This window comes from Sporosarcina sp. SAFN-010, assembly GCF_059415065.1.
The window spans coordinates 1-57,671 of the sequence record NZ_JBPFDS010000004.1; the positions used below are offsets into that span (position 1 = coordinate 1).

Annotated in this window: 56 protein-coding genes and 1 pseudogene (1 of these 57 running past the window's edge); 39 read left to right on the forward strand and 18 right to left on the reverse strand. The window is 43.0% G+C overall.

The genetic code is table 11. The features are described from left to right. The first annotated feature begins 358 nt into the window (after positions 1-358). From ACR65F_RS06370 to purB, 3 genes are read left to right on the forward strand one after another with little or no spacing between them, the layout of a single operon-like run. Positions 359-895 carry a DUF2179 domain-containing protein gene (locus ACR65F_RS06370; protein ID WP_039044031.1) on the forward strand — a complete coding sequence of 179 codons (537 nt, stop codon included), beginning with the start codon at positions 359-361 and terminating at the stop codon, positions 893-895. Next, positions 892-1,086 (forward strand): NETI motif-containing protein, encoded by a 195-nt coding sequence (locus tag ACR65F_RS06375; RefSeq protein ID WP_039044030.1) that lies wholly within the window; start codon positions 892-894, stop codon positions 1,084-1,086. The genes ACR65F_RS06370 and ACR65F_RS06375 overlap by 4 nt, the downstream gene beginning before the upstream one ends. Before the next feature lie 31 nt (positions 1,087-1,117). Next, on the forward strand, positions 1,118-2,413 hold the full coding sequence (purB, locus tag ACR65F_RS06380; RefSeq protein ID WP_039044029.1) for an adenylosuccinate lyase: 1,296 nt from the start codon (positions 1,118-1,120) through the stop codon (positions 2,411-2,413). Between the two features lie 51 nt (positions 2,414-2,464). Here the strand turns inward: purB and ACR65F_RS06385 are convergent, their stop codons facing one another. The 4 genes from ACR65F_RS06385 to ACR65F_RS06400 all read right to left on the reverse strand — a co-directional run bounded on the left by ACR65F_RS06385 (position 2,465) and on the right by ACR65F_RS06400 (position 7,155). After that, positions 2,465-3,583 (reverse strand): Ger(x)C family spore germination protein, encoded by a 1,119-nt coding sequence (locus tag ACR65F_RS06385; protein ID WP_440503697.1) that lies wholly within the window; start codon positions 3,581-3,583, stop codon positions 2,465-2,467. Beyond that, positions 3,580-4,674 (reverse strand): GerAB/ArcD/ProY family transporter, encoded by a 1,095-nt coding sequence (locus ACR65F_RS06390; RefSeq protein ID WP_052245987.1) that lies wholly within the window; start codon positions 4,672-4,674, stop codon positions 3,580-3,582. Before ACR65F_RS06390 ends, ACR65F_RS06385 begins: the two co-directional genes overlap by 4 nt. Then, entirely contained in the window at positions 4,671-6,032 is a 1,362-nt protein-coding gene (locus ACR65F_RS06395) for a spore germination protein (protein ID WP_052245986.1), read from the reverse strand. Before ACR65F_RS06395 ends, ACR65F_RS06390 begins: the two co-directional genes overlap by 4 nt. A 430-nt stretch (positions 6,033-6,462) precedes the next feature. Then, positions 6,463-7,155: a class I SAM-dependent methyltransferase gene (locus ACR65F_RS06400; RefSeq protein WP_440503698.1), complete on the reverse strand. Its 693-nt coding sequence runs from the start codon at positions 7,153-7,155 to the stop codon at positions 6,463-6,465. Between the two features lie 137 nt (positions 7,156-7,292). On the opposite strand from ACR65F_RS06400, the gene ACR65F_RS06405 reads away from it, so the two are divergent. From ACR65F_RS06405 to ACR65F_RS06460, 12 genes are all read left to right on the forward strand, one after another. After that, on the forward strand, positions 7,293-9,011 hold the full coding sequence (locus tag ACR65F_RS06405; protein WP_440503699.1) for an adenine deaminase C-terminal domain-containing protein: 1,719 nt from the start codon (positions 7,293-7,295) through the stop codon (positions 9,009-9,011). Between the two features lie 10 nt (positions 9,012-9,021). Then, positions 9,022-10,056 (forward strand): DUF3048 domain-containing protein, encoded by a 1,035-nt coding sequence (locus ACR65F_RS06410; RefSeq protein WP_440503700.1) that lies wholly within the window; start codon positions 9,022-9,024, stop codon positions 10,054-10,056. 18 nt (positions 10,057-10,074) lie between these two features. Then, positions 10,075-10,389 (forward strand): YerC/YecD family TrpR-related protein, encoded by a 315-nt coding sequence (locus ACR65F_RS06415; RefSeq protein ID WP_039044024.1) that lies wholly within the window; start codon positions 10,075-10,077, stop codon positions 10,387-10,389. Between the two features lie 125 nt (positions 10,390-10,514). Then, complete coding sequence (gene pcrB / locus ACR65F_RS06420) at positions 10,515-11,213, forward strand: heptaprenylglyceryl phosphate synthase (protein ID WP_039044023.1); 699 nt, start codon at positions 10,515-10,517, stop codon at positions 11,211-11,213. A gap of 49 nt (positions 11,214-11,262) precedes the next feature. After that, positions 11,263-13,488, forward strand: a complete 2,226-nt coding sequence (pcrA, locus tag ACR65F_RS06425) for a DNA helicase PcrA (RefSeq protein WP_440503701.1) — start codon at positions 11,263-11,265, stop codon at positions 13,486-13,488. Between the two features lie 24 nt (positions 13,489-13,512). Further along, complete coding sequence (ligA, locus tag ACR65F_RS06430) at positions 13,513-15,519, forward strand: NAD-dependent DNA ligase LigA (RefSeq protein ID WP_440503865.1); 2,007 nt, start codon at positions 13,513-13,515, stop codon at positions 15,517-15,519. Between the two features lie 8 nt (positions 15,520-15,527). Further along, the gene (locus ACR65F_RS06435) at positions 15,528-16,655 is read left to right on the forward strand and encodes a CamS family sex pheromone protein (RefSeq protein WP_039044021.1); all 1,128 of its coding nucleotides are present in this window, start codon (positions 15,528-15,530) and stop codon (positions 16,653-16,655) included. 73 nt (positions 16,656-16,728) lie between these two features. Beyond that, positions 16,729-17,019, forward strand: coding sequence for an Asp-tRNA(Asn)/Glu-tRNA(Gln) amidotransferase subunit GatC (gene gatC / locus ACR65F_RS06440; RefSeq protein WP_039044020.1), 291 nt, complete (start codon positions 16,729-16,731; stop codon positions 17,017-17,019). Positions 17,020-17,043: 24 nt separating this feature from the next. After that, positions 17,044-18,504 (forward strand): Asp-tRNA(Asn)/Glu-tRNA(Gln) amidotransferase subunit GatA, encoded by a 1,461-nt coding sequence (gene gatA, locus ACR65F_RS06445; protein ID WP_440503702.1) that lies wholly within the window; start codon positions 17,044-17,046, stop codon positions 18,502-18,504. 2 nt (positions 18,505-18,506) lie between these two features. Continuing rightward, positions 18,507-19,937: an Asp-tRNA(Asn)/Glu-tRNA(Gln) amidotransferase subunit GatB gene (gene gatB, locus ACR65F_RS06450; RefSeq protein WP_440503703.1), complete on the forward strand. Its 1,431-nt coding sequence runs from the start codon at positions 18,507-18,509 to the stop codon at positions 19,935-19,937. A 187-nt stretch (positions 19,938-20,124) separates the two neighbouring features. Continuing rightward, positions 20,125-20,694, forward strand: coding sequence for a thioredoxin family protein (locus ACR65F_RS06455; RefSeq protein WP_440503704.1), 570 nt, complete (start codon positions 20,125-20,127; stop codon positions 20,692-20,694). Between the two features lie 47 nt (positions 20,695-20,741). Next, positions 20,742-21,656, forward strand: a complete 915-nt coding sequence (locus ACR65F_RS06460) for a diacylglycerol kinase (RefSeq protein WP_039044016.1) — start codon at positions 20,742-20,744, stop codon at positions 21,654-21,656. 473 nt (positions 21,657-22,129) lie between these two features. Here ACR65F_RS06460 and ACR65F_RS06465 read toward each other — a convergent pair whose 3' ends face one another. Beyond that, positions 22,130-22,561, reverse strand: a complete 432-nt coding sequence (locus tag ACR65F_RS06465; RefSeq protein ID WP_039044035.1) for an NUDIX hydrolase — start codon at positions 22,559-22,561, stop codon at positions 22,130-22,132. Between the two features lie 329 nt (positions 22,562-22,890). On the opposite strand from ACR65F_RS06465, the gene ACR65F_RS06470 reads away from it, so the two are divergent. The 4 genes from ACR65F_RS06470 to rlmD all read left to right on the forward strand — a co-directional run bounded on the left by ACR65F_RS06470 (position 22,891) and on the right by rlmD (position 27,087). Further along, the gene (locus ACR65F_RS06470) at positions 22,891-24,240 is read left to right on the forward strand and encodes a cytochrome ubiquinol oxidase subunit I (protein ID WP_440503705.1); all 1,350 of its coding nucleotides are present in this window, start codon (positions 22,891-22,893) and stop codon (positions 24,238-24,240) included. Beyond that, positions 24,237-25,262 (forward strand): cytochrome d ubiquinol oxidase subunit II, encoded by a 1,026-nt coding sequence (locus ACR65F_RS06475; protein ID WP_440503706.1) that lies wholly within the window; start codon positions 24,237-24,239, stop codon positions 25,260-25,262. Before ACR65F_RS06470 ends, ACR65F_RS06475 begins: the two co-directional genes overlap by 4 nt. A 12-nt stretch (positions 25,263-25,274) precedes the next feature. Next, the gene (gene cydS / locus ACR65F_RS06480; protein ID WP_255352978.1) at positions 25,275-25,400 is read left to right on the forward strand and encodes a cytochrome bd oxidase small subunit CydS family protein; all 126 of its coding nucleotides are present in this window, start codon (positions 25,275-25,277) and stop codon (positions 25,398-25,400) included. A 322-nt stretch (positions 25,401-25,722) separates the two neighbouring features. Next, entirely contained in the window at positions 25,723-27,087 is a 1,365-nt protein-coding gene (rlmD, locus tag ACR65F_RS06485) for a 23S rRNA (uracil(1939)-C(5))-methyltransferase RlmD (protein ID WP_440503707.1), read from the forward strand. 72 nt (positions 27,088-27,159) lie between these two features. On the opposite strand, the gene ACR65F_RS06490 is transcribed toward rlmD, so the two are convergent. Then, on the reverse strand, positions 27,160-28,452 hold the full coding sequence (locus ACR65F_RS06490) for a Na+/H+ antiporter NhaC family protein (protein WP_440503708.1): 1,293 nt from the start codon (positions 28,450-28,452) through the stop codon (positions 27,160-27,162). Positions 28,453-29,066: 614 nt separating this feature from the next. Here ACR65F_RS06490 and ACR65F_RS06495 point away from each other — a divergent pair. The 4 genes from ACR65F_RS06495 to ACR65F_RS06510 all read left to right on the forward strand — a co-directional run bounded on the left by ACR65F_RS06495 (position 29,067) and on the right by ACR65F_RS06510 (position 31,177). Further along, complete coding sequence (locus tag ACR65F_RS06495; RefSeq protein ID WP_039043800.1) at positions 29,067-29,429, forward strand: DUF2089 domain-containing protein; 363 nt, start codon at positions 29,067-29,069, stop codon at positions 29,427-29,429. 15 nt (positions 29,430-29,444) lie between these two features. After that, positions 29,445-29,837 (forward strand): SHOCT-like domain-containing protein, encoded by a 393-nt coding sequence (locus tag ACR65F_RS06500; RefSeq protein WP_440503867.1) that lies wholly within the window; start codon positions 29,445-29,447, stop codon positions 29,835-29,837. Between the two features lie 5 nt (positions 29,838-29,842). Further along, complete coding sequence (locus tag ACR65F_RS06505) at positions 29,843-30,130, forward strand: hypothetical protein (RefSeq protein WP_440503709.1); 288 nt, start codon at positions 29,843-29,845, stop codon at positions 30,128-30,130. A gap of 318 nt (positions 30,131-30,448) precedes the next feature. Next, complete coding sequence (locus ACR65F_RS06510; RefSeq protein ID WP_440503710.1) at positions 30,449-31,177, forward strand: YybI family spore inner coat protein; 729 nt, start codon at positions 30,449-30,451, stop codon at positions 31,175-31,177. Between the two features lie 135 nt (positions 31,178-31,312). On the opposite strand, the gene ACR65F_RS06515 is transcribed toward ACR65F_RS06510, so the two are convergent. Then, entirely contained in the window at positions 31,313-32,083 is a 771-nt protein-coding gene (locus tag ACR65F_RS06515) for an aminoglycoside 6-adenylyltransferase (RefSeq protein ID WP_440503712.1), read from the reverse strand. Between the two features lie 210 nt (positions 32,084-32,293). On the opposite strand from ACR65F_RS06515, the gene ACR65F_RS06520 reads away from it, so the two are divergent. From ACR65F_RS06520 to ACR65F_RS06530, 3 genes are all read left to right on the forward strand, one after another. Next, entirely contained in the window at positions 32,294-32,845 is a 552-nt protein-coding gene (locus ACR65F_RS06520; RefSeq protein WP_440503713.1) for a DUF7010 family protein, read from the forward strand. A 292-nt stretch (positions 32,846-33,137) separates the two neighbouring features. Beyond that, positions 33,138-34,415, forward strand: coding sequence for a beta-N-acetylhexosaminidase (gene nagZ, locus ACR65F_RS06525; protein ID WP_440503714.1), 1,278 nt, complete (start codon positions 33,138-33,140; stop codon positions 34,413-34,415). Between the two features lie 197 nt (positions 34,416-34,612). Next, positions 34,613-35,863, forward strand: coding sequence for an MFS transporter (locus ACR65F_RS06530; RefSeq protein WP_440503715.1), 1,251 nt, complete (start codon positions 34,613-34,615; stop codon positions 35,861-35,863). 1 nt (position 35,864) lies between these two features. On the opposite strand, the gene ACR65F_RS06535 is transcribed toward ACR65F_RS06530, so the two are convergent. Further along, complete coding sequence (locus ACR65F_RS06535; protein WP_440503716.1) at positions 35,865-36,749, reverse strand: AraC family transcriptional regulator; 885 nt, start codon at positions 36,747-36,749, stop codon at positions 35,865-35,867. A 277-nt stretch (positions 36,750-37,026) separates the two neighbouring features. Here ACR65F_RS06535 and ACR65F_RS06540 point away from each other — a divergent pair, with 277 nt between their 5' ends. Continuing rightward, positions 37,027-37,608 carry a DUF4256 domain-containing protein gene (locus ACR65F_RS06540; RefSeq protein ID WP_440503717.1) on the forward strand — a complete coding sequence of 194 codons (582 nt, stop codon included), beginning with the start codon at positions 37,027-37,029 and terminating at the stop codon, positions 37,606-37,608. Between the two features lie 50 nt (positions 37,609-37,658). Here the strand turns inward: ACR65F_RS06540 and ACR65F_RS06545 are convergent, their stop codons facing one another. Next, a complete protein-coding gene (locus tag ACR65F_RS06545) occupies positions 37,659-39,626 on the reverse strand; it encodes a methyl-accepting chemotaxis protein (protein ID WP_440503718.1) in 1,968 nt (655 codons plus the stop codon). A gap of 286 nt (positions 39,627-39,912) precedes the next feature. Here ACR65F_RS06545 and ACR65F_RS06550 point away from each other — a divergent pair. The 4 genes and pseudogenes from ACR65F_RS06550 (at position 39,913) to ACR65F_RS06565 (ending at position 41,443) form a co-directional block, all read left to right on the forward strand. After that, a pseudogene (locus tag ACR65F_RS06550) lies at positions 39,913-40,569 on the forward strand (SDR family NAD(P)-dependent oxidoreductase). Positions 40,570-40,717: 148 nt separating this feature from the next. After that, positions 40,718-40,888 carry a hypothetical protein gene (locus tag ACR65F_RS06555; RefSeq protein WP_440503719.1) on the forward strand — a complete coding sequence of 57 codons (171 nt, stop codon included), beginning with the start codon at positions 40,718-40,720 and terminating at the stop codon, positions 40,886-40,888. 17 nt (positions 40,889-40,905) lie between these two features. Continuing rightward, positions 40,906-41,109: a hypothetical protein gene (locus tag ACR65F_RS06560; RefSeq protein WP_440503720.1), complete on the forward strand. Its 204-nt coding sequence runs from the start codon at positions 40,906-40,908 to the stop codon at positions 41,107-41,109. Positions 41,110-41,227: 118 nt separating this feature from the next. Continuing rightward, on the forward strand, positions 41,228-41,443 hold the full coding sequence (locus tag ACR65F_RS06565) for a hypothetical protein (protein WP_440503721.1): 216 nt from the start codon (positions 41,228-41,230) through the stop codon (positions 41,441-41,443). A gap of 156 nt (positions 41,444-41,599) precedes the next feature. Here the strand turns inward: ACR65F_RS06565 and ACR65F_RS06570 are convergent, their stop codons facing one another. The 5 genes from ACR65F_RS06570 to ACR65F_RS06590 form a co-directional block, all read right to left on the reverse strand. After that, positions 41,600-43,096 carry a multicopper oxidase family protein gene (locus ACR65F_RS06570; protein ID WP_440503722.1) on the reverse strand — a complete coding sequence of 499 codons (1,497 nt, stop codon included), beginning with the start codon at positions 43,094-43,096 and terminating at the stop codon, positions 41,600-41,602. Between the two features lie 23 nt (positions 43,097-43,119). Further along, positions 43,120-44,043: a F510_1955 family glycosylhydrolase gene (locus tag ACR65F_RS06575; RefSeq protein ID WP_440503723.1), complete on the reverse strand. Its 924-nt coding sequence runs from the start codon at positions 44,041-44,043 to the stop codon at positions 43,120-43,122. A 12-nt stretch (positions 44,044-44,055) separates the two neighbouring features. Next, a complete protein-coding gene (locus ACR65F_RS06580) occupies positions 44,056-44,730 on the reverse strand; it encodes a response regulator transcription factor (protein WP_039043809.1) in 675 nt (224 codons plus the stop codon). A gap of 18 nt (positions 44,731-44,748) precedes the next feature. Continuing rightward, complete coding sequence (locus tag ACR65F_RS06585; RefSeq protein WP_440503724.1) at positions 44,749-46,107, reverse strand: sensor histidine kinase; 1,359 nt, start codon at positions 46,105-46,107, stop codon at positions 44,749-44,751. 148 nt (positions 46,108-46,255) lie between these two features. Beyond that, positions 46,256-48,292 (reverse strand): heavy metal translocating P-type ATPase, encoded by a 2,037-nt coding sequence (locus ACR65F_RS06590; protein WP_039043789.1) that lies wholly within the window; start codon positions 48,290-48,292, stop codon positions 46,256-46,258. A 194-nt stretch (positions 48,293-48,486) separates the two neighbouring features. Here ACR65F_RS06590 and ACR65F_RS06595 point away from each other — a divergent pair, with 194 nt between their 5' ends. After that, positions 48,487-49,047, forward strand: a complete 561-nt coding sequence (locus ACR65F_RS06595) for a YdhK family protein (RefSeq protein ID WP_039043788.1) — start codon at positions 48,487-48,489, stop codon at positions 49,045-49,047. A gap of 159 nt (positions 49,048-49,206) precedes the next feature. Further along, positions 49,207-49,860, forward strand: a complete 654-nt coding sequence (locus tag ACR65F_RS06600) for a M48 family metallopeptidase (RefSeq protein ID WP_039043787.1) — start codon at positions 49,207-49,209, stop codon at positions 49,858-49,860. A 57-nt stretch (positions 49,861-49,917) separates the two neighbouring features. Here ACR65F_RS06600 and ACR65F_RS06605 read toward each other — a convergent pair whose 3' ends face one another. After that, positions 49,918-50,346 (reverse strand): Lrp/AsnC family transcriptional regulator, encoded by a 429-nt coding sequence (locus tag ACR65F_RS06605; RefSeq protein ID WP_440503726.1) that lies wholly within the window; start codon positions 50,344-50,346, stop codon positions 49,918-49,920. A 141-nt stretch (positions 50,347-50,487) separates the two neighbouring features. Between ACR65F_RS06605 and ACR65F_RS06610 the strand changes: the two genes are divergently transcribed. Further along, positions 50,488-51,069: a DJ-1/PfpI family protein gene (locus tag ACR65F_RS06610; protein ID WP_440503727.1), complete on the forward strand. Its 582-nt coding sequence runs from the start codon at positions 50,488-50,490 to the stop codon at positions 51,067-51,069. Positions 51,070-51,182: 113 nt separating this feature from the next. Here the strand turns inward: ACR65F_RS06610 and ACR65F_RS06615 are convergent, their stop codons facing one another. Continuing rightward, complete coding sequence (locus ACR65F_RS06615) at positions 51,183-51,689, reverse strand: MepB family protein (RefSeq protein WP_440503728.1); 507 nt, start codon at positions 51,687-51,689, stop codon at positions 51,183-51,185. Between the two features lie 150 nt (positions 51,690-51,839). Here ACR65F_RS06615 and ACR65F_RS06620 point away from each other — a divergent pair, with 150 nt between their 5' ends. Both ACR65F_RS06620 and ACR65F_RS06625 read left to right on the forward strand, forming a co-directional pair. Further along, a complete protein-coding gene (locus tag ACR65F_RS06620; RefSeq protein WP_440503729.1) occupies positions 51,840-52,484 on the forward strand; it encodes an NUDIX hydrolase in 645 nt (214 codons plus the stop codon). Further along, positions 52,475-52,852, forward strand: a complete 378-nt coding sequence (locus ACR65F_RS06625) for an FAS1-like dehydratase domain-containing protein (RefSeq protein WP_440503730.1) — start codon at positions 52,475-52,477, stop codon at positions 52,850-52,852. The genes ACR65F_RS06620 and ACR65F_RS06625 overlap by 10 nt, the downstream gene beginning before the upstream one ends. Before the next feature lie 91 nt (positions 52,853-52,943). On the opposite strand, the gene ACR65F_RS06630 is transcribed toward ACR65F_RS06625, so the two are convergent. Then, positions 52,944-53,339: a VOC family protein gene (locus ACR65F_RS06630; RefSeq protein WP_440503731.1), complete on the reverse strand. Its 396-nt coding sequence runs from the start codon at positions 53,337-53,339 to the stop codon at positions 52,944-52,946. 375 nt (positions 53,340-53,714) lie between these two features. Here ACR65F_RS06630 and ACR65F_RS06635 point away from each other — a divergent pair, with 375 nt between their 5' ends. Next, entirely contained in the window at positions 53,715-54,908 is a 1,194-nt protein-coding gene (locus ACR65F_RS06635) for a chromate transporter (protein ID WP_440503732.1), read from the forward strand. 87 nt (positions 54,909-54,995) lie between these two features. On the opposite strand, the gene ACR65F_RS06640 is transcribed toward ACR65F_RS06635, so the two are convergent. After that, positions 54,996-55,904 (reverse strand): D-alanyl-D-alanine carboxypeptidase family protein, encoded by a 909-nt coding sequence (locus ACR65F_RS06640; protein WP_440503733.1) that lies wholly within the window; start codon positions 55,902-55,904, stop codon positions 54,996-54,998. Positions 55,905-56,230: 326 nt separating this feature from the next. On the opposite strand from ACR65F_RS06640, the gene ACR65F_RS06645 reads away from it, so the two are divergent. Both ACR65F_RS06645 and ACR65F_RS06650 read left to right on the forward strand, forming a co-directional pair. Continuing rightward, a complete protein-coding gene (locus tag ACR65F_RS06645) occupies positions 56,231-56,725 on the forward strand; it encodes an LURP-one-related/scramblase family protein (RefSeq protein WP_440503735.1) in 495 nt (164 codons plus the stop codon). Between the two features lie 532 nt (positions 56,726-57,257). Further along, positions 57,258-57,671 carry the 5' portion of an SDR family NAD(P)-dependent oxidoreductase gene (locus ACR65F_RS06650; RefSeq protein ID WP_039043777.1) on the forward strand. 390 nt of this gene lie beyond the right edge of the window, so the window shows 414 of its 804 coding nt (coding positions 1-414); it begins with the start codon at positions 57,258-57,260; its stop codon lies beyond the right edge, outside the window.

The following is a 57,671-nucleotide window of genomic DNA, read 5'->3' on the forward strand; positions in this document are numbered from 1 at the left end:
CACGCTCCGTTCAGTTAGTATGTTCTCTCTATCCAAACACGCTCATTGGATTGTGTCCACTTTCTATACTATCTTCATTATGAGCGGAATCAAGAGTTTATGATCACAATCCGGGAGTTATGAGCGGAAGCCGAAGTTTATGATCATAATCCGAGAGTTTGTGAGTGGAATCCAAAATTTATGAGAATTCATCAAGACCTGTTTCAGGTTACATTAATTTTACTTCAAGCATTGAAATATATGAACACAACTTTACCAACTTGCCTAGCGACCGGTTTAACATCCAATCGCATGGACTTCACTTGTAATCATACCGTTTCCCATGTACCATGAATCATGTAGAATGGAGGGGTGCCACATGAATCCTTGGGTAATGGTTTTGATTATCTTTGTGATTAATATTGTTTATGTAACTTTTTCTACCATGCGAATGATTTTAACGTTAAAAGGATATCGCTATTTTGCAGCCCTCGTTAGTATGTTTGAAGTGGTAGTCTATGTAGTGGGACTTGGGCTTGTATTAGACAGTCTTGATCAAATTCAAAACTTAGTTGCCTATGCACTCGGTTTTGGTTCGGGTGTAGTGGTTGGAACAAAAATTGAAGAGAAAATGGCACTTGGCTATATCACCGTTAACGTCATTACAGATGAGCTTAATAAAGAGCTGGCATCGACGTTACGCTCTAAAGGGTATGGTGTAACAGATTGGGCAGCACATGGTTTAGGGGGGAATCGTTCTGCTATGCAGATATTGACCCCACGTAAATATGAGCTCAAACTTTATACTACGATTGCCGAGCTTGATCCTAAAGCCTTTATCATCTCCTATGAACCGAAAACAATTCGAGGAGGATTCTGGGTCAAGTCTGTTAAAAGAGGGAAGTTATTTAAATGAGCCAACGTAAAACAGTATGGTTTCAAGTTGAAGAGCATGAGACGATTTCGGATTGTATAGAACGTATGAAAGCAGAAGGTTACATGCCTGCTGGACGTAAGGAAGAACCGTTATTTGAAGAACGTGATGGCAAGTACGTGCCGATCCGCCAGATGATCCAATTGAAAGGTGTCCTGGCAGATAGTGAATGATTGAGTTGAGGGTCCAAGGAGGAACTAGACGATGATTGAACGGTATACACGCCCTGAAATGGGAGCGATTTGGACAGATGAAAATAAATATAATGCGTGGTTGGAAGTTGAGATTTTAGCGAGTGAAGCGTGGGCTGAGCTTGGAGATGTTCCTAAAGAAGATGTAGAGAAAATCAGACAGAACGCAGGCTTTTCTGTGGATCGAATCCTTGAAATTGAAAAAGAAACACGCCATGATGTTGTAGCCTTCACTCGTTCCGTTTCTGAAACGCTTGGAGAGGAGCGCAAATGGGTCCATTATGGGCTTACTTCAACTGATGTTGTGGATACTGCGCTTTCGTATTTATTGCTTCAAGCTAACCAAATTTTACGGGCAGATCTCGTGAGATTCATCGATATTCTTGCTGAAAAGGCGAAAGCTCATAAATACACTGTAATGATGGGTCGTACACATGGTGTGCATGCAGAGCCGACAACATTTGGACTGAAACTCGCATTATGGCATGAAGAGATGAAGCGTAACCTGGAGCGATTCGACGCAGCAGCAGCATCAGTGCAAGCTGGTAAAATTTCTGGTGCAGTGGGTACCTATGCGAACGTAGATCCGTTTGTAGAACAGTATGTATGTGAGAAGTTAGGGCTGACTCCAGCACCTGTTTCTACACAAACGCTTCAGCGTGATCGTCATGCTCAATACCTTTCAACATTGGCATTAATTGCGACATCGATTGAAAAGTTTGCAGTTGAAGTACGCGGACTTCAGAAATCTGAAACTCGTGAAGTCGAGGAGTTCTTTGCCAAAGGACAAAAAGGTTCTTCGGCAATGCCTCACAAACGCAACCCAATTGGGTCTGAAAATATGGCGGGGCTATCACGTCTCATTAGAGGCTATATGATGACCGCTTATGAAAATGTACCGTTATGGCATGAGCGAGATATTTCTCATTCATCCGCAGAACGAGTGATCTTGCCGGATGCGACAATCGCACTGAATTATATGTTGAATCGTTTTGGAAATATCATGAAGAACTTGACGGTTTATCCTGAAAATATGAAGCGTAACATGGATCGTACACACGGCTTGATTTACTCACAACGTGTGTTGTTGTCTTTGATCGATAAAGGGATGTCTCGCGAATCGGCATACGATACGGTACAACCTTTGACTGCGCAGTCTTGGGATGAGCAATGTTCGTTTAAGGAGTTAGTCAAAGGCAACTCAACGATTACGAATCATTTAAGTGATGAAGAAATTGATGAGTGTTTTGACTACAACTATCATCTACAGAAGATTGACATGATCTTTAAGAGAATCGGATTAGCTTAATAGTGTTTAGAACAATGAAAAAGGTTCCGGCATACACGCCGGAACCTTTTTTTATTCTATTGCCCCTACCGATTTAAGCTGCATGTCCATTTTGACGTCGAATTCAAGCTCAGGGTATATTGCTTTCCAATTATCTAACGTATCCTTAGTATTTAGTCGACTAGATCGGTATTTTAAACCAAATCCGAATGGATCAACATTCTTTTCCTGGAGATCTACAAATAAGTTTTTCACTTGTTCTCCAAACTGTTCGCCTGATATTTTGCTGTAATGATCAAGCTCTTTAAGTTTTAATAACTTGTCTGATTCGCTAATAGCTCCGACAGCTTTTATCTTAACTTCTGCTCGAGGTTTTTGTCCGTCGTATTCATGAATTTTGATCTTCATCTTTACGTGGTCCAATGTGAGCATGAATTTGTAGCCGGCATTTTCAATTTTATAACCATAACCCCCTGCGCCATCGACGAGTGTGTTAAATAATTTTGTTTCGGTAGGTGTTAAGACATAGGGTTCGACCGTATTCTTTAAAACAATGGAGTTGGTAACCGTTAACTGGGTACCTGCTTCGTTTGCCTCAACAATAGGAAGCGCGGAACTTTTTCCTTTAGTATCGTAGTCCCTTCGGAATTCGAATAAGAAGGTCGTCGTGACAAAAGGGCTTTCCGTCCCTGTTTTGTCGAAGTAATTATAGAGTGAATTTTCTCCTGCTGCTTCAAGAGGTGGTTGAGCCTTTAGTACCTCTTCAGCGGTCGGTTTTGCCATTAGTACATATAAAACGAGTTGAAGATCACCACGTCGAACGAAGTAATCCATTAATGGAAATAAGTCACCTGACAGTAAGTCCTCATTCAACGCGAGAATTTTTGTTTGGCTGAAATCCATCACTTTATCTTCTCGCGTTTCTAAAAAACGGATGGCTTCAGCAACTGAATCACTCTCATGTACTAAAAGTTCATATTCATTTGCGGTTGAAGATTTTAAAGAAGCAATAGGTTTCGCAAGTTTTAACGTGACTCTAAACTTATTACCGTTCTCTTTCGCAGGATCAACTCCAATTCCGACGACGAATGCACGCTTGTCCACACCTTTATATGCACAACCAGAAATCGACGAAGTAAGAATGATTAAAAGAATGGAAAGAACAGCGACTTTCATCCATTTTGAACTCATTTAGATGCCCCTCTCTTAATCGCCATCATAGTTAGGAAGAAAACGGCTATAAATAGTGGGATTGTGTAGTAGTAATATCTTGTATATTGATAGAGCTCATATTGCGTGAGCAGTGCAGTTATCCACAAACCAATTAATAAAAAAACAGTGACAACTAGAAAAGGTGTGAAATTCTGTTGTTTGACTTGTAAAGCCTTCAGTCGGAAAATGCTTAGAATTAATTTGTAGGAGATGTGCCAATGAATGATGATACTGACAAAGGCTATCGTCACAAAAATAAACATGAAAATGAAAACTACACGTTCGATTAGTCCGAATTTCATGCGAACCGCATCCGCAGATGAAGTCCAAGGAAAGATGAGTTGACCTATTCGGTCGAATCCGGAAAGACCAATGGGAATGAAATACGATGTAACCAGCATAACTACCCCGAATAAAGTGATAGCACCTAGGGAGAGAAGGGATACCTTTTGTTTTTCCTTAAAGTATCGGTTAAAGATAATGAGATTGCTACAACCTAGAAACACAAAGATGGTTGCTACAATTGAGCCGTATTTAGGGACTTGGTTTATGTGCATGATTGCTAACCGGGCTTGGTCCCATTCCACCTCAGGAGCGGAATAGAGTTTGAAAAACATTAGCAAACCAACTGGAATCATGAGAATAAAAACAATTTCCAACGTAAACAAAACACTTTTAGACTTGAGCAATACGCCAAAGAAAACAGTAATTAGTATAGATAAGGTAATGATATAGATAGACATTTCTGGAGTTAGAAACGTAATGAGTAGAAAAACGGTCATGACGAGAGTGATAAGTCCAGCAATAAACCAAAAGATCGTGAAGTAAATCGTGATAGGTATACGAACCCACGAAGAGGTATACGTCTGTAATAAATCAATCAAGTCCATTCCTGGAAACTGTGCGAAAAATTTCACGGTGATATACGTAAACAGCACTCCAGCTAGCGTTCCAATGATCATAGAACCGATTGCACCATCTGCGGATTGTACCAATAAAATACGTGGGATGGGCGTCGTGATAATTGCCATCATGTTTGTGAAAATTAAGAAATACAAGAAACGACTCACTCGCTATTCACCATCTTTTCACTCCGCTTTCCGCGCCAACCGATTCTTAAATAAGGTTCACCAAAACTATCCATGTTCGTAAGGTGGACAATGAGTAAAAGTAACCCTGATATTAGTCCAATTAAGCCAAACAATGTTGTGAAAAGGATTATAAGTAATCTCACTATTCTGACTGCGAATCCGAGTTCATTCATTGGAATAACAAATGTAGAAATCGCAACAATCGCGATGATCATGATGAGAACATTGGAGGCGAGCGAGGCCTCTGTTGCAGCGGTTCCTAAAATTAAGCCACCAACTGTCGTAGCAGCAGCGTTTATGGATCTAGGAAGCCGCACACTGGCCTCTGTAAGTAGTTCTACAAAGAATAGCATGATGATGACTTCTATAAAGGAGGGATAGGGGACGCCAATCCGACTTCCTGCCATGGTCAGGGTTAGTTCGGAACTTAGTACTTCAGGTGAATACGCAGTGAATGCAACATACAAACTGGGTAGTAGTAAACAATTGAGCAATCCGAACCAACCGAGTAATGTGTTGTACAGGGATATCACATAAGTATGGTAGTTTTCTTCCATTGAAACCATGAAATCGAAAAAGATAACAGGTAATACAATTGCATAAGGAGAATTGTCAACGAGTAATATGATTTTCCCGCCAGTTAGGTTATAGACGATTCGATCGGGCCGTTCCGTAAGAATTGAAGTTGGAAATAGGGTGAAGCGTCTGCTAGTTAGACGAACGGCAAGTTCACCTGCAGATTGAATGAGAGGTTCGTCCAAACCATCCAATTTCTCTTTAACTCGACGTAATACATCCACGTTCACCTCTTTTTCATCATAAAGAAGGGCGATTGACATATTGCTTTTATCATTTAATTGATGGGTTTCAACATAGAGGTTTGGCTGATGGTAATGTTGCCTGACGATGCTAACATTCGTTTCTAAATCTTCACTGAGTGAGAGTTGGGGACCGTGAATGGTTGTTTCAGAAATTGTAGGTCCTTGTAATGTATTTCCCAACTTTCTTATTTCGAGAATACTGTAGGTGGAATCCGCATAGACGAGTACAAACCCTGAAGTGAGCATGATAAGTAGTTCATCCGGTTGAGGAGGATCCAATCGATTGGGAAGACCTTGTATGTAAGCACCGAATTTTCGTTCATCGTCCAGCTCATAAAAGGGTTTAATGATTGATTGTTGCAAAGTTAAGCCATCCACAACAGTTTTCATATAGAGGAGATGGACGTGCGCGTCATCGAGTGTAAGGGGAACGTGCAAGACATCAAAAGAGGATGGCAGTGCTTCAGATATTGATTTCATGAACGGCGGCATCTCCGGCTTCTTGCTTTCTGTCATCCCAATCCACTCCTTTTCGGTCACGCATATAGTGTGCTTAGCCTAACCGAAAACGAAGTATTTTATTCGCGATGAATGCTTGGGATGTGAACGTTGGAGTCGTTAAAATAAGGCGATTCATGGGTACAAAGTGTTAAAGGGGTTCATAAAAGTATGGGAAGTGATTATGACTCTGTGAAAGTGCTCATAAACCTTGGGAAGTGCTCATAAACCATGAAAAGTGATCATAAAAGCTGGAAAGTGCTCATAAACCATGAAAAGTGATCATAAAAGCTGGGAAGTGCTCATAAACCATGAAAAGTGATCATAAAAGCTAGGAAATGCTCATAAACCCTGAGAAGTGATCATAAACCCTGAAAAGTGCTCATAAAAGCTTGAAAGTGATCATACCCTCACGAAAGTACTCTTAAATTCCAAATCTGTCCCCACCTCAATCCGCCACACACATCCAGCCACTAAAAAATGTCGTCTGGAAAAATTGAGTGATGTGGCCAAACCCAGCTTCCCGCAACAGCCCTTCTATCTCATCGCAAGAAATAAATGACAACGCACGCACCGTATTCTCCATCTCCAAAACTTGTGTTTCTGACAACGAAGATCGGTCAATCCAACTTTGCCGCCACAGCCCGAATAATTCATCGAATGATGGATCATTTCGATCACCAGCCATAGACGCAATCACAAACGGTGCGCCGGGCTTCAGCCTTAACCGAATCTCCCGAAGTAACGTCAATTTTTCCTCGACGCTTTCAATAAAATTCAACACAAGCAAACAGGACGCAGCGTCAAATAAGTTCTCTACAGACACATCCCGTGCACTCCCCACGACAAAATCCGAGCGGTCCGTTCCAAATCGTCCTTCCACTTTCGCACGCGCTTCGTTCAGCATCGGTTCGGATGGATCCACCGCAGTAAACGCCCAAGTAGGATTGTGCTCTGCAAACTCCAGTAATTCATTCCCACCACCTGCACCAATCACCAGAACTTCGGCATTCTCTCCAGCACGTATCCGAAGAGCCGTATTCGAAAGCCGGACGAGCCCATCATAGGTCGGCAGTGTCCTGCGGATCCCTCTATCGTATTCTGTTGCTGTGTCGGCATCGAATGTTAATCGTTCTGTCAATGAAATCACACTCCTAAAAATTCTCTTCACTAAAATTTCGCTGCGGACACCGTCAGTTCCTTCATTCACTATCTATTCACACTTTCCAAGCTATGGTAGGATAAATGTAGCAAAAGATGATAAAGGAGACGATCTCAATGTGGAACGCGGAAGAAATCGCTTCGCAACTTGCCGTCATTGACGGAAAAGAAGCACCGGATTTAATCATCACGAATGCCACGTATTTACATTCTGTTTTAAAACAATGGAAAACAGGTACGATTTGGATCAAGCACGGTCGCATTCTCTATACAGGTGAGCGCATGCCAGCAATGACAGAAGGTGCTGAACTGATCGATGCAACAGGCAAATGGATTGTCCCGGGATACATAGAACCACACGTGCATCCATTTCAATTATATAACCCGGAAACGTTCGCTCAATTTGCTGCGCAACAAGGGACGACAACGTTTTTATCGGACAACTTAATGCTGCTCATGTCGATTGACCAACAGCACGCCTTCACGTTACTCGACCAATTGAAAGAATTGCCGTTTTCATTCTACTGGTGGGCACGCATGGATTCACAAACGAATTTACAGAACGAAGCTGAAGTTTTTGCCCCAGAAAAAGTCGCTGAATGGCTGAAGCGTGACGACGTCCTTATGGGGGGCGAGTTAACAGGGTGGCCGAGGTTATTAAAAGGCGATCCTGTCATGACAGCGTCGCTCCAAAAAGCGAAGCAGCTCGGTAAAAAAGTCGAAGGACATTTTCCAGGCGCATCTGAACGCACACTTGCCCGCATGCGGCTCCTTGGTGTGAATGGGGACCATGAATCGATGACAGCGGATGAGGTGGAAACGCGGTTGCTGCAAGGGTATGCCGTGACACTCCGAGAATCTTCTATTCGCCCTGACTTGAAACCGTTGCTCGAAGGCATTCTCGAAAAAGGGCTCAATGTATTCGACCATCTTATGATGACGACGGACGGTTCTCCGCCGCTATTTCACGAGGATGGTGTGATGGATAAATGCATTCGTATTGCACTAGAAGTCGGAGTTGATCCAATTGATGCGTACCAAATGGCATCATATAACATCGCAAGGTACTATGATATCGATGAATTACATAGTGTAATAGCACCGGGACGTTTTGCAACACTGAACTTTTTATCCGACATTCACGAACCGAACCCGACAGACGTGTTATCTAAAGGGATTTGGTTGAAGCGTGATGGACAAGCGTGTATCAAATTCAACAAAGCAGAGTGGTCAGTATTCCCGGATTTTGCACCCGATTTCGATCTCACGTTAGAAGATTTAACTGCAACAGAACCAGTCGGCATCGATATGCTAAATGATGTCATCACGAAGCCCTATGAGACAACTGTCGATTTGTCCGCTGAGCAATTGGAAGGTAATCATGATGAGTCGTTCCTCGCGCTCATTGACCGCGATGGGAAGTGGCGGGTAAATACGATCATTAAAGGATTCGCGCGCTCCGTGCAAGGTCTCGCTTCTTCCTATTCCAACACGGGAGACATTATTTTAATCGGGAAAGACAAGAACGAAATGCTTCGGGCGTTCGGTCATCTGAAAAAACTAGGCGGAGGAATTGTCCTCTCTGAAAATGATGGGATTCTATGCGAATTGCCACTATCAATAGGCGGCAGTCTGTCCGATCAACCTATTGAAACGTTGCGCGAACAAGAACGTGTATTCAAGCAAGAATTACGAGACAGAGGGTACGAAAAAGGGGATGCTGTTTACAGTTTACTTTTCCTACAGTCCACCCATTTGCCATATGTACGGATAACACAGTTTGGCGTTTCAGATGTAATGAGAAATAAGGTTTTGATACCCATGACAGAACGATAGGAGAGCCACTATGAATGTAACGAAAGTACTTTTTACGGCATTACTCGTCGGACAGGTTTTACTCGTTGGCTGTTCAAAGGATAAAGAAGAGCTGCCACAAACAGAAGTCGAAGCAGGAGAGTCAGGAGAGACAGTGGAGACCAGCGCACAACCAACTGCACCGTTTTCGGGAATGGCAGTGGAATCGGCAGATCTACGGCCAATTCTTGCGACTGTCAATAATCACCCGCTTGCTCGTCCGCAATCCGGGTTAAGTCAGGCGGATGTCGTTTATGAAGTGTTTGCAGAAGGGAATATCACCCGGCTGCTTGCGCTCTATCAAAGTCAAATTCCTGAGGAAATCGGACCGATTCGAAGCGCACGTGATTATTTCATCGAAATTGCAGATGGTTTGGATGCTTTCTATATTGCGCATGGTTATAGTCCTGATGCACACGCGTTATTGACTGCAGGAATGGTAGACAACATCAATGGAATGCAGTATGACGGAACTTATTTCGTTCGCTCCAAAGAGCGTAAAGCGCCACATAACTCATACATTTCAACAGAGCATATCGAACAAGCCATGGAGGATTTATCGATTGACACTGAAATCCGGGAAGTACCAGCGCTTTCGTTCCATCCAGACGCTGATAGTGCTAAACTAGGAGAGATTGCATCGACAATTGTTGTCGGTCACCCAGACCCGAATTTCACAAGTACGTATACATTTGACGCAGAAACTAAAACGTATGAGCGTTCCGTTAATGGAATCATTACGACAGACAAAGGCGACGACAAAAAGGTAACACCTACGAATATCGTCGTCATGGAAGCCCCTTATACAACCATTGACGCAGAAGGAAGACAATCGTTGGATTTAACAAAAGGCGGACCTGCTATTTTGTTTCAGAATGGCGTCGCGCTTACACTCGAATGGAAACAAATCGATGGCGTGATTACACCTGTACAGAACGGGGTACCTGCAAAATTAGTACCAGGTCAGACGTGGTTCCATATCGTTCATGAACAAGCGATTGGCAACACGACGACTTATACCCCTTAAGGACGGAGGTAGTTTCTTATGTTAGAAAAAATAAAAGGCGAACAGACCGATCAGTTGTTTCGCGCAATATTAGAGTTAAAGGATTTGGATGAATGCTATGCGTTCTTTGATGATCTATGTACAATTGGAGAAGTTCAATCTCTTGCACAACGACTTGACGTGGCAGTTATGCTGAAAAAAAAGCACACTTATGACAAAATTCAAAGTGAAACAGGTGCGAGTACCGCAACCATCTCCAGAATTCGTCGATGCGTCGATTACGGCACAGGCGGATACAACTTGATTGTCGATCGTTTGAACGAAAAAAAAGAGTCGCCATCTGAAGATAACTAGCTTTATAAACCGGTAACAGCTACAGGCTGTCCGGTTTTTTCATTTGTATGAGTGTCAACGAGAACCAGAGCGTATTTTTTGCTATACTGTAAGGAACGTAATTACGAAAAAGCAGGTGACTGAAAATGGATGTTCGAACTTGGCGTCATGCCTTTAAATTAGATCCCGCAAAAGAAATTTCAGACGAGGCGCTTGAGCAACTCGCAGAATCGGGAACCGATGGATTGATCATCGGGGGAACCGACAATATCACTTTGGAAGGCGTACTTGATTTACTTTCACGATTGCGTCGCTACGCAGTGCCACTTGCACTCGAAGTTTCTGACGTAGATGCTGTTACATTTGGTTTTGACTATTACTTCATCCCAACTGTATTGAATGCGAAAGACGTGAAGTGGATGAACGGCATCCATCTCGAAGCATTGAAGGAATTCGGTCATATGATGAAATGGGAAGAGGTTGCAACAGAAGGCTACTGTATTATGAACCCGGATTGTAAAGCAGCTCAATTGACCGGTGCAACCGAAATGCCTACACAAGACGATGTCGTCGGATACGCGCGGATGGCGGAGCATTTATTCAAGCTACCGATTTTTTACTTGGAATATAGCGGAACGTACGGAGATCCGAAAATCGTCAGTGCCGCTGCATCTGTGTTGGATGAAACCAGACTTGTCTATGGCGGTGGTATCCGCACTGCAGAACAAGCAGCTGAAATGGCGGCAATTGCCCATACAGTCGTGATTGGCAACGTCATTTATGATGATTTGAAGAAAGCACTTGCAACAGTGGATGCGGTAAAAGGAGTTACCAGTCCAAAGTGATTTCGTGTATACTTGAAGAACAAACGTTCCTAAAAGGCGGTTATAGATTATGAAAGAACTCGCACAAGACTTACTGACGGGGATGAACCCTGAACAGGCACAAGCCGTAAAGAAAACAGAAGGTCCTTTGCTCATTATGGCGGGCGCAGGATCCGGTAAAACACGCGTACTTACTCACCGGATTGCCTATCTGGTCATTGAAAAAAACGTTTATCCATCTAAAATTCTTGCGATTACCTTTACAAACAAAGCATCTCGAGAAATGCGGAACCGAATCGATGGGTTACTCGGCGAAGGATCAGGTGATCGGATGTGGGTATCCACATTCCACTCGATGTGCGTGCGGATTTTGCGTCGCAACATCGACCGGATCGGCTTTTCCAAAACCTTCTCCATTTTGGACTCCTCAGATCAGCTATCTGCCATTAAATCAGTCCTGAAAGAACAAAATCTAGACCCAAAGCAGTATGATCCACGGACGTTACTCAACATTATCAGCTCTGCGAAAAACGAATGCATCGATGCAAAAGAATATCGGGCAGGTGTGAACGAATCGAATCCATACGACCGGGTTATCGCAGACGTTTTCGATGGCTATACGAAAAAACTGCGTAAAAATCAGTCTCTCGATTTCGACGATTTGATCATGCTGACATTGAGATTATTCGAGCAAGTTCCAGATGTGCTCGAGTTCTATCAAGACAAGTTCCAGTACATCCATGTCGATGAATATCAGGATACCAACCACGCGCAATATCGACTCGTTCAAATGTTGGCGGAGAAATTCCGCAATATTTGTGTGGTGGGTGATTCCGATCAGTCGATCTACAAATGGCGTGGCGCTGATATCGGCAACATTTTGTCGTTTGAAAAAGATTATAAAGATGCTGAAGTCATTTTACTGGAACAGAACTATCGCTCAACCCAAAACATTTTACAAGCAGCAAATGACGTCATTAAAAACAATGAAAGCCGTTACGATAAACGACTTCGGACAGAGAACGATCAAGGCGATTCTATCACCGTTTATAAAGCGACCGACGAAAAAGATGAGTCCCAATACGTTGTCCGCAAAATCATTGAGTTGCAGCAAGAACAAGGCTATTCACTCGATCAGTTCGCCGTCCTGTACCGGACGAATGCACAATCTCGGATGATCGAGGAATACTTAGTGAAATCGAATTTGGAATATACAATTGTCGGCGGCACGAAGTTCTATGATCGCAAAGAAATCAAGGATTTGCTTGCATACTTGCGACTGATCGCAAATAATGACGATGACCTCGCACTTGCACGAATCATTAACGAACCGAAACGTAGTATTGGCGCAACGTCGTTTGAACGTATGGCGCGATTCGCGATTGAAAACGACCGATCCATTTTCGATGCGATGCAAGAATTGGACTTCATGGGTCTGACAAAAAAAGCAGCAGTAGAGTCGGCAAAGTTTCGCGACCTGATTCAAAACTTCACGCAGATGCAAGAGTTTTTGTCTGTCAAAGAACTGACCGAGCAAGTGTTGGATAAAACCGGATACCGGGCGATGCTTGAACGCGAAAAAACGATTGAATCGGAAAGCCGCCTCGAGAACATCGATGAGTTTTTATCCGTCACAGAAGCATTTGAAAAACGTGCAGAAGATGACGAAGGCGACAAATCACTCGTAGCATTCTTGACGGATCTGGCACTCATTGCAGATATCGACTCTCTCGACAAAGAAGAGAACCAATCGACAGAAAAAATCGTCTTAATGACGACGCACTCTGCAAAGGGACTTGAGTTCCCAGTCGTATTTGTAATCGGTATGGAAGAGAATATTTTCCCGCATGCCCGTTCGATTGGAAATGACGAGGAAATGGAAGAAGAACGACGTCTTGCGTACGTAGCAATTACGCGGGCAGAACAAAAATTATTCATGTCTTCAGCCTCGAGCAGAATGTTGTACGGTAAATTCAGTTACAACAATCCATCTCGTTTTATTAGCGAAATCTCTGATGAAGTGATCGAACTAGAGAACGCTTCTGGCGGTTTCTCTGTCGGTGGATCGCGCTTTGACGAACCAAAGCGCCCTGCTGTGAAAAAGCCTGTCTACGAAACGACGGGTGGGGAAAAGCTAGGATGGTCAGCAGGTGACAAAGCCGCTCACAAAAAATGGGGTACAGGTACAGTCGTTAGTGTCAAAGGTTCAGCGGATGATGTTGAACTCGACATCGCATTCCCGGAAGTCGGCATTAAACGATTGCTTGCGAAATTTGCACCGATTGAAAAAGTGTAAGAGGAGGAACGCAATGTGAGCGATATTAACGAGCTCGAACAACGCGTGTTGGAATTGAATAAGCTACTCACCGAGTATGGACGAGCGTATTATGTGCTTGACAAACCGGTTGTTTCTGACGCGGAGTACGACAAACTGATGCAAGAACTGCTGGCGATTGAGGCGGAGAATCCAGATTTGATCTACCCGGATTCACCTACACAGCGAGTAGGCGGAAGTGTGCTTGAAGGCTTTACGAAAGTCGAACACGACTATCCGATGCTCAGTTTGTCGAATGTGTTTAACGAAGAAGACATTCGCGAATTTGACCGCCGAGTCCGAGATGCGGTCGGTAATAAGGTATCTTATATTTGTGAATTGAAAATTGATGGACTTGCGGTTTCATTGAAATATGAAAACGGTCGATTTGTTCAAGGATCTACTCGTGGTGACGGATCCGTCGGAGAAGATATCACGGCAAACTTGAAAACAATTCGATCCATTCCACTCAAACTAAGCGAGCCGATCAAAATCGAAGTGCGCGGCGAAGCCTATATGCCGAAAAAGTCTTTTGTTCGTCTTAACGAAGCCCGTGACGAATCAGGCGATGAACCATTTGCGAATCCGCGAAATGCGGCTGCTGGTTCGTTGCGTCAACTTGATCCAAAGATTGCTGGGAGCCGGAATCTCGCAGTCTTTTTATACGGAATTGGTGGAGATGGTGAAGCGTATGGGCAGGCCACACACTCAGAAGCACTCGACTATCTCGACAACCTTGACCTTGTGACGAACCATGAACGCAAGCGATGCAAATCGATTGAAGAAGTCATCGAATACGTTAACAGCTGGGGAGACAAACGCTCCAATCTTGATTATGAAATTGACGGCATTGTCATTAAAGTCGACAGTTTCGAAGACCAGGAACAGCTGGGCTATACAGCGAAAAGTCCCCGTTGGGCAACTGCTTACAAGTTTCCTGCAGAAGAAGTCGTGACCAAACTGCTCGACATCGAACTGAGTGTCGGTCGAACAGGGACAGTTACACCGACTGCGATTTTGGAGCCTGTTCGTGTTGCAGGAACGACAGTCGGGCGAGCTTCGCTTCATAACGAAGACTTGATCCATGAAAAAGATATTCGAATTGGTGATTACGTAACGATTCGAAAAGCAGGCGATATCATTCCGGAAGTCATAGGGCCACTTGTTGATAAGCGGACGGGCGGTGAAGAGCCGTTTGACATGCCGGAAAATTGTCCGGTTTGCGATTCGGAACTCGTACGCATTGAAGGAGAAGTCGCGTTACGTTGCGTGAATCCTCAATGTCCAGCTCAGTTAAAAGAGGCGCTTATTCACTTTGTCTCGCGTAATGCGATGAACATAGAGGGAATTGGGGAACGCGTTGTCGATCAGCTTTACACTGCAGAGCTCGTCAAAGATTTTTCGGATCTTTACGGATTAACAGAAGACCAGCTGCTTGAGCTTGAACGGATGGGGGAGAAATCAGCATCCAATCTCGTATCGGCGATTGCTGCTTCAAAAGAGAACTCATTAGAAAAACTTCTATTCGGATTTGGTATTCGACATGTCGGAGAAAAAGCAGCGACTTTACTTTCGCGTGAATTTGGCTCATTAGATGTACTGATGGATGCAGACCAGGAACAGTTGCTTGCAATCCATGAAATTGGAGAAAAAGTGACCGATTCGATTGAAACATACTTTTCCAATGAAGACGTTCTCGAAGTCATTCAAAAGTTGAAAGACTACGGCGTCAACATGCAATACAAAGGACGCACGCAGCTAGAAATCCCTGACGAGGGTCCGTTCGTTGGTAAAAAAGTTGTCTTAACAGGAAAGCTATCGATTTTGACTCGAGGCGAAGCAAAAGAGAAGATTGAAGCGCTTGGCGGTGAAGTGAGCGGGAGTGTCAGCAAAAAGACTGACCTCGTGATTGCAGGAGAAGACGCAGGATCTAAGCTTGCGAAAGCGGAAGAGCTCGGCATTGACGTATGGGACGAAGCGAAGCTCATTGAAGTGCTGGAAGTAAAGGAGTAAACAATTAGATGAAAAGGTTATTCACAATACCGGTAATCGCTTCTGTTCTGTTCCTTGGCGGGTGTATCCCGTCAATCGGACCGGAAGATGATGAAGTCATTCAAGAAAACGAAGACGTTGAACAAGAGACCGTACTCATTCCTGAAGTACAGCTGAATGAGCAATATTACCGAACGTTACTCCCGTTTAAAAAGAGTGCGAGTCGAGGATTAATTGTTAATCAAGTATATAGTAAGTATGATATTGGCGAGGTTGAGGAGGGGCTCCTTCGATTATCGGCAAAAAAGTTCGATCCAAAAGATCACTTTTTCCAAGAAGGACAATTCATCGATGAGAAAACTGCAATTCGTTGGCTATCGAGAAGCTCGAAGTTTGACGAAGGACTGAACCCGCCCATAAACGATAAGATGTCCCCTCAAGACATTAGTGAGAAAGCGCCTGTCTATCTGGCGCATATCGTTGAGCAAAACTACTACGTGAAAACGGGCGATAAAAAAGTGGGTCTAGCGGGCATTTCAATTGGTCTTGCCATGAACTCCGTGTTCTACCAGCGAGATGCGTCTGAAAAAAATATTCCAGACAAGACGATTCAACAACAAGGGATTAAAATGGCAGAAACCATCGTTAAGCGGATGCGCAAAATCGATGGCGTCGGTGATGTACCGATTACGATTGGTCTATACAAACAGGAACCGCGCAGCTCAATCGTTCCTGGGACGTACTTCGCGACCACAGTTGTTGATAAAGGCAAAGATGCACCATCCGGCTGGAAAGAAGTGAACGAGGATTTCGTCCTACTTCCCGCGTCATCGAACAACAATAATTATCGCGATGCGAATCTGACGTTTGAAAAATTGAAGGAAGACGTGAACGATTATTTCCCTGGATTTGTTAGTATTGTAGGAACAGCATTTTACAGCGATAACAATCTTAAATCGCTTAAAATTAATGTCCCAATCCAGTTCTATGGGAAAAATGAAATCGTTGCGTTGACACAATATATGACATCGCTAGTGTTGAAATATTATCCAGATATTGAAGTCGAAGTGAGCATTACATCTAATAACGGCCCTGAGTCATTAATTATGAAAAAGCCGGGTGAAAAGGAACCAACTGTACACATCTACTCATATTGAGAATAGGAACTTTTCATCATCTGCCTGAGGTGTTATGATTAATCGTATTGTACAAAAGCCAGGAGGAGAGACTATGTCCAATTTTACTAAAGAGGATATCCAGTATTATGCGAATTTCGCACGGATTGATATGCCAGACGCGGAAGCGGAGAAGTTCGCGACTCGTTTGGACACACTGCTCGAGTTTTCAGATCGACTAAAAGAACTCGATACGACTGATGTGGAACCGATGACGCATCCGCTAGCAATTGTGAATGTGTTGCGCGAAGACACACCGGAAGACATTCTCGATCGTGATGAGATGCTGAAGAGTGTAGAAGATCACGAAGATGGTCTTATTAAAGTACCGAACATCCTAGATTGACCTGTATAGAGGAGGAATTGACTTATGGTAGTAAACAAAACTGCGTCTGAACTTCAGTCTCTTTTACATAGTCGTGAACTATCGGTTAAAGAACTAACTGAAGCTACACTGCAAACTATTGAAGAAAAAGATAAAACCATTCAGGCCTTCCTAACTGTGACTGGACCAGAAGCCATTGCTGCTGCCGAACAGTTGGACAACCTTCCTGATGACAAACGTGGTAGCCTATTCGGCATGCCGATTGGTATTAAAGACAACATTATTACAAAAGGCATCAAAACAACATGTGCGAGTAAAATGTTGGAAAACTTCGTTCCTGTCTATGAAGGGACAGCTACAGAACGTGTGAAAGATAGCGGGATGGTAGTTGTCGGAAAGCTCAACATGGACGAGTTCGCAATGGGCTCAACAACAGAGCACTCTGCGTTCCAAATCACACGTAATCCTTGGAACTTGGACCGAGTACCGGGTGGATCTTCAGGCGGTTCTGCAGCGGCAGTCGCTGCTGGAGAAGTTCTATTCTCCCTTGGATCAGATACAGGTGGATCAGTACGTCAGCCAGCGGCATTTTGTGGCGTAGTGGGTATGAAACCAACATACGGTCGTGTATCACGTTCTGGTCTTGTTGCATTCGGATCATCTTTGGACCAAATCGGGCCAATTACGACAACGGTTGAAGACAACGCAATGTTGCTTAGCGCAATCGCGGGTGCTGACTATCGTGATGCATCAGCATCTGAAAAGCCGGTTCCGGAATTCCGTAACTCATTAACGGGAGACATTAAAGGCTTGAAAATAGCCGTGCCAGCTCGTTATTTAGGTGAAGGTGTCGATCCAGAAGTACGTGAAGCTGTTAAAAAGGCGATTGGAGTACTTGAATCTCTTGGAGCGCATGTTGATGAAGTAGACTTACACTACTCTCGTTATGCTGCACCGACATACTACGTGATTTCATCTGCAGAAGCATCATCGAACCTTGCTCGTTTTGACGGTATTCGCTACGGTTACCACCCAGCAGATGCTAAAAACTTGAACGAGATCTATTTGCGTTCACGTTCTGAAGGCTTCGGCGAAGAAGTTCGTAAACGTGTCCTGTACGGAACATATGCACTTAGTGCCGGTCATCATGAAGACTTGTACGAGCGTGCACAAAAAGTACGTACATTGATCGCTCAAGATTTCCAAAACGTCTTTAAACAATACGATGTCATCGTTGGACCAACTAGTGCAACGAACGCATACAAACTTGGCGAGACAATCAAAGATCCGCTTACGCTGTACGCAAACGACTTACTGACTACACCTGTAAACCTTGCTGGTATTCCAGCAATCTCGGTTCCGTGTGGCTTTGCAGAAGGCTTACCAGTCGGCTTGCAAATCATCGGAAACCATTTCGAAGAAGCGATGCTCTATAAAGTGGCGCATGCATATGAGCAAGCGACAGAATTCCACAAACAGACACCGCCTGCTCGGGAGGGGAACTGATTATGAACTTTGAAACGATTGTCGGACTTGAAGTCCACGTAGAACTGAAAACAAATACGAAAATCTTTTCACCGGCACCTGCCCACTTTGGCGCAGCACCGAACATGAACATTCACCCGACTGACCTTGCGTATCCAGGCACATTGCCGACGATGAACAAACAAGCAATCGACTTCGGGATGAAAGCGTCAATGGCACTGAACTGTGACGTTGCACGTGTCATGAACTTCGACCGCAAGCACTACTTTTATCCGGATAATCCAAAAGCTTATCAAGTTTCCCAAGACGATCGTCCAGTTGGCGCAAACGGTTGGATCGAAATTGAAGTAGATGGCTATAAAAAGAAAATCCGCATTGAGCGTGTGCACTTGGAAGAAGATGCAGGGAAGCTGACGCACTCTGATAACGGATATTCTCTCGTTGATTTGAACCGTCAAGGAACACCACTCATCGAAATCGTTACTGAGGCAGACATTCGTACACCGAACGAAGCATATGCTTTCCTTGAAAAATTGAAAGCGATTATTCAATATACTGGCGTATCAGACGTACGAATGGAAGAAGGCTCACTCCGTTGTGATGCTAACATTTCACTTCGTCCATATGGTCAAGATGAATTCGGTACGAAGACAGAGCTCAAAAACTTGAACTCTTTCAACTTCGTGCGTCGCGGAATCGCGAACGAAGTCGAACGCCAAGAGAAATTGTTGCTTTCTGGAGAGAAAATCGTCCAGCAAACACGTCGTTATGACGAAGCAACAGGACAAACTGTTCTGATGCGTATTAAAGGAAGCGCGAACGACTATCGCTTCATCGATGATCCAGATCTTCCGGAAATCGTTATCGACGAAGACTGGATTGAGCGCGTACGTGCAGAAATTCCTGAACTTCCAGATGCACGTAAAAATCGTTATGTAAACGAGCTTGACTTACCTGCATACGATGCACACGTGTTGACATTGACGAAAGAAATGTCCGATTTCTTCGATGAAACTGTGAAGGCTGGCGCGGATGCGAAACTAGCATCGAACTGGCTCATGGGCGGAGTATCCGAGTACTTGAATGCTGAAGGCAAAGAATTGAAGGAAACTCCAATTACGCCTGAAGGTCTTGCAAGCCTCGTGAAACTCATTTCAGATGGAACGATTTCATCGAAAATCGCGAAGAAAGTATTTAAAGAACTTGCTGAAAACGGTGGCGACGCTGCAGTGATTGTAAAGGAAAAAGGACTTGTCCAAATTTCCGACGAAGGCACGTTGCGTACAGTGATTGGTGAGATTTTGGATGCGAACGAGCAATCGATTGAGGACTATAAGAACGGGAAAGACCGTGCTGTAGGATTCTTAGTCGGTCAAGTAATGAAAGCAACGAAAGGGCAGGCAAACCCGCCGCTCGTTAACAAACTCTTGTTGGATGAAATCAGCAAGCGATAAGTAGAACATCCGACAACGCCCTGTGAATTTGCTTAAGCTATCCACACAGGGCGTTTTCGTGAGTGTTGCAAGGAAATTGATTTCCATGTGTGGATAGAGGTACACTTAAGAAAAGGTTGTTTTGCATTTCTGTTTTGACTGAATTTATATTGAATCAGCTACATCACTAAAAGGAGTGTGAGGGTCGTTGGCTACTGAATTGGAGTATTTTGAACGAGCGATTTCACTTACAGAGTATATGGAACGTATGGAGCAGCTGAAAGATAGCAGTTTTTCAATTTATGAAAAGTTTGATGTGCCGAAAGACGATGAATTCATCACCCGACTGAAAGAAGTGAAGCCACGAATTCTCGTGATTACCGAGGATTGGTGTGGAGACGCGATGATGAACAACCCGGTTCTACGACGAATTGCTGAAGCAGCGGATTTAGACGTTCGAGCAGTGTATCGGGATGAAGATACAGACCTCATTGACCGCCATTTGACGAATGGGGGGCGTTCGATTCCTGTCTACCTACTACTCGATGCAGATGGCAAGGTGGCTGCTAAATGGGGACCACGTGCTTCCACGATTCAAAAACATGTGATGGAGTTGAAACAACAAATACCAGCTAAAGATGCACCGGATTTTGAAGAAAAGCAACGATTGGTGTATGAACAAATTCATGCTGAATATTCAACTAAACCGGAGTATTGGCTTGCGGTTTACGAAGACATTCGCACTACATTCTTGCCAGTAGTCCAAGAGGCTCAATAAAAGCTCGTGTACCTGGAGCTGAGTGAACAGAAAGAGGGAAACGAAGTATGAAGCGTGCTCGTATAATTTATAACCCGACTGCGGGACGGGAAGTTTTCCGCAAAAATTTAGCGGATGTGCTCATGCGGCTTGAACAAGCTGGTTACGAAGCATCTGCACACGCAACTACTTGTGAAGGCGATGCAACCGTAGCTGCCGCTGCGGCTGTTGAACGCGGTTTTGACTTAATTATTGCTGCTGGTGGAGACGGAACGTTGAACGAAGTCGTTGCGGGAGTTTCAGAGTTCGACGAGCGTCCACCGATTGGTCTTATCCCAATGGGAACGACGAATGATTTCGCCCGTGCACTTCGTATTCCACGAGATATCCACAAAGCGCTTGATATCATTCTAGAAGACAAAAAAATTCCAGTGGATGTTGGTAAGATGAACGATCGATTCTTCATCAACATTGCAGGGGGCGGTCGAATGACGGAACTGACGTATGAAGTCCCAAGCCGTTTGAAGACTATGCTCGGTCAACTCGCGTACTACTTGAAAGGGATTGAAATGCTTCCATCCATTCATGCAAGCCGCGTGAAAATCGAGTATGATGATCAAGTGTTTGACGATGAAGCCATGCTATTTTTAGTAGGCTTGACGAATTCTGTTGGGGGCTTTGAAAAACTCGCACCTCAATCGAGCATTAACGACGGGAAATTCACGTTGCTTATCTTGAAAAAGTGTAACATCGCAGAATTTATTCGCGTCGTGACGCTTGCAGTTCGAGGCGAGCACTTAAACGATCCACTCGTGATTTCGTGCAAAGCCCAGACGGTCAAAGTGACCTCTGAAGAAGAAGTCCTGGTGAATTTGGATGGTGAATATGGTGGGAAAGCACCCGCTGTCTTCGAAAACTTATCGTGCCATATCGAAATGTATGTCCCATTCGATAAGCTTCGGGAACAAGATCGTACATGGTAATCCATTGAAACTCCGCTGAACTACTGTGCGGGGTTTTTTGTGTGGGATGAAATTCATACTTTCGATCAAACCTGTTCGTTCTCGAGCGTGACCCGATCGTTCTGGGAGTGAACCCGCCCGTTATCGAGGGCTACCCGCTCGTTCTGGGGATGAGCCCGCCCGTTTACGTGAGCTACCCGCTCGTTCTTGGAGAACCCGCCCGTTAACGAAGGTTACCCGCTCGTACTGAGGGAGAACCCTCCCATTAACGAGGGCTACCTGCTCGTTCTAAGAGAGAGTCCGCCCGTTTACAAGGGAGACCCGCTCGTTCATGGGAGAGAACCCGCCCGTTTACGAGAGCGACCCGCTCGTTCCTCACAAGCGCTCGACTCACATGAGAATATCCACTCCATTTCGCCTGTAAACCGCTCCATTCACTCTTCATCCAAACAAAAAAAACAACGAGCTCAAGGCTCGTTGCTGACCACCAACTCTTATTCGATAAATTCCAATGCCTGGTCTTGCTTCGATGCAAGCTTCGGAAGATCTTCAACAGGGATCCATTTGAATTGGAACACCAATCCTTCATCTTTCCCATCTCCATGCACCTTATAATCCCACTCACGTTCGTGATCTCCTACATAGTCGAAATGGAAAACGTTTCGTTCAAGTACTTCATCTTTATCCTTCGGGAAAAAGTTCGTTTTATGCAGTTTACCACATAAAACAAGTTCATCGCGTTGGATGCCGGATTCTTCCTCAATCTCACGATATAAAGCATCGATCAGTAGTTCGTCCCTCTCGATCGTGCCACCTGGAACTTGGAGCCCAGCTTCAGGGAAATCCCTATGCTCGAACACAAGAAGTTGGCGGTCTTCTTCTTCACCCTTTGTAATATAGGCAAGTACTTTCCGTTTAAGTTTCATTGCGTTCACCTCGCTTAATTGTACTAGTATACACTACAATTGACAATAATTCAAGTATTCAAGTAACAAACCGTTACAACACTTTTACTTTTATTTACCCGATTAAGCGTAATTTAATCCAAAGTGGGGAAAGTACTTAGTACATCATGTTGGATGACTCGATAGAAATAACGGAAAGGATGTGTCCTGATGTACAAAAAACAGGAAAAAGTCCTCATGTGGTTAGCATTTGGAGTTGCGGGCATAATGCTACTCTCGATTGTTGGGCGATTATTTGGATAGAAACCAACAAATAGCGGGATACTTTATTAGTGAAGGAGGCAACGCACATGGGAAATGAAGAAGCAGTATTTTTCTCTCGCGTCTTAACCGAAACGACATTATCTTTCCATATCATTTATGCGACCATTGGTGTCGGGGTACCGCTCATGATCATGATAGCCCAGTGGGTCGGAATTCGGAAAAATGACGAACATTATATTTTACTCGCCAGAAGGTGGGCACGCGGATTCGTAATCACTGTAGCCGTCGGTGTCGTAACGGGAACCGCCATTGGTTTGCAGCTCTCGTTATTATGGCCGAATTTCATGGAATTAGCCGGCAATGTCATTGCGTTACCGTTATTTATGGAAACGTTCGCATTCTTTTTCGAAGCGATTTTCCTCGGTATTTATTTATACACGTGGGATCGATTTGAAAACCAGAAAAAGCATTTGCTACTACTTATTCCAGTAGCACTCGGGGCAGCGTTCTCAGCCGTTTTCATCACAATAGTCAATGCTTTCATGAACGCACCACGTGGTTTTGACATTCTCAACGGTGAACTTGTCAACATCAGCCCGTTGCTTGCGATGTTCAACCCGGCGATGCCGACGAAGGTTGCACACGTTGTTGTGACAGCATTCATGACGGCGGCATTCGTATTAGCAGCAATCGCAGCATTCCGATTACTTCGGGGATCCGATCATGTATATCACAAAAAAGCTCTATTTCTCACCATGAAAGTCGGTTTCATCTTCTCGATTGGTGCCGCAATTATCGGCGACTTTTCCGGAAAGTATTTAGCGGAGTATCAGCCAGAAAAATTAGCCGCTGCGGAATGGCATTTTGAAACGACCGACAAAGCGGAGCTCATCTTAATGGGGGTTCTGACAGAGGACAATGAAGTCAAATATGCACTTAAAATTCCATACGGACTTTCCATACTCGCAGCGAACAATCCGTTTGCGGAAGTTACTGGACTGGATCAGTTCCCGGAGGATGAAGTGCCGCCACTTTACATCCACTACTTATTTAACTTGATGGTCTTCATCGGCATGTGGATGTCATTATTATCTGCCGTATTCCTTCTAGGGCAGTGGAGAGGATGGAAGTTCGTAGCATCGAAATGGTTCCGCTGGCTCATTGTTCTCGGAGGGCCACTTACAATGCTCGCTATTGAATTTGGATGGTGGTTTGCGGAAGTAGGTCGTCAACCATGGATATTGAGAGATATCATGAAAGTATCAGATGCCGCAACGACCAGTGGTCAAGTGGACTCCATGCTCATTCTGTTCTGCTTACTCTATTTCGTCCTTGGTGTTGGAAGTATTGTTGTGCTACGTCGCATGTTCCGTCGTAATCCAGTAGAGAAAGAACTGGAAGACCGTCATGCATTGAAAGGACGTGATGTACGATGAACCTTGAGATACTCGGAATCACCGTGCTGTGGACATTTCTGTTTGGCTACATTATGGTCGGAGCCATCGACTTCGGTGCAGGATTCTTCAATGCTTACAGCTTGATAACCGGAAAGCAGCGCGTCCTTACGAAAGTCATTCAGCGCTATTTGTCCCCAGTATGGGAAATTACCAATGTCTTTCTCGTGTTCTTCTTCGTCGGAATCATCGGGTTCTTTCCGAAAACGGCGTTCTATTACGGAACGACGTTGCTCGTGCCCGTAAGTTTCGGAGTAATCCTTCTGGCAATTCGGGGATCCTATTACGCGTTTGAGACGTATGGATCCCGCGGACATAAGGGATACTCGTTCATGTATGGCTTAGCAGGTTTGCTCATTCCAGCATCACTGTCGATTGTGTTGACGATTTCCGAAGGTGGATTCATCGAACTCGTTGACGGCAATCCAGTTCTCGACTATTGGAAGCTGTTCACGAGCCCACTGACCTGGTCCATCGTTGTGCTTAGTATCTCAGCAACATTATATATTTCAGCAGTATTCCTCACGTGGTATGCCAACAAAGCACGTGACACTGAAGCAGCAGGTTTACTACGAAGGTATGCACTCACTTGGTCACTTCCTACGATGATTGCTGCAGGAGGGATCATTTATGAGCTCAAAAAGTATCAGCCAGAACACTACAGCAACATCCAAAACTTCTGGCCGATGTTCCTGATTTCCTTCCTATTGTTTGTAGGGACAGTATTCTTACTCTATACAAAGCGGCAATACGGGTGGGCGTTCACAATGCTCGCTGGCCAATTCGCATTTGCATTCTATGGGTACGGGGCATCACATTATCCATATTTGCTCTACCCGTACTTGACGATTTACGACAGCTTCACAAATCCAGCAATGGCAATCTCGCTCATCGTCGTATTCATACTCGGGCTCTGCCTACTCATCCCATCACTGATCCTAGTCATGCGCCTATTCTTGTTTGATAAAGACTACGTGCGCGGAAAAGGTGATTATCATGCATAAGGGGGCGATCGTGTGGAAGACTTCATCATATTTTACGCACCATTCATTGTATTAATAGGATTAATCATCGTTGCGTTTATCGTCGCACCAATGGACGGTTGGGTGATTGAGCGAAAGAAAGAGGAAAAGAAGAAATGAGGAGAGGGCTGCTTAGGCAGCTCTTTTTTTATAAGGATAAAGTCTCTGATAACTTTTCCATTCTGCTTGAGGGGCTCTCAAATCCGCTCAAGCATGTACAAAAGTGATCATGCATGTACTTATTCTGATCAAGTAACTCTGAAAATGATCAAGCAGGCACGAATCCGCTCAAGCAAGCTGAAAAGTTATCAAGCGGTCCGCAATTCCGCTCAAGCAGGCAACCAATCCAATTCCTCTCCATCTTCCACAAAATCGACTCAAGCAACTCACCTCGTCCTATGGTAAACTACAGTACAGAACGAAAACTGGAGGGCACGAACTCATGACCTATGCAGTACACCAAAACGACAGACTCGTCGTTCACATAGAAGATCTCACACACGACGGCTCAGGCGTCGGAAAAGTCCAAGGCTATCCGCTTTTCATTCCCGGCGCACTACCAGGGGAAGAAGTGGAAGTCAAAGTAGGCAAAACACTGAAAAACTACGGATTCGCAAAACTACTCAACATCATTACGCCTTCACCTGAACGCATCGACGGTCCATGCCACGTATACCCCGAATGCGGCGGATGCCAAATCCAGCATCTTACGTACGAAGCACAACTGAAGCAAAAGCAGAAAACCGTACGTGACGCCATCGACCGTATCGCCAAGCTGCCGGACGTCCCCGTACATCCCGTACTCGGCATGGAAGACCCATGGCGCTATCGGAACAAATCCCAGATTCCTTTCAGCGAACGTGATGGTCAAGTCGTCTCCGGATTTTATCGTTCGAAAACGCATCATATCGTCGATACCGACGTCTGCATCATCCAAAGTGAAGAAGCCGATGAACTCATGTCAATGTTGAAACGCGAATTACAAATCCTTGGAATCGACGCGTATGATGAACACAAACATAAAGGATTCTTACGCCACTTAGTCGTCCGGAAAGCCCGTGCAACCGGTGAACTAATGGTTGTTCTTGTCACAGCACAACGTAAATTCCCGGAATCAGAACAAGTTATCAAAGCCATCAAACGCGTGGTTCCCGACGTCACATCCATCATGCAAAACGTCAATACACAAAAGACCAACGTCATTTTTGGCAATGAAACCTTGAATCTCTATGGCAAAGACGTCATCATCGACACAATCGGCGGCGTTGACTTTGAAATCTCTGCACGTTCGTTCTATCAAGTAAATCCTGTGCAAACTGAAACGCTATACAATCAAGCGCTCAACTTCGCACAGTTAACAGGAACTGAAACAGTCATCGATGCCTACTGCGGCATCGGAACTATCTCACTCTTCCTCGCAAAACAAGCAAAAGAAGTATATGGCGTTGAAATCGTTCCGCAAGCTATCGAAGACGCGAAACGGAATGCTGCTCTGAACGGCATCGACAATGCGCACTTCGAAACAGGCGCCTCGGAAGACGTCATTCCGAAATGGTACAGCGAAGGAAAAACGTTCGATGTCTTAGTAGTCGATCCACCTCGAAAAGGCTGCGATGAAAAGCTGCTCGAGACGATCCTTACGCACAAACCAGGTCGCGTCGTCTATGTTTCCTGTAATCCAGCAACATTAGCCCGTGATCTGAGAATCTTAGAAGATGGCGGCTACAAAACACAAGAAATCCAGCCAGTGGACATGTTCCCGCACTCGACACATTGTGAGGCTGTTGCGTGGTTAGAATTAGTTTAATGTAATGAGAAAAAAGCAGTGTCGAAAATCCGATTTTCATTGGGATTTTCGGCACTGCTTTTTAAATTGAAGTTATTTTTGAATAGGTTTATTTTTAGTTTTCGGATAACCGATGAGGATGGCAATGACTCCGCAGACACCCACTAAAATGGAGTAATACGAATATTGCATGATTAAAATAGGGGAAATGCCGGCGATACTGGCAGCTGCTAAAAATTGTGCACCGTACGGAATTATACCTTGAACGACACATGAAAAAATATCGATGATGCTTGCTGAATTACGTGGCTCGATATCGTATTGATCGGCAATTTTTTTGGATATTGGACCAGCGATCATAATCGCAATCGTATTATTAGCGGTTGAAAGGTCAGTTAATCCAACTAAACCTGCTATTGCAAATTTGGCATCCTTTTGCGACTTAATTTTACGCGTTGCAATATGCACGATAAAATCAATACCACCATTATGCTTAATGACCTCGACCATACCGGCAATTAACATCGCTAAAAACGCCATTTCAAACATATTGCTCATACCGACACCAATTGCATTGATAAATGTCATCACCTCATAACTACCATCAATGTAGCCGATAGTTCCAGCGAGGATGATTCCACTTGCTAATACTGTAAAGACATTTATCCCAATCAAAGAAAAAACAATGACGAATAGATAAGGAATCAATTTGTACCAATCAAAGCTTGCATGTGTCACTTGGGCTGTGGAATTCAACGTCAAAAAGGCTAAAATAACACATGTGACAATTGCTGCTGGTAACACGATGAAAAAGTTAACTTTAAATTTGTCTTTCATCTCGGCCCCTTGTGAGCGTACCGATGCTATGGTTGTATCCGAAATAAATGATAAATTATCGCCAAACATAGCTCCACCAATAACAGTTGCCATTAATAGCGATATTGAAAGTCCTGTTTGCTCCCCGATAGCTAAACCTATTGGAGCGAGGGCAACAATCGTTCCAACTGAAGTCCCCATTGCTAAAGATATAAAACATGCAATTATGAACAAGCCAATCACTAATAAGTTTTGTGGCAAAATGGAAAGTGCGAAGTTTACTGTTGCTTCAATAGCGCCCATTCCTTTTGCGGTTTCCGAGAATGCGCCGGCAAGTAAGAAAATAATCACCATTAACATTACGTTCGAATTCCCAGCGCCGGTCGTAAAGGTTTCAATTTTTTTTGTGATCGTTTCTTTACGGTTCATGAAAAGGGCAACAGCGCTTGCAATTGAAATGGCAACCATTACAGGAAATGCATAAAAATCATTTAATACAATTCCTGAGCCTATAAACAAAATTAAAAATACAACAAACGGAATTAATGCCCATGGATTTCCTTTTCGCATTTCTCTCTCCTTTAAGTAGTGCGCATCAGTTAACATACAAATAAAGGCCTCTTCTAAAATTAATAAGAAGAGGCACCGCATATGCTAGAGTGCATTTTATTTTTCGAGAAAATTGTTATAGGGATGATAATGATATCTACTTCTTCATTGCGTAGCAATCATTATACCCAACATACAATAATCATGATAACAACAAATTCATCTTATGAAATAAACCTTAGAATATAAGAAAATTGGCCACAAGTCAATTTGTTTGTTATTTATGAAAAATATAAAAGAGTGGTTCTTCGTGACTGAAATTCCAGTCTTTTGGGGTGTTATAGTCGACTACCAATATATGAGACTTGGGAAGGTACTTCTTTTTGATGTCTGTAAACCCTTTGTGTATAAGGGTTGAGAATAAATAAATTCTTTCAGATAGTAATCTTTTGTGAGATGGGTATCCAACCGATTGTGGTTGCTTTAACTATTCATCCGAAAGTGATTTCTTTTCTAATGGATATCTCGAAGGGAATTAATTATATTAACTGTACAATTTAATATGTTAATGAAAATTTGTTGATTTATTGTATATGTGTAGTATGATATTAATAATATGAAGAGGGGAGATAAATATGGCTTACCCAATTATTACGAATTGTCCTGTTTGCAGCGAAGTGCTGAAGATTACAAAGTTACAGTGTACGCATTGCCATACCACGATTGAAAATGAATTTGAACTCTCCAAATTTGCAACGCTTAGTCAAGAACAGCTAGCTTTTATCGAAATCTTCCTTAAAAGCCGTGGGAATATTAAAGAAGTTGAAAAAGAATTAGGGGTTTCCTATCCAACTGTACGAGGGAAATTGAACGAAATTGTTTCTGCTCTTGGGATTACTGAAAAGAAAACCGATCAAGAGGATAAGAGCGTAATTGACATGCTTGGTGATGGGGATATATCTCTTGACGAAGCAATTAAAACAATAAAGAGAAACTAAAGGGGGATATGGATGATGAAAGAAGAGATTGCGAAGGTGCTTACCATGGTTCAAGACGGAAAGCTTAATGCAGAGGAAGGTAGTGAACTCATTCAAGCTCTAAAGGAAAAAGATTCTACTACAGCTGCGAATAAGGCTTCGGACTACATGGATCGGATGTTGAAAGTTCGTGTTACATCAGAAGCAGGCGACAAAGTAAACGTAAACTTGCCGCTGCGACTCATCAAAGTTGCGTTGAAATCGGGTATTAACATTGCTTCAGCCCTCCCTGAATCCGCTAAGTACGTAAAAGATATCAACACGTTAGACGTGGACTTGATCCTCAAAGCAATTGACGAGGAATTGTCGGGTCCAATCGTCGAAGTCGAAAGTCAAAATGGCGATAAAATTTCTGTCGTGATTGAGTAATCCCTATGTTAAAAGTTAAAGTGAAACAAAAAGGGAAAGCTGAATTCACGGTTCCTTTGCCATATTTCCTAATACAAGTCGGTGGTTGGTTTGCTACTTCACCTTTACTATGGAAATTTGTACACAGTCCGTTTATCCAAAAGAACATAGACAAAGAGGCAAAGTCGTTTATTCCTACCTCAATTGATCGTAAAGACGTTAAGAAAATAGTAAGAGAAATCAAACGGTATCGTGGATTAACAATCGTTGAAGTGAAAGATAAGGATGGGGCAGAAGTTGTTGTAAAGTTATAAAAGGGCGACACTTGTGTCCAAGAGTTTATCGCCTAATTATGATTCTGAATCCTATACGTTAAGGAAAGTATCCACCTTCATCTGCGGGCGGTTACTTTTTTTGTTTAACAATGAAATACCTATGGGTAATTCTTCTGCGCCGCTTAAAGTCGTTCCTCCTATCAATAACTGCGCCAAATCTTATTGGTGACGGATGGTGGCTTCCCACTGTGAGTGTCACCCAAACTATTCAATTCCATTATACCTAGCAAACTCTGGAAACTTTTGTAGACACATGAATATACTGAGGCAAACGTCTAAGTAGGAGTGATGGAGAAAATGAATTTGAATCATGTTAACCAGCACAGACAGCCGGAAATCATTACGAGTTCATACGGAGATGTCAATGGAGATGGAATTGTAGATGTCGTATATTTGACGGGAGTCAAGTCCGTGGACCCATCCAGTCCCTATTTGGATCAGATCACGCTACACATTCAAGATGGGGCAACGAACAAAGTGCACACGATTGCGTTGAACGAAAACGGAAATTCCGGGTACAATCCCACTGTATTTCTAGGGGACTTTACGGGCGATGGTATTATGGACATTTTAATTAGCATAGATTCAGGTGGGTCTGGCGCTTTTACATTCGACTATGTATATTCGTTCGTGAACAATGAAGCTAAGAAATTATTTGATTTTGACCAATATAATAAGGAGAACCAGTACACCGTCACCTATATGGACTTTTTTAAAGTTAACGTTCATAGCCCTGCAACGGGTAAATCTTATTTGTTAGATATCAGTGGTCGTGGTGCAGAGTATCTATCGCAAATCTACTATCAAAATGGGAAGTTGAAACAGCCGGTTACAGGGATGGCAGATGGGGTTAGCGGATTTTATCCAGTAGACTTGGATCGGGATGGCGTATATGAAATCCAGGCGTATCAACAAATTAGTGGGCTTTACCATGCTGATTCGTTTGGATATATCATCAATACCCTGAAGTGGGATGGGCAAAAATTTTCAATTTGGCAACAGTGGTTCGCCCTCTACGGTCAATAATTTCAGTAGTGATCGATCCGTACACTCTAGTACAAACCGCCAGTGATCCATCCAGGATCCAGGCGGTTTTAACTTTGTACAACTCCTTTTTCTAAGATAATCTTCTGATTCGCAAGTGACACATACTCATTTTCTTTACCGCAAAAGGTGTCGTAGAGAATCATCCATGTCATACACAGAACTGTCACCCATAACCAACATAAACAATTCTTTTAGCTGCAGGGCAGAGTCAGCGATCGCGTCTTTCGTTATCTCCTTTGGAAAAGTAGATAGATATCCTTCAATGAAATCTGGATTCAAAGTATCATACGCTTTAAATTGGTGACACTTTTTACCTTCGTTCATAGCTTGAACATGCAAAATATAATCGCGCATCGTATCTAATAATTTCAATGAGTAGATAAAATTGTTGCGTTTTAATTCCTTATCTAGTCCGATTGTGCAGTAGAAAAACTCAAAAGCAATATCACTATAGATATCATATTTTACAGGATTACTTTCAAACTTTTCGTTCTCCTCATTCATTTTCTTCAATACGTCACCGGTTTTATCTACGACTACTTTCCATAAAGGAGAACGTACAGGTAATAAGTTTCGTGGAGCAATTGAAATATTAAACTCCAACCCGTTTTCCAAGAGTACAATTAGGAGAAAAATAGTATCGCTGAACTTTTTCTCTTTTATATACATAGGAGTGTATTCAGTGAGCGCTTGGTGTATTTGTTCTTTGGTTGCTTGTGCATTCTCTTCTTTTGAAGTGCATACCATTAAATCAATATCAGAATACACATCCTTATATCCAATCACCCCAGATCCCAGTTGAACGATTCCTTCCACCAATTCCACCGCTTCAATTTTACTAATGGTATTTCTAAAATAATCCTCTCTTTCCACAGTGCTGTACATAATTCACCTCATCTTCGTAGTATCGTAAGTAGCGTTTCTTACTAATGTCAATATCTTCAGTAAACACAGTTTTATTATGGTATGATTTCCCTTGTATAGCAAGATGGATTTTATGAAAATGAAGGATTGGGATGGATTTCCTGATTGCCAAGGAGTCTTATTGAGTTGATATATCAGGTTATTCAATATTGAGAGAGGTGGAAAATAACTTTGGAATTATACGAAACTAGAAATGAACTATCAGTAAGAGGGAAAAATGGGCTGGGATTCATCATATCCGCTTTCATAATTTGGTCAATCATTACAATAATATTTTTACAGTCAACAGGTACATATCAGAAAAACATATATATGCTGTTTTCAACAGGATTAATGTTCCCATTTTCCGTTGCGATTTCTACTTTGATAAAGGCTGATTGGAAGTTTGAAAATAACCCATTGGGCGGTCTAGGTTTGTATTTAAACATTGCACAGCTTATCTATTTCCCTATCCTTTTTTGGGGAATTATAAAAAGCCCAAACGATGCTATTATGTTATTTGCGATTATAACAGGTGCTCACTTATTCCCTTTTGGATGGCTGTATAATTCCAAACCTTACTTTATAATGGCACCAGTCATTTCAGTTACAGTAATGTTTTTGGGGCTATATTTGAATGGAGAAAATTTGTGGCTCATACCGTTTTCTGTGGCTATTCTGTTAGTCATTTTAATCTTTTTACTCTATATAGAATATAAAAGGAAGATTGAAGTGAATCCCTAAATTTGCAGTCACGGTTTTCTATGGATATTCAAAACGTTCTTCCGCAGTGGGGGAGATTCAGTAATAAGAAACAGTTGCACACTTGCAATCTTACATGAATATCTATACTTAAACGAAGCAACCTCCTGCAGATTTCTCCATACAGGTAGGTTGCTTTTACTATTCATCGATGAAGCACTAAGTGTAAACCAGGAACTGTGTTAGCAAGCAATGCGTTTGTCCATACTAGATGGAGTCTCAATAATGCAAGCCAGCTATTCCAATACAGCCTTTAGAAAAGAAGGTATTCCCCATGAAAAAAGTGCTTTATATAGTGTCGGTACTAGTGATTGCCGCTATCGTTATACTGGGATTCACACTCAAAAACAATCCGGAAAGGAAATCTACTTCAAATGAGCTAACAGTGAAACCGACAGACAGCAAACCAAATCCAACCGTGGACCATATCGCAGTCTGGACAAAAGTTGAAAAGAAGGAGGGAGAGGTGGTGTCTAACATGACACTTAATGAAAAAATCGGACAGCTCGTCCTTGCAGGAATCGACGGCACGAGCATCAATAAAGAGTCCCAGCAACTCATTGAACACTACCTGATTGGTGGCGTCATTTTCTATGCAAAAAACGTCAACACTCCTGACCAAACCGTACAATTCGTGAACAACCTGAAAGTAGCCAACCAAAACAATCCGCTTCCACTGTTTACGAGCATCGACCAAGAGGGTGGCCGCGTCGCTCGTCTGCCGAAACAAGTCGCAAAGTTGCCAACGAGTGCAACTATCGGCAAAACGAACAATCCTGATTATGCCTTCAATGTCGGACGAATACTTGGGAAGCAGCTGACCCAATTCGGTTTCAACATGAACTTTGCACCTGTACTAGATGTCAACAGTAACCCGAATAACCCTGTCATAGGGGATCGGTCGTTTAGCGTAGATCCCAAAATCGTAAGCACACTCGGTATCCAAATCATGAAAGGTATCGAGGAAGAACACGTCATCCCTGTCGTCAAACACTTCCCGGGACACGGGGACACATCCGTCGATTCCCATTTGGAACTGCCAAAGGTGAACAAAACCCTACAGCAGCTCGAACAACTCGAACTGATTCCATTCAAAAAAGCGATTGAAGCAGACGCAGATGTCGTCATGGTCGCTCATATCTTATTGCCACAGTTGGATAAAACCTATCCAGCCTCGATGTCAGCAACAATCATCACTGACTTGCTTCGCGAACAGCTCGGTTTCAACGGGCTCATCATGACCGATGATATGACGATGAAAGCAATCACGAATCACTATGGCATTGCCCAAGCTGCCGTTCAATCCGTCAAAGCCGGAAGCGATGTCATTCTCGTCGCACATGATCCAGTGAAAGTAATCGCGGTGATAGAGGCACTGAAAGCAGCGGTTGGATCCAACGAAATCAGCGAACAACGGATTGACGAAAGTGTCATGCGGATTATCGAACTGAAAGAGAAGTATAAGTTGGACGATGAAGCGACACCGAAAGTAAACATCCAAAAGATCAATAAAGAAATCAAAGAAGTAACTAAAAAGAGCAGTCACAACTGAGTTCGAGCATTCAGGCGGATCTGAAATGGAAGTATACCTTAGTGATGCAGATCCATATTCAGATCAGTACTACAGTGAAATTTGGATGCCTGTTAAGAAATAATGGCCAAAGTTCTATTGTAAACTAGAAAAATGAACTACTATTAAAAATCATCGCAAATTTGGATAAGAAATGAGTTCCCTCCCTTTCTATAATAGTGAGTAGGGAGGGAATCATTATAAAACAACTAACAAAAGATCCATATAAAGTCTATCTCAACACAGCATTTCTATCGCAATTATTTTTCACCTTAATCGTGACGGTGAATTTGCTGTACCAAGTGTATACAGTCAAGCTCGATCCGCTGCAACTGGTGCTTGTCGGTACAGTCTTGGAACTGACCGTCTTTCTTTTTGAAATTCCGACAGGCGTCGTTTCAGATTTAAAGAGCCGTAAACTCTCGATTGTCATTGGTTATGTCCTTATTGGCGTTGGCTTTTTAATAGAAGGATTATTTCCTTATTTCTCAGCAATTTTATTGGCACAAATCGTTTGGGGGATTGGATATACATTCACTAGCGGAGCACGTCAAGCTTGGATTGCAGATGAGATAGGAGAAGAACGTGCTTCAGAAGCATTCGTTCGTGGCGCGAAAATTGAAAATCTGGCGCAAGTTATTGCGATTCCTTTAAGTATAGCAATTGGCTATTTCATGGTTAGACTACCGATAATTATCGGTGGGATTTGCACGGTGGGGCTAGCTATATATTTGATGAAAAACATGACTGAAGAGAATTTCAAACCGCTAAAGAGAGAGAAACTCCTAACAGCTTGGGGAAGTATGAAGAAGAGTTTAAAACAACTCATAGTTCAAGTGAAAGTAAGTGTGGTCATGAGAATTCTTTTCTTAATCGCCTTGTTTGTCGGTTTCTATAGCGAAGGATTTGATCGCTTATGGTTATCACACCTTTCAGAAGTGGTGAATTGGTCTTCGGTGACTCCAGAAAAATTGGTGATCCTAACAGGAGGGATTCAATTTGTTGTCGTTCTTGTTTCCTTTGCTGCATTGCACGTAGTAAATAGCAGTTCTGTCTACCAAAAACTCACTCAAATCTACCTCGTTCTTTTCATGGCCAGTTTATTGATCATCCTGTCATTAATCGGATTTGCTACTTCCACTTCTGTGATTGCCTTATTAGGGTTTTTTGTAATTATTCAAGTTACACGGACCATTATGTACCCGCTAGAAGACATTTGGCTAAACAAAATTATTCCGGATTCTTCAACTCGAGCGACATTCTTTTCTGTAAAGGGCCAAGCTGATGCCATCGGTCAAATAGGCGGTGCACCTATTATCGGAATGGTCGCTACCCGCTATACTATCAAAACAGCACTGATCGTTAGTGCAATCCTGTTGACCCCTGTATTGTTTTTGTATCAGATTATGTTAAAAAGAAAGCAGGAATAGGTTAACTTCCTTGCTTTCTTTCTTTAATTGGAAGATAAATTTCCATATAGACTTTTTCATATTCCCAGTCATGACAGTGTTCATCGTAGTACTCAAAGTCATAACAGGTTTCATCCACTTCATAAGAGGATTGAGGAAGCCAATCGTCTAAAATATACTGCCATGTACCCGTTATGGAAACGGCAAAGTCCTCTACCGTAACGAGTGGAGTCCGGAAAATGGCATAAGTCGTGGATGGGATTGTCAATTTAGTCCACCTGTCTGGAAGGGAAGTTCCACTATCATAATTCACTGCAAACAAGTAGGTGAAACCATCCTCCAGTTCTTCGCTTTTCAAATTGAGGCAATATTCCCCGTGTGTTTCAGGAGTCAATGTCTCGTACAAAGTTCGCTCAATGGATTCATCAGGAAAAAGTTTTTGGTTCCAAAGGGCAGGCGAGTCACGTGTATAAGAAATATCGCGAATGGATCGTTCAACAGTTTTCCCCGCAATGGTAAAAGGACTTCTACGCACTAGCTTAGGCTGCATGACTATGCCTCCTACCTGATTCTGTTCAAGGCGACTCAAATCGATTTTTTGAGGGAGTGAGCTAGGACAATGCTGTCGATATAATCGCGGGGGACTTCCAAAACACTTCTTAAACGCCTTCGTAAATCCAGCATGCGTCTCAAATCCATACGTTAACGCAATCTCAATGACCTTTTTCCCTTGAGCTAAATCGTACAAAGCATATTGTAATTTCCGTTTCACTACGTAATCCATCAACGTATAGCCCGTTTGTTTTTCGAAAATCCGGTTAAAGTGATACGGAGAGTACCAAGCGATATCAGCTAAAAGATCAGGTGTTAGTTCATCTTGAATATGCTCTTCAATGTAATCAATCACTTGTTGAACTCTTCCTAATTTTTGAATACCAATCACCTCTTTTCATCGTAAATACGGTAAGAAATCTAGTTCACTATCAAACGGATTTCAAAATGTATGCTGATTATAGCATACTGTGGATGTTAGTCTTTATTGAGGATGAATTGATGAAAATCTTAGACAACGCACTGGTGCAAAATGTAAACATCAATTAGATCAATGAAGAAATCCAACGTAGAAGTATAAGTCGTGGTATCATTTGAACTAACAAAAGAGAACTGATTAAGGGGGAGCAACTATGACAAATTCAAGTGAAAGCATTGCAAAGAAAGAGTTGCCAGTTGAACAGTGTGAAGAACTACTTAGCATGTTAAAATCTCGTTTTGAAGACAATATGCACCGTCATCCAGAACTGGAATGGGCAACGGTTCAAGCAAAGCTCGATGTAAATACAGAAAAACTGTGGTCACTGAACGAGATGGAGAGAACTGGTGGAGAGCCTGATGTCATCGAGTATGACAATGAGAAGGATACCTTTACGTTCTGCGATTGTTCAGCAGAAAGCCCTTCAGGTCGAAGAAGTGTTTGCTTCGACCCGGAAGCACTCGAAGCACGGAAAAAGAACAAACCAGCACATAGCGCTGTCGGTATGGCAACAGAAATGGGAATCGAATTGTTGGATGAAGAACAATACCGAGCGTTACAACAGCTCGAAAATTTCGATAAGAAAACTTCAACATGGATCCAAACACCGTCAAATATCCGTAAACTTGGAGGCGGACTTTTCTGCGATTTCCGCTTCGACACCGTGTTCGTCTATCACAATGGGGTCGAATCCTATTATGCAGCTAGAGGATTCCGTGGACTGCTGAACGTGTAACAACAATAAAACAGTCTCAATCCAAAATTAGGATTGAGACTGTTTTCTTTTTAATGCTTAAAACTCGAAACTAACTCTTGTAACTCTTCCGCCATATGAGAGAGTGTTTTAGCGGACGCAGTGATTTCTTCCATAGAAGCAAGTTGTTCTTCTGTGGTTGCAGCAACCTCTTCGGAGGAAGCGGCGTTGCTTTTTGCCATGACTTCTAACGCAATTGCGGTTTCGTTCACTTGCTGAATCTTTTCTTGAGCACTTTGCGCAATACTTGAAATGTCCGCCATTTGTGGGGTGATTTCTTTCGTGCTCGTTAAGATTTGCTCAAACTTTTCAATGGCATCTTTCGAAATGGTCATACCTTGCTTCACATCTTTCGTAACTTTCGCCATTATTTGCACGGAGTTATCAGTATCCGCTTGAATACCTTGAATGATTGTGTGGATCTCCTTAGCAGATTGCTGAGATTGTTCTGCAAGTTTACGCACCTCATCTGCAACGACTGCAAAGCCTTTTCCATGCTCTCCTGCTCTCGCTGCCTCAATGGCTGCGTTAAGCGATAGTAAGTTTGTTTGTTCAGCGATATCTGTGATGACATTCAATATGGAACCAACGTCCTTAGAACGCACAGACAATGAACTGATCATGTCATTCGATTCGGCAACAGATGATTGAATCGAAGCCATTTGATTCACTGTATCGTTAACCGCGATACCGCCATATTCCGCTTGTTCCGTCATATGGACCGCGAGTTTCGATACATTTGCTGAGTATTCATTGATAGACGTAATGCCATCTGCCACGTGTTGAATGAGTGCTGAATTCGTTTCAACGCTGCTCATTTGATTTTCCGCATTTCCAGCAACTTCTTGAACAGCATCCGCAACATGCTCTGTGGCATATGTCGTTTGCTCCGCGCTAGCTGTCAACTCTTCTGAAGAAGCTGCAACAAGCTCTGTATTTTTCTCGATTTTGCCGACTAGATTCTTCAAACTTCCCTGCATAGAACGGAACGCTTCGCCAAGCTGACCGATTTCGTCTGAAGACTTTACCTCAATCGTTTCGGTCAAATCCCCTGTACTAATGGTTTGGGCCTGCTCTTTCAGCTTAACAATCGGCCTAATGATGGAATGGGTAATTAAATAAGCAATGAGCGCACCAAGAACTAACGCGACGATAACGATGATGATGGTTGTTTTTAAAATCGGTGCAGCGGCCTCTTTTACTTCTGCGTAATCGAGCGTGCCGCCAATTTGCCAACCAGTTAAGTCATTGGTCAAGAATGTGGTGAAAAGGTCATGACCTTTTGACGTGAAATTATAGTTACCTTTCGCTTCTGTTTTTAGCTTGTTGTAATAATCATCGTCTGCTGCACTTCCAGCTTCATGCATCGGATGGGAAATGAAGTTCATTTCATCATCGACCATAAAGGCATATCCTTCCTTACCAATCTTCACTTGCTCTGTCAGTTCAGTAATATAATCCAGTGTAATATCTACACTAATTACTCCTGATTGGTCATTTGTCATTTTCGAAACTGTGACGACCAGAGCATCGACAGAAGCATCGGGGTAGGGGTTAGACAAAATTACCTCATTAGGACTTTCCAGTGCTTCTTTATACCAATCCCTCGTCCGCGGATCATAAGTGGACGTATCGTTAATGACAGGATCTTGTACGAAAAAGCCGTCTTTTGTGCCGACATAGACACTTAGAATTTCAGGGTGCAGCGTCGTATACTGCTCCAGCTTTTTTCTTAACTCTGGACTTTCGTTTCCTTCATATTGACTTTTTTGTACTTGTTTACTTAATGTTTCAATATCGTGTATTTTTGAAGATATGGTCTGGTCAATAATCGTATTCAGTGTTTCAGTACTATCTTTTGCCTCTGTTATAATCTGTTTCTCTACTGCACTTTTTGCAGATGTATAAGATAACCATCCAATACTGACCGAAGGAACAATTAAAATAAGTGCGAATACAACAATCAGTTTGGTTCGGATACTTTTAAAACGAAACCTCATAGACATTTCATCCTCTCTTGCTTGTGTTTTTATGTTACTTTCTATCCTTATGCTTACTTCGGTTATATGGGACTAGTCTTAATAGGGAAGTGATAGATTTTTTATTGGTATTGATAATATAGTACTAGATGACAAAAACTTCCGTTTGAAATCGTTTTCATCTATTACAACGGAATACCAAGCCGCTTCATCCGGTAATCATCGACTAACGTCATATACTAAAAGCTTCACGTGGGAATCGACACCGTTTTTCACGTAACTTAGTAACCTAAAGGAAATCCTAAATATGAGTCAATCAGTAGCAGTAATCGTTGGTGCAGGCCCTGGAGTGAGTGCAGGGATTGCAAGAAAGTTTGGCAATGAAGGATTTAAAATTGTGCTCCTTTCAAGAAGACAGGAATCTTTAGACGAACAAGTTTCCGCGCTTCAAAAGGAGAATATTGAAGCTGTCGGAATAACAGCAGATGCTTCACAGTCAGAATCACTAACAGCTGCATTCACGAAAATTAAATCTGAATATGGTGTACCAGACGTTCTCGTCTACAACGCGGGCACCAATTCCATCAATAATCCTTCTGTCTTAACGGAACAAGAGCTGCTCAATGATTTCCAAGTTAACGTAGCAGGTGCATTGGTCAGTGCGTAACAAGTCATTCCTGAAATGATCGAACGCAAGTCAGGTACGATTTTATTCACAGGTGGTGCGCTTGCTTTAAATCCGGTTGTTTCAAGAGCATCGGCTGCAATTAGTAAAGCGGGACTTCGAAACTTAACTTTCACATTAGCTGAAGAACTGGCCCCGAGCGGTATTCACGTAGGAACCGTCACGATTGGCGGGGGCGTGAAATCTGGAACGTTCTTCGATCCAGACGCAATTGCGAATGCGTTTTGGAACTTGTATGTAAAACGGGACATCAACGAAACGCTGTTCAAGCCCGAGTAACTGGAGCTGGTGAAACAGCCAACAAGAAAAAGCAATTCCTGTGGGACAGTTATCCCGAGGAATTGCTTTTTTCTATCCGATAAATCATCAAGGAACGCTTAGAAATCATGGTATAATAAGCGTCAACGAAAAACAGAAGGGGATTGTGATGATTCGATGGATTGCTGTATTTATCATAGGCTTTGTGTTGACCTATATACTGCCAGACGATTTCATCCGTGCAGATCGCTTCACTGTTGAAGTGGTCATTCGAACAGTTATGTCACTATTTTTCGTTTTCATCATCTGGTTACTGAAACCCAAACCGAAACCTAAGTAAACGAAAGGGGACTCTTAATGGCCATCCTCACATTTCTCATCATCGCTTGGTTCTTGACGCTTTTCAATTTCGAACAACTCGTTATCCAAGCCTTCAAAGAACTATTCGGCAAAGACATCACCAAAGCAACGTATTACTTCCTATTTCTCACAATCGGGATATTCGGTGAAATCGTCTTGTTGCTTCAAGGAACGTATTCAGAGTATTTCCTGCGGGGGTAAACCAGTAAAAGAGGGAAACAATGAAAGTCATCATCGACAATGAAATGATCCACTATACCGACAATATGGAAAAGGGAAGAAGCTACAGCTGCAGATTGGCTCGGGTGGTTTCATCACGGTGAAAGCCCCAAATGGAACATCGGAAGAAGTCGCAGGTATGGTTAAAGTGGCGTTTCAGGACTTTGCGTATTTGTGGTGGGGGAATCGACAGAGGATTGAAGAACATGGATTTTTAACGAATTTTAAAAGCGAGCAAGCATTCATTCATTCATTCATTCATGAAGAAACAAGTCAGCAGAGACGATTTAGTTCCACATCCTCAATCTTATTATGAAGCGGTGATACAAGGGATGGAACTAGCGATTAAAGTAAGAGGCTATCTCAGATGACCCCTTTGCAATGCTTCTAGTTCCTTGACCTAAGGCAGTCAATCTTATAAAATCCAAAAATCCGCCACACTCAAAAAGAGCATGGCGGATTTTTCGATTTGCTAGTTCACTTCAATCTGTCCCATCATGCCATTATCTTCATGCTCTAAAATGTGGCAATGGTACATATACACCCCTTTGTTTGCAAATGAAATCGCGATCTTCACACGATCTCCAGGATGTAACGCTATCGTATCTTTCCAGCCTTTCAGATTGTCATCCGGCTCTTCTCCATTCACCGATAACACTTTAAACTGCGTGCCATGAATGTGGAACGGATGGATCATACCACCCATCGGATCGGGTTTGTTGGACAGTTCCCAGACTTCTGTTTCGCCGACTTTTTGGGTCATGTCAATGCGGTCTTTATCGTATTTCTTTCCGTTGATCGTCACCATGTCCATCATGCCGAACAATTCTAATCGCTTCGTCACAGGCAAATTTCTTTCTTCCTCCGTCACGGTAAACGAATTCAAATCAGTAGGTAGTTCATTGGAAGTCTTCTTTTGATTGACTTCAAATGGCAGAAGAATCGTTCCTTGATCATCCACTAGCGCAAGGTCTTTAACATTTTGCAACTGGTCAAAGTCGATGATGATCTCCGCACGTTCTGCAGGAGTCAACAGAAGTGAATCCATTTCTAACGGATCATTTAGTAACCCACCATCTGTGGCGATTTGCTGGAACGAATCTCCGGAATTAAGAGATACAGTATAATTACGAGCATTCGAACCGTTCAGCAATCGCAGCCGAACTTTACCTTGAGGGACTGATAGCTTCGGATCGAGCGTGCCGTTAACAAGCAAGTGATCACCAAGCGTTCCGTCTGAATTATAGGCCGCCTCGTAGTCAAGTTCGCCAATTTGGTTGAATGCGCGATCCTGCATGAGAACCGGGAAGTCGTTGACACCATAGTCGTCAGGCAAGTTTAACTTGTCCGAATGTTCGTCTTCGATATAAAGCAGACCAGCTAGCCCCTTATACACTTGCTCAGCCGTTTTTCCATGAGGATGTGGATGGAACCAAAGAGTGGCGGCTTCCTGAGTAACTTTGAATTGAATAATCCGTTCTTCTCCAGGCTTCAAGGGGTTATGGGGTCCGCCATCGACATCACCAGGTACATCCAAACCATGCCAGTGAAGCGTCGTATCCTCGTCCAGTTCATTCACGGTTTTAATCCGAACGGACTCTCCTTTTCGCAACTTTAGAACAGGACCGAGGAAGTCACCATTGTAGCCATAGGTTTCCGTTTCCTGTCCTTCCAACAGCATACGTTCACCCTTCTGAGCGGTGAGTGTGTAGTCGACGTTTTCAGACGTACTCTTTTTGAGCAAGGGAGGGATGGCCAACTCTTTTACCCCTTTTGAATCTTTCAATGGCAAAGGATTGTTGTGATCCATATGACCGTCCATCATGCCTTCCATCCCACTCATGTCATGATTCATGTCATCCCCTGGAGATGACCCTTTGGAATCTTCCATGGCACCACCCATTGAACAGCCTGCAATCAGTGAGCTGATGAGGGCTAATGTAAGCCATTTCATCATTGCTTTCATCATATTCCACTCCTTTGTTAATACTCTCAGTTAGAGGAAATCAACTTTCCGGCATTCGCTAGCTGATTCCAAGTTGCGCCAGCATCACTCGTCTTGTAAATTGAGTTATCGAATGTCGTCACGACTAGTTCTTCTGAATTCTCTGGACTCGTTGCGATGAATTGTACAGGGCTTCGTATTTCTTCAGGTAGTGGAATGTCGGACTCTTTAGTTTCGCCAATTGTGAATTTCTGTAACATCGGCTGTTCCTGTTCCTTGATAGACGAATAATAGCCGCCATCTTCAGTTAGCGTGACATATGTAACACTCGTTGCGTCGTTCAATTTATTGAACGTTGCTCCATAATCTATGGACAAAAACAGACCTTCTTGACTGCCAATCGCAATTATTTCTTCACTTGAAGGATGTACCGCTAAGTTAGAGAGCGTAGTTGCTGAGTATCCTTCCATTTTTGAAGCCGTCCACGATTGTCCTTCATCGAGTGTATAGTTTAACCCTGCCTTTAGTTCAGCGGTAGGGGTTTCATTGAATACATAGACTGCATTTGAATTGTATCCCGCGCCCAGGTAGTGAAAATCGATTTCTCCGTAAAATGCCAGTTGCTTGAACGTCGCGCCTTTATCTGTGCTTTTCATAAGCCCGAATGGATTCTTTAAATCGGAATTCACTGCAGGATGACCACTTGCAAAAAAGCCGTCCTCTGTAGGTTGGAAGCCCATATAGTCGTTTTTCTCAAGATTGGCTTCTTTCCAGCCATCTTTTCCAAAGGCATATAAGCCGGCATGTGATGCAATGAAAAAATCAGGACCACCATTGCTGTAACCCGTCCCATGAATATGATTAACCTCGGGATTTGTTACTTCTTCATACGTAAATGATGCTTCTTTGTTTGAGCATGCGCTTAAAATTAGTAGCCCACCAAGCACCACACCCACCAATGGTTTCTTCATCTTAAAATCTCCTCACTTCCATTTGTAGCCGATTCCCCAAACCGTTTGGAGGATGTCGTCAATCGGGAAATTCGATTTTCGTAACTTATCCCGCAGGTTTCGGATATGGGAATCGACTGTCCGAACTTCGGTATACGTGTCGTATTCCCATGCCACTTGAAGCAAGTCTTCTCGTGTGAATGTCCGGTTCGGTCGAGCCATCATCGCTTCGATGATATAAAATTCTTTTAAGGTAAGGCGGACTTCATAGGTGTCATACGAAATTGAATACGACTCCAAGTCCAGTGTAAAGAGACCTTCGCGGAGCTGCTTAACCTGGTCTTTTTCAGGAGCACGGCGTAGTGCGACCCTTACCCTCGCCATGAGTTCACGCTCATCAAACGGTTTTGTAATATAATCATCCGCACCTTGCTCGAGTCCTTTGACAACATCGGACTTGTCGGAACGGGCGGTCAATAAAATAACAGGTACGTCCGATGTTTCACGAATGCGTCGACAAACTTCCCAGCCGTCCATCCCCGGCATCATGACATCTAGCAATACGAGATGTACATTCTCCTCTTCGAACAGATCGAGAGCTGCTTGACCGTTTGTCGCTTGCAAACAGCGATACCCGTGCGGAGCGAGGAACAGTTCGAGCAAATCGAGCATGCGCTGTTCGTCATCAATCAGTAAGATCGTTTTCATATCCATCGTCACTTCCTGTCATAGTCGTATCGTGAATGTGCTACCTTTACCTAATTCACTTTGAACCTCAATCGTGCCACCGTGTGCTTCTGTCAATTCCTTCACAATCGCAAGACCTAGGCCGGCACCGCCAAACGAACGCGAACGGGATTTTTCGACACGATACAGTTTTTCGAAGATGTGTTGCTGATTTTCAACAGGAATCCCACACCCATTGTCTTCGACTTGCAAAACGGCTTGCTTCTTATCTTGAAAGGCACGAACGGTTACAGACGTACCACTATCTGAATAGTGAAGGGCGTTGTCCAGTAGGTTAAGGATAATTTGCTCCAGACGCATTCGATCTGCCACTAAAGGGAAATTATCGCCAGCTTCATGTAGGAGCACAATTCCTTTCATATCGAACGCTGGTTGTACGAGCTGTACAATATCATGGATGAACCGAGCGGAAGAAAACTCGGTTTTCATTACAGAGAACGTCATTTCATCCATCTGAGCGAGATCCATCAAGTTTTTTACGAGTGTTTTCAAACGCTCGGCCTCTTCTTCGATAATGGATAAGTACTTGAAGCGCTCTAAATCATCCAGTTCTGTCCGTTGAGCAACTTTCGCATAACCGATTAAGTACGTGAGAGGTGTCCCCATTTCGTGAGAAACCGATGCTAAGAATTCGTTGCGCTCGCGTTTAACGCGACTTAAGTCGTTCGATAATTTGCGGATTGAAGTTGCCAGTTCACCTAGCTCATCATTCGAAAGGTTAGGCAAGTCTACATCGAAGAATCCTTCGCTAATCTGTTCTGTCGCTTCTTTCATCCGAATAAGCGGACGTGTCAACCATTTGGATAACAACATATAAACTACAAACAAGATGATGATACTTCCGCCACCTGCAAGGATGAAGTGGACATTGAGCTGACTCACGAGCTGATGAATGGGCGCTGTGCTCTGCAGCATAACGAGTGAACCTGAATTGCCTTGAACCTCATATGGATGGACGCTAACGAGATAAGGGGACTTTTCCCAATCGACGGGCATAATCATATCTTCCGTCGGTCGTTCTTCTTTGATTTTCGTCAAATAAGGGACAAGAATCTCCTCGTTTTCCAATGAATGCTGTAATACATTTCCCGCAGCATCGAGGATCGCGACGTCCCGTTCACCATCCCTTTCCATGAGGATGATATGCTGTAACGTCGTTTCGGTGTAATTATCTTCTAATACATTGCGGTGATTGCTACCGGTTTTCCAAAGACGATCGAGTTCTTCGTCCACCCGTGCATGCGTGATGGTCTGATGCAAATACACCATGAGCAACGTATCCATGATAAGAAATGAAATGATAAATGAAGCCGCTAACTTCGTTGAAATTTTGTTCACAGAACGCGCTCCTTTTCACTCTAATGAGCAGTATAAGTTAAACGTATCGAAAATTTATGCAGAAAGCACGGATTATGTACGCTATTAAAAAGACTATCCAGAAATCAGTATGTACTGAATTTCTGGATAGTCTTTAATGTAATTCACATTAAATTTTTAGTAAGCGGGCATTGATTGCCACGATTACAGTACTGAGAGACATCAATATCGCACCGACTGCAGGACTCATCACAATCCCAATTGGATAGAGGATACCTGCTGCAAGCGGTATCGCTGCAATATTGTATCCAGCAGCCCACCATAAGTTTTGCTTCATCTTACGGTACGTAGCAGAAGAAAGCTTAATGATGGTGACGACGTCTTGTGGATTGCTTTTTACAAGTACGACATCTGCAGTTTCTATCGCGACATCAGTTCCGGCACCAACCGCAATACCAAGGTCTGCTTTTGCAAGTGCAGGGGCATCGTTAACACCATCTCCCGTCATCGCGGTTCGAAGTCCTTCTTTTTCTTGAATGTGGACAATTTTTTCTGATTTCTCATGAGGGAGTACTTCAGCAAAAATTTCTTCAAGTCCAAGCTGTTTGCCCACGTATTCAGCGACTTGTGTCTGATCGCCCGTCAACATAATCGATTTCACGTTCAATTTTTTTAGCTCGCTTACCGCTTCAACAGCCGTTTCACGAACAATATCTGCAAGGGCGATCATTCCAGCGAGCTGATCGTTAACGAGTAGGAAGACAACAGTTTTCCCTTCTGCTGACCATTTGCTGAAGGAGTTTTCACTATAAGAGAGATTTGCTTCTTTCATATACCCGGGACTGACGACTAGCACATGCTTGTCATTGACCATTCCTTGCAATCCTTTTCCTGTAAGTGATTGGAAATCGTGGACTTTCGGTACTTTGATGTCAGATTGCTCTGCTTTTCTTGCGATTCCTTTAGCTAGAGGGTGTTGTGATTGGGACTCGACTGCCGCTGCGTATGAAATCACGTCTTCTTCCTTGTAGCCATCCGAAGGAAGGATATCCGTCACTCCAAACTCACCTTTTGTAAGGGTACCTGTTTTGTCGAAAACTACCGCTTCGATTTTCCGTGCTTCTTCAAACGCAGGACGATTACGAATGAGCAACCCATTTTTTGCTGCGATGGAAGTGGAAACGGCGACGACTAATGGTGCCGCTAGTCCTAGAGCGTGTGGACAAGCAATAATGAGAACCGTTACCATGCGCTCCATTGCAAACGATACAGGATAACCAAGCATCAGCCAAACGACGAAAGTGATAAGTCCGGCAGCAAGTGCACCATAGAATAACCATTTAGCCGCACGATTCGCAAGGTCTTGTGCACGAGATTTTGATTCTTGTGCTTCTTTTACGAGTGTAATCACTTGTGAAAGATATGTATCTTCACCTGTTTTTGTAACGGATAGCACAAGGGAGCCCTCTCCATTGATGGATCCGCCAATGGCTTCTTCATCCACTGATTTGTCAACTGGTAGCGATTCACCTGTTAACATAGATTCATCCACAGAAGATTTACCTTCCACAATACGTCCATCTACTGGAACTTTCTCGCCAGGTTTGACGAGTACGCGTTGACCATGCTGCAAATCCGATACTTCTACTTCCGTTGTCGAACCATCCTCGTTCAGTAGGTGAGCTTCAGATGGCATTAGTTTAGCAAGTTCTTCAAGTGCCTTCGATGCTCCCATGATGGATCGCATTTCAATCCAATGGCCAAGCAACATGATATCGACGAGCGTAGCCAATTCCCAAAAGAAATTATCTTCTGCCAATCCAAAGACAGAAGCCGTACTGTACACATACGCAACGGTAATTGCGAGAGAAATGAGCGTCATCATCGCCGGTGTACGGTCTTTAAGTTCGTCTTTAGCACCTTTCAGAAACGGAAGTCCTCCGTAAAAGAAGACAAAAGTAGAAAGCGCGAACAGGATATACAAATCTCCTGTAAATCTCCAGTCGACGTTCAGAAACTGTTGAATCATAGGGGATAGTATCAGAATAGGAATTGTAAAAATAAGCGACACATAAAACCTTTTCTTGAAGTCTTGTACCATGTGGGCATGGTGGTTGTCATGACCTTGTCCTGAATGACCTCCTTCGGTATGCTGCGCGTCCGAGTGGTTCGCATGCTGATTTATATGATTGTCATGAGTATTCATTGTAAAACTCCTCTCGCAAATTTTGTTACTATACGGTAGCTATACCCGCCAATTGTGCAAAATGTGTGCAGTTCTCACAAACAATTGAATCGTACGCGGAATAAGGAGATTCTAAGGAGTTTCTTCATTTTTGTTATCTCGTGATGATTATCGGGAACACCTTTACAGAAATGAAAAAAAGGAGCGATTTATTTATGAAGAAACAACTACTCGCAGTGAGTGCTGCATTCGCTGTCGTTCTGGCAGGCTGTGGAGCGACAACAACAAAGGAAGACAAACCAGCTACAAGTGAAGAAGTTTCCCACGATGATATGGAAGGTATGGATCATTCAAGTGACGGCAGCATACCTGAAGGCTTAAAAGAAGCGGAAAATCCAACATTCCCTGTCGGATCTGAAGCAATCATTGAAACGGATCACATGGAAGGCATGAAGGGGGCGACTGCAACAATTAGCGGAGCCTATGACACGACGGTGTACTCCATTACCTACACACCAACGGATGGCGGAGAGAAAGTAACGGATCACAAATGGGTCATTCATGAAGAAATCGAAGATCCAGCACCGGCTCCACTTGCAAAAGGAACTGAAGTGACAGTTCTTGCTGATCATATGAAAGGAATGGAAGGAGCAAAAGCTGAAATTGAATCTGCTAAGCAAACAACCGTTTACATGATCGACTACGTGCCGACAACGGGTGGAGATGAAGTGAAGAACCACAAATGGGTCGTGGAAGATGAATTATCGGAAAAATAAGCATCAAATGAAAGAGCTGCCTAGTGCAGCTCTTTTTTTGTAGGAGTGAAGAAGGAAGGTTGCTCATAACATCGTCCCCATATGGTAAAATGATAAGAAAATTACTAGGCAATGATACATGATCAATAACACAACTACAGCTAGTAGAAGAGGGACTCCATGAAAATTACAATCGAAAACGAAGTCTTCCATTACAACGTGCAATATGGGAAAGGGAAGAAGCTTTCCTTACACATCGACTCATTCGGGTTCATTACCGTGAAAGCTCCGAATGGCACGAGCGAACCGGTCATCCAGCAAGAACTGCACAATTGGGGAAGCTGGATTATAGAAAGGATGAAGGAGAGGGAGTCTAAAAAGGTAGATCCACTCGCCAGACAGTACGAGTCCGAGGGGACGTTTCGTTATTTAGGAGAAGAACGCCAACTTCAAGAACTCATTGAAACGCAAGGACTCAGTGAAGACCAACTGAAACACAATCTGAAAAAGTTCTATTTCACCCAATGCAAAACATTGATAGAATCGCGCATCAAAAGCTATCAGAAGGAACTGAAAGTCTCTGCAAAAGAGATTTCAATCATCGAGTCGTTCGGCAAATGGGGCAGCTGCAATTCGAACAAAAAACTCGCATTCAATTACCGTCTCGCCATGGCTCCCGTAGATGTCATCGACTATGTCATTGTTCACGAACTGTGCCACATCACACATATGAACCACGACCGTTCCTTCTGGCGACGAGTCGGAAGCATCATGCCAGATTATAAAGAGAAAGAAGACTACCTCGCTAAGAATCAGCACATGATGACCCTTTGAAGAAAGTCGTAGGAAATCAAAAAAGAGATAATTGAGTTCACCTGTGGAATCCCCAATTTAAGAAAACGGTTCAATTACTTTTTTTTCATAAGAAGACAACACGATATTCGTTGAGGGGGTACCATATTGCATGGAGTCGTCAATGAATTGTTCTAAACTTTCTACAGAAGACGTTGCTAGTTTGAAAATATAGCTAATTTCGCCTGCTACTCGATAGCACTCAAGTACATCCGGATGGCTATGGCAAAATTCAGCCAATGCTTTGCAATCCCTTGATACAAACAAGATCAGTGCAGAAATGGGACGGTTCATTTTTTTTAGAGAAACATGGGCATGGTAACCTTCAATAATTTGTTGCTCCTCCAATTTTCGTACTCGCTCAGTGACGGATGGGGAAGATAAGTGAACGGCTTCTGCTAAATCCTTCATTGAAATTTTTGCGTTCGATTGTAAGATACTCACGATGTTTTTATCAATTTGGTCCATGAAATAGCCAACCTTCTTTTTTAAAATAGAATAGCTTAAATTCCAAGTTAATTAAAGATAAACAATGAAATATCCTTTGATACCTTATTCATGATTCTTCAATCTTTATATAAAATAAGGTATCAGGAGGCGATATGAGATATGAAGAAGATTCTATTATTATTGGCTGATGGATTTGAAGCGGTAGAAGCTAGTGTATTTACGGATGTACTAGGTTGGAATAGATGGGAGGGGGACGGAACCACTGAAGTGGTAACAGTCGGTCTTAAGAATAAATTAACGTGTACATGGAATTTTACTGTCATCCCAGAAAAAACGTTGGAGGATATTGAACTAGATGAGTTTGATGCACTTGCTATCCCTGGTGGATTTGAAGAAGCTGGCTTTTATGAGGATGCTTTCAGTACGCCATTTTTAAATGTAATTCAACATTTTCATGCCAAAAAGAAGCCAATTGCTACTATCTGTGTTGCATCATTAGCTCTAGGCAAAAGTGGAATTCTTAAAGGTAAAAAAGCCACGACTTACAATCATTCAACGAGTATCCGAAAAGAGCAGTTGAAGAATTTCGGTGCAGTTGTACAAAATGATTTAGTAGTTCAAGATGGTCATATTATTACCTCTTCAAATCCAGGTACAGCTTTTGATGTTGCGTTTTTATTACTCGAAAACCTAACGTCTAAAGAGAACGCAGACCATGTAAAGGATCTTATGGGATTTTAGATTGGTCTTCACTCAGTCAACGGTTTAGAGGAATGCTTGGGAAGATACTTGAAGACTGTAAGCTAAATGTACTTAAACTAATGATGCGCAAGCAATTACTACAATTCAAGGATTTAGTTAGAATACAAGGTTAAGACTTCTTGCGAGGTTGCAACACTTGAGTCGCTCAGGTCTATAAAAAAGTCCGATTGCCATTTTTGTGTTGCGACAGCTTGCTGACTAGTGGGCGTATCCCAACTAGGATAAACTCTAAATGCCATTTTTCCGTTTGTCCTAGTTGTTTTAAGAATGTTTTTGCTTGCGAGGATTGTTTTCGGTAAGATGAACTGTCCAAAATGATGTTCAGTAAAGACATTGATGACTACTAAATCAGGAGAAGAATCGTATGAAAAAGGCTGATTTTTATTGTTTTCATCTTTCTCCCAGAGTGCCACAAATTGACCTTTCTTCGTAGGAGTGATTTTGGCAACTCTAAAACGAACGGACTTAGCGCCTAACTGAAAGACTCCAGCTCCGTACTCCGAGTTTTGACATTCTTCTTGAACTTCTCTTATAGTGAAGTGATTTGGCCGGTACACGAGATTATTAACGTATGTAAAAGCCGTTTGAAAGTCATTCATTACAATCCCCCCATTAGTACCAATATTTATCGGATAAGAACGTTTGTTCTATTGTATAATAAGTCAAAGAAATTAGCAATGGAATGAAAAGAGGTTATCGCCATTCTAGGTATAAGCCACAAACGACTTTACAGGTAAAGGAGCGAACCCATGGAAACCGAAATCCTTACCATCTTTAACGAGCAGCAAACTCCGATAGGCACAGCAACGCGCGAAGAGGTTCATCGTCTTGGCCACTGGCATGAAACGTTTCATTGTTGGTTTGTTGCGAAAGAAAATGGACAAGACATGCTCTACTTGCAACTACGTAGTCCAATTAAGAAAGACTATTCCAACTTACTAGACATTACCGCAGCGGGACATTTGCTCTCAACTGAAAGTGTAGAAGACGGCGTGAGAGAGATTCAAGAAGAAACTGGAATCGTGGTCGCGTTTGAAGACTTGCATTCACTCGGTATTATCCCATACAGCATGAAGAAGCCTGACATGATTGATAATGAGCTGGCTCATGTGTTTGTTTATCACACGGAACACAAGTTAAATGATTTCCACGTGCAACCGGAAGAAGTGGCGGGAATTTACAAGATAGCGTTTCAAGATTTTGCGAAGTTATTGAATAGTGAAATCGAAGATATCCCGTGCCTAGGGTTTACGCTTACTGAATATGGCGAGAAGCTCATCCACGAGAAAATGATAAGCAAATCTGATTTAGTGCCACATCCCGATTCGTATTACGAGGCTGTAATTCATGGGATTAATGAGGAACTTTTGAAAGGAAGAGGGATATGTCATTAAAAGTAGGAGACATCATTAAATTCACTCGGACTTTTACAGTGAGAGACGTAGAATTATTCATAGAGATTTCAGGTGACGAAGGAATTCATCATGTGAGCCCGGACGAACAGGGAAGACGTGTAATACAAGGATTATTAACCGCAACGTTACCAACAAAAGTAGGGGGAGATCATAACGTATTGGCGCGTACGATGAATTTTGAGTTTTTTAGACCTGTATTTACAGGAGACACGATAAGCTGTGAAGTGAAAATTGAAAAATACGAAAGACAAGAGAGTGATAGAACAGCTATCACGGCATCCTTTACATGTAAAAATCAGAATGGAAAAGAAGTTTTGCAAGGGCTTTTTTCAGGGGTTATCCTGTAACCCCTGGATATGTTTCTACCAAGCCCGTGTGTCATACAAGTCAAAATTCATGTCCTCCACACAGAAACCCATAGCCCTCATGACTCATACGTTACTTTGCGTTTTCATCAGGTTGGTGAATTCCAAAGATATTCCCTTCCGTATCCAAATAATATCCCTGCCACGCCATACCTGGTAATGCATACTTGGGTAAAGCTACCATACCACCGTTCTGAAGTATCTTTTCCTCGCTCGCATCGTAATCACCAACACCAATCGTACACGCATATCCGTTTAGTGCTTGGTTGAGCTCGGGAGGTAAACTTTTACGTTTCATGAGAGCACCATTGATGCCCGGCCATTCCTCATCTCCAGTCACAACACCGAAGTAAGGGGAACCGGCGTAGTCACTCCAGTCTTCAAACTTCCATTCAAATACATCCCCGTAAAACTTCTTGGCACGATCCATATCATCCACATGAATTTCAAAATGAATTACTCTACCCATAATTGCCTCCTCATAAGTTGTGATTTGCAAAACAAATTCAGTACCAGACTACAAAAGTCTATTTGTTCAAATAATATAACATATCTTGATGGTACATTGCATTTGAAGGAAACAATACATTTGAATAAATTTCATACTAGAAGCGCAGCGATTTATCAGTGAAGTCATTCGCTAGTCATCAAATCATCCTACCCAAGTTACGCGTTGCCGTTTTTGAGTTGGATAAGCGAACTGGCATTATTAAGACTTTGTAAATCTTCGTAGGAATGCTATCTAACTAGCAAAAGTCATGATACCTTCAGGATAGAGAAGACTATCTTCTAAAATCGGGGAATTGGAATTAATGAAACGAACAATCAATAAAAGGAGGCTCCTATGAAGCCAGCGAACTCGAATCGAAGTATTAAAACATTATTGGAAATCTTAGTAGTGTCAACACGGCTTGGGTTGACATCATTTGGCGGACCCACTGCGCACTTGGGTTATTTCCATGAAGAATACGTCCGAAGAAGAAAGTGGATGGACGAAAAAAGTTATGCAGATCTCGTAGCATTATCGCAATTCCTTCCAGGGCCAGCGAGCAGCCAAGTCGGAATTGGAATCGGTGTGATGCGAGCAGGTGTCATTGGCGGTATCGTCTCGTTTCTTGGATTCACACTTCCTTCTGTAATTGCGCTCATCCTGTTTGCAGGATTACTTGCGACTACAGATATTGGAAATACAGGGTGGATCCACGGGCTGAAACTGGTCGCAGTGGCGGTCGTTGCCCATGCGATCATCGGAATGGCTAAAAACCTGACGCCTGACGTTACAAGGAAGACCATCGCACTTTTTGCACTCATCGGTACACTGCTGTGGCAATCCGCGTGGACTCAAGTCGGGGTTATTCTTATCGCTGCACTCGTGGGATTCTTGGTGTTCAAGAAGCACAAAGAATCGGAATCAGCAAAATCGAGTTTCCCCATCACGAAACGCGTTTCTGCAATTTGTCTACTCATATTTGGTGGACTGTTAGTTTTGTTACCTATCCTTCGAGAATTGACAGGGTCTGTCTGGATTGCCATGATAGATAGTTTCTATCGATCGGGATCACTCGTTTTTGGCGGTGGACATGTCGTACTGCCTTTACTTGAACAGGAATTTGTTCCAACTGGCTGGATCAGCGAAGAATCATTTTTAGCAGGATACGGAGCGACCCAAGCCGTCCCAGGACCGCTCTTTACATTTGCTGCCTACTTAGGCACTGTCATGAAAGGGTGGGTAGGCGGGTTCGTCGCAACGTTCGCTGTGTTTTTGCCCGCATTCCTGCTCATTCTAGGAGCACTCCCTTTTTGGGATCAGTTACGAAACAACCCGAAAGTTAAGGGGGCAATCATGGGCGTCAATGCAGCTGTGATAGGAATTCTAATCTCTGCATTCTATTTTCCGATTTGGTCCAGCTCCGTCTTACAAGCTACTGACTTTGCCTTAGTAGCTATATTGTTCAGCATGCTTGCGTATTGGAAACTGCCCCCTTGGATGGTTGTAGTCACGGGAGCTCTTGGCGGTGCGATATTGTCATTTGTGTGAATCCATAAAAACCGTCCCAATCATTGCATTTGGGACGGTTTTTTAGTTCCAATTTAATTGTGTAATACATAGGTGCAGAAGTGACTGTTACTCGCCCGCGCCGATTTTTGCAAACAGCTCCAACGTATCCGTTTTCTGTGCATGGTCGGGATGGCTGATATCTTCTAGTGGGGCTCCCATGACGATACTAATGTACTCCCCATTTCCAGCAGAGCCGAGCGTAGCCCAGCATTGTCCAGCTTCATACGTAGTCCCGGATTTCCCACCAAGAATCTCAAATCCGTCCTGTACTTCTGCACTTAAGGAAGAAAGGACAGTCGATGATAAAGTAATGCCTTGGGGATGATCTGCAGTCGATGTTGTTTGAAACGTCCCTTTTGTGAAAATCGCTCTGAAATTTTGGTTATCAAGAGCGTAATCTAGCAGCTTGGCCATATCAGAAGCAGTTGTATATTGCTTTGTATCATGTAGCCCCTCCGGATTCATAAAGCGGGTTCGGCTCATTCCGAGTTCGGCCGCCTTATCGTTCATAAGCTTCACAAACTGCTTCGTACTCCCTGCCACATGGATCGCCAAAGAGTTAGAGGCCTCTCCTCCGGAAGGTAAAATTGTGCCATACAGCAAATCGCGGTAAGTGACCTTCTCTCTGCCATAGAATCCCGCCATTGAAGCATTTTGCGCTACCATTTCCTGATACGTATCAGTATCGACCGGAGCACTTGCAGAGAGATCATCAATATGCTCAAGCGCGACGATTGTCGTCATCATTTTTGTGAGTGATGCTGGATACGCTTTCTCATTCGCATTTTTCTCATAAACCGCTTTCCCTGTAACCCGATCCAACATATAGATATACGGACTCACATAGTCATCGGTTTGATAACTGCCCGGTAACTTTTTATTAACCAGTCCGTTCCAACCTGTAACATTTATAGCGATAACTAGAACGACAATGAAAAGAACCAGACCTTTTAAAACTGTCCACAACTTCCTCATCTTGCATCTACCTTTCATCCCGCGGTGATCCCGCACATTTCTTTCTCTATGATGTTAAGTATAAGGGAGAACCATGAAGGAAAGCACAGTCAAATTATGAAGTTTTTCTTAAGACCATTCGAGTATGCCATTCAAGCACGAATCTGCTGATGTTCTGAGCAAGGTTCCCTCATAGGATTACGATCCAGGCGGACAATTGCTCTGGATGAAACTGAAGGAAATCGATACAAAGGATTCCGCAAAATTGTGCACGAAACTTTCTTCACACTCAAGCCGTAAACATAGTAACGCATTGCCAGGACGAGAAAAACGAGGGGGGAACGGAGATGAAAGAATTCATCATCAAGCAAAAAATGTTGAGCATGAGCGGACAGTTCAAAGTGAAAGATGCGGAGGGGAACGATGTCTACGAAGTGGAGGGCAGCTTCCTGAAAATCCCGAAAACGTACACCATCCAGGACCTCGAGGCGAACGAAGTCGCACAAATCATCAAAAAGTCATTCAGCTTCTTGCCGACGTTCTATGTGGAGGTACAGGGACAGGAAACCGTGACAATACAGAAGGAATTCTCTTTCCTGAAACCTAAGTATACAATTGATGCAGCAGGCATCGAAGTGCTCGGAACTTGGTGGGAAATGAGTTTTGACGTGCTGAAGAATGGGGAAGTGGCGGGCACGGTCGATAAGAAATGGTTCCAGTGGGGAGACAGCTACCAAGTGCAAATCTACAACGAGGAAATGGAGACACTTATCATAGCACTGGTCATCGCGATAGATTGTGTCAAAGCTGACCAGGCTGCCTCATCTTCAGCTGCCTTCTAAGGCGTATCAAAAAAGAGACCGCCAACTGTTTGCAACCAAATCCATCACAAAGAAGCAGCTATCCTGCAGGATAGCTGCTTCTTTTTTATAAATAAAAAACAAGTAGGTGAAACACAGGCGGTCTTAATCCGCCATTTACAACATTCAACCAACAGAAGCGAGATACTTTGTAACCTTCATTTGCACGGTTAAGTGCTTAGGCTATATAAATTAGATAAATTGAAAAAATAAGGTATAACAGAGGAGTAACGGTCAAGATTCTCGACAAGGAACACCGTCCAATAAAGAGTCTAGCAATCAGCTCATTTCTATCGTAAATTGATGATCGCTATGAAATTCAAAATCAATAACAATCGCTACATCGTGATCTGTGATTTAGCAAAGCAATCTCAATCCACAGTTGCTAATGAAGTCTAATTATTATATTGATTGTACAGTTCACTCGAATTGTTTAATGTTAAAGTAAGTGTTAGAATTATTAAGTAGCAGAAAAATCTGCGTAATTCAAGTAGTAACGAAAGGGAGAATAGCTATGAAGAAATTAGAAGGAAAAGTAGCGATTGTAACTGGAGGAGCATCAGGAATTGGACTAGGAACTGTGCTACGATTGGCAGAAGACGGGGCAGCTGTTGTGGTTGCTGATTTAAACGAAGAAGGAGCAAAAAAGGCTGCTGATGAAATCGTTCAAAACGGTGGTCAAGCTATACCGTTTAAAGTGGATGTTTCAAATGAGGAAGAAGTCAAAGCAATGGTTGAAAAGACAATCGAAGCGTTCGGAAGACTGGATATTCTACACAATAACGCAGCGTATTCACCAATTGCCGATAAAGGTGTTCCTGAAATGGACGTCGATATGTGGGATGCCGTAATGGCCATTAACCTACGCGGGCCGATGCTTGGATGCAAATACGCGATCCCTGAAATGAGAAAAGTAGGCGGCGGCTCA

Bases quoted from the DNA above. Each gene is read 5' to 3' on its own strand.
- pcrA (WP_440503701.1), top strand. From the start codon at position 11,263: ATGAAAGAACTCGCACAAGACTTACTGACGGGGATGAACCCTGAACAG.
- gatB (WP_440503703.1), top strand. From the start codon at position 18,507: ATGAACTTTGAAACGATTGTCGGACTTGAAGTCCACGTAGAACTGAAA.
- ACR65F_RS06395 (WP_052245986.1), bottom strand. From the start codon at position 6,032: ATGACAGAAAGCAAGAAGCCGGAGATGCCGCCGTTCATGAAATCAATA.
- gatC (WP_039044020.1), top strand. From the start codon at position 16,729: ATGTCCAATTTTACTAAAGAGGATATCCAGTATTATGCGAATTTCGCA.
- ACR65F_RS06635 (WP_440503732.1), top strand. From the start codon at position 53,715: ATGAAGCCAGCGAACTCGAATCGAAGTATTAAAACATTATTGGAAATC.
- ACR65F_RS06490 (WP_440503708.1), bottom strand. From the start codon at position 28,452: ATGCGAAAAGGAAATCCATGGGCATTAATTCCGTTTGTTGTATTTTTA.
- ACR65F_RS06575 (WP_440503723.1), bottom strand. From the start codon at position 44,043: ATGAAGAAACCATTGGTGGGTGTGGTGCTTGGTGGGCTACTAATTTTA.
- ACR65F_RS06505 (WP_440503709.1), top strand. From the start codon at position 29,843: ATGTTAAAAGTTAAAGTGAAACAAAAAGGGAAAGCTGAATTCACGGTT.
- ACR65F_RS06410 (WP_440503700.1), top strand. From the start codon at position 9,022: ATGAATGTAACGAAAGTACTTTTTACGGCATTACTCGTCGGACAGGTT.
- gatA (WP_440503702.1), top strand. From the start codon at position 17,044: ATGGTAGTAAACAAAACTGCGTCTGAACTTCAGTCTCTTTTACATAGT.
- ACR65F_RS06605 (WP_440503726.1), bottom strand. From the start codon at position 50,346: ATGGACCAAATTGATAAAAACATCGTGAGTATCTTACAATCGAACGCA.
- ACR65F_RS06475 (WP_440503706.1), top strand. From the start codon at position 24,237: ATGAACCTTGAGATACTCGGAATCACCGTGCTGTGGACATTTCTGTTT.
- ACR65F_RS06510 (WP_440503710.1), top strand. From the start codon at position 30,449: ATGAATTTGAATCATGTTAACCAGCACAGACAGCCGGAAATCATTACG.
- ACR65F_RS06620 (WP_440503729.1), top strand. From the start codon at position 51,840: ATGGAAACCGAAATCCTTACCATCTTTAACGAGCAGCAAACTCCGATA.
- ACR65F_RS06555 (WP_440503719.1), top strand. From the start codon at position 40,718: ATGATTCGATGGATTGCTGTATTTATCATAGGCTTTGTGTTGACCTAT.
- ACR65F_RS06645 (WP_440503735.1), top strand. From the start codon at position 56,231: ATGAAAGAATTCATCATCAAGCAAAAAATGTTGAGCATGAGCGGACAG.
- ACR65F_RS06375 (WP_039044030.1), top strand. From the start codon at position 892: ATGAGCCAACGTAAAACAGTATGGTTTCAAGTTGAAGAGCATGAGACG.
- ACR65F_RS06570 (WP_440503722.1), bottom strand. From the start codon at position 43,096: ATGATGAAAGCAATGATGAAATGGCTTACATTAGCCCTCATCAGCTCA.
- ACR65F_RS06615 (WP_440503728.1), bottom strand. From the start codon at position 51,689: ATGAATGACTTTCAAACGGCTTTTACATACGTTAATAATCTCGTGTAC.
- ACR65F_RS06560 (WP_440503720.1), top strand. From the start codon at position 40,906: ATGGCCATCCTCACATTTCTCATCATCGCTTGGTTCTTGACGCTTTTC.
- nagZ (WP_440503714.1), top strand. From the start codon at position 33,138: ATGAAAAAAGTGCTTTATATAGTGTCGGTACTAGTGATTGCCGCTATC.
- ACR65F_RS06465 (WP_039044035.1), bottom strand. From the start codon at position 22,561: ATGAAACTTAAACGGAAAGTACTTGCCTATATTACAAAGGGTGAAGAA.
- ACR65F_RS06415 (WP_039044024.1), top strand. From the start codon at position 10,075: ATGTTAGAAAAAATAAAAGGCGAACAGACCGATCAGTTGTTTCGCGCA.
- ACR65F_RS06435 (WP_039044021.1), top strand. From the start codon at position 15,528: ATGAAAAGGTTATTCACAATACCGGTAATCGCTTCTGTTCTGTTCCTT.
- ACR65F_RS06500 (WP_440503867.1), top strand. From the start codon at position 29,445: ATGAAAGAAGAGATTGCGAAGGTGCTTACCATGGTTCAAGACGGAAAG.
- ACR65F_RS06470 (WP_440503705.1), top strand. From the start codon at position 22,891: ATGGGAAATGAAGAAGCAGTATTTTTCTCTCGCGTCTTAACCGAAACG.
- ACR65F_RS06595 (WP_039043788.1), top strand. From the start codon at position 48,487: ATGAAGAAACAACTACTCGCAGTGAGTGCTGCATTCGCTGTCGTTCTG.
- ACR65F_RS06640 (WP_440503733.1), bottom strand. From the start codon at position 55,904: ATGAGGAAGTTGTGGACAGTTTTAAAAGGTCTGGTTCTTTTCATTGTC.
- ACR65F_RS06610 (WP_440503727.1), top strand. From the start codon at position 50,488: ATGAAGAAGATTCTATTATTATTGGCTGATGGATTTGAAGCGGTAGAA.
- ACR65F_RS06515 (WP_440503712.1), bottom strand. From the start codon at position 32,083: ATGTACAGCACTGTGGAAAGAGAGGATTATTTTAGAAATACCATTAGT.
- ACR65F_RS06495 (WP_039043800.1), top strand. From the start codon at position 29,067: ATGGCTTACCCAATTATTACGAATTGTCCTGTTTGCAGCGAAGTGCTG.
- ACR65F_RS06545 (WP_440503718.1), bottom strand. From the start codon at position 39,626: ATGAGGTTTCGTTTTAAAAGTATCCGAACCAAACTGATTGTTGTATTC.
- ACR65F_RS06580 (WP_039043809.1), bottom strand. From the start codon at position 44,730: ATGAAAACGATCTTACTGATTGATGACGAACAGCGCATGCTCGATTTG.
- ACR65F_RS06385 (WP_440503697.1), bottom strand. From the start codon at position 3,583: ATGAGTTCAAAATGGATGAAAGTCGCTGTTCTTTCCATTCTTTTAATC.
- ACR65F_RS06590 (WP_039043789.1), bottom strand. From the start codon at position 48,292: ATGAATACTCATGACAATCATATAAATCAGCATGCGAACCACTCGGAC.
- pcrB (WP_039044023.1), top strand. From the start codon at position 10,515: ATGGATGTTCGAACTTGGCGTCATGCCTTTAAATTAGATCCCGCAAAA.
- ACR65F_RS06370 (WP_039044031.1), top strand. From the start codon at position 359: ATGAATCCTTGGGTAATGGTTTTGATTATCTTTGTGATTAATATTGTT.
- purB (WP_039044029.1), top strand. From the start codon at position 1,118: ATGATTGAACGGTATACACGCCCTGAAATGGGAGCGATTTGGACAGAT.
- rlmD (WP_440503707.1), top strand. From the start codon at position 25,723: ATGACCTATGCAGTACACCAAAACGACAGACTCGTCGTTCACATAGAA.
- ACR65F_RS06630 (WP_440503731.1), bottom strand. From the start codon at position 53,339: ATGGGTAGAGTAATTCATTTTGAAATTCATGTGGATGATATGGATCGT.
- ACR65F_RS06540 (WP_440503717.1), top strand. From the start codon at position 37,027: ATGACAAATTCAAGTGAAAGCATTGCAAAGAAAGAGTTGCCAGTTGAA.
- ACR65F_RS06600 (WP_039043787.1), top strand. From the start codon at position 49,207: ATGAAAATTACAATCGAAAACGAAGTCTTCCATTACAACGTGCAATAT.
- ACR65F_RS06625 (WP_440503730.1), top strand. From the start codon at position 52,475: ATGTCATTAAAAGTAGGAGACATCATTAAATTCACTCGGACTTTTACA.
- ACR65F_RS06460 (WP_039044016.1), top strand. From the start codon at position 20,742: ATGAAGCGTGCTCGTATAATTTATAACCCGACTGCGGGACGGGAAGTT.
- ACR65F_RS06405 (WP_440503699.1), top strand. From the start codon at position 7,293: ATGTGGAACGCGGAAGAAATCGCTTCGCAACTTGCCGTCATTGACGGA.